Annotated in this window: 30 protein-coding genes; 17 read left to right on the forward strand and 13 right to left on the reverse strand. The window is 65.1% G+C overall.

Going from position 1 to position 42,323, the window contains the following annotated elements:
• Both E8F11_RS02380 and E8F11_RS02385 read right to left on the reverse strand, forming a co-directional pair.
• The coding region (locus E8F11_RS02380; RefSeq protein ID WP_280287208.1) for an AsmA family protein at positions 1-348 on the reverse strand (348 nt) is incomplete at its 3' end.
• 206 nt (positions 349-554) lie between these two features.
• Positions 555-953, reverse strand: coding sequence for an acetyl-CoA sensor PanZ family protein (locus E8F11_RS02385; protein WP_280287209.1), 399 nt, complete (start codon positions 951-953; stop codon positions 555-557).
• Positions 954-1,082: 129 nt separating this feature from the next.
• Here E8F11_RS02385 and hisB point away from each other — a divergent pair, with 129 nt between their 5' ends.
• The 7 genes from hisB to E8F11_RS02420 all read left to right on the forward strand — a co-directional run bounded on the left by hisB (position 1,083) and on the right by E8F11_RS02420 (position 5,950).
• The gene (gene hisB, locus E8F11_RS02390) at positions 1,083-1,676 is read left to right on the forward strand and encodes an imidazoleglycerol-phosphate dehydratase HisB (protein WP_280287210.1); all 594 of its coding nucleotides are present in this window, start codon (positions 1,083-1,085) and stop codon (positions 1,674-1,676) included.
• Positions 1,676-2,314 carry an imidazole glycerol phosphate synthase subunit HisH gene (gene hisH, locus E8F11_RS02395; RefSeq protein ID WP_280287211.1) on the forward strand — a complete coding sequence of 213 codons (639 nt, stop codon included), beginning with the start codon at positions 1,676-1,678 and terminating at the stop codon, positions 2,312-2,314. Before hisB ends, hisH begins: the two co-directional genes overlap by 1 nt.
• Positions 2,315-2,318: 4 nt before the next feature.
• Positions 2,319-2,576 (forward strand): DUF2164 domain-containing protein, encoded by a 258-nt coding sequence (locus tag E8F11_RS02400; protein ID WP_280287212.1) that lies wholly within the window; start codon positions 2,319-2,321, stop codon positions 2,574-2,576.
• A gap of 40 nt (positions 2,577-2,616) precedes the next feature.
• A complete protein-coding gene (gene hisA, locus E8F11_RS02405) occupies positions 2,617-3,354 on the forward strand; it encodes a 1-(5-phosphoribosyl)-5-[(5-phosphoribosylamino)methylideneamino]imidazole-4-carboxamide isomerase (RefSeq protein ID WP_280287213.1) in 738 nt (245 codons plus the stop codon).
• 45 nt (positions 3,355-3,399) lie between these two features.
• Positions 3,400-4,170, forward strand: a complete 771-nt coding sequence (gene hisF / locus E8F11_RS02410; RefSeq protein WP_280287214.1) for an imidazole glycerol phosphate synthase subunit HisF — start codon at positions 3,400-3,402, stop codon at positions 4,168-4,170.
• 135 nt (positions 4,171-4,305) lie between these two features.
• On the forward strand, positions 4,306-5,061 hold the full coding sequence (locus E8F11_RS02415) for an ABC transporter substrate-binding protein (protein ID WP_280287215.1): 756 nt from the start codon (positions 4,306-4,308) through the stop codon (positions 5,059-5,061).
• A gap of 133 nt (positions 5,062-5,194) precedes the next feature.
• The gene (locus E8F11_RS02420) at positions 5,195-5,950 is read left to right on the forward strand and encodes an ABC transporter substrate-binding protein (RefSeq protein WP_280287216.1); all 756 of its coding nucleotides are present in this window, start codon (positions 5,195-5,197) and stop codon (positions 5,948-5,950) included.
• A 152-nt stretch (positions 5,951-6,102) separates the two neighbouring features.
• On the opposite strand, the gene E8F11_RS02425 is transcribed toward E8F11_RS02420, so the two are convergent.
• The 4 genes from E8F11_RS02425 to gpmI all read right to left on the reverse strand — a co-directional run bounded on the left by E8F11_RS02425 (position 6,103) and on the right by gpmI (position 11,169).
• Positions 6,103-6,867 (reverse strand): divergent polysaccharide deacetylase family protein, encoded by a 765-nt coding sequence (locus E8F11_RS02425; RefSeq protein ID WP_280287217.1) that lies wholly within the window; start codon positions 6,865-6,867, stop codon positions 6,103-6,105.
• Between the two features lie 2 nt (positions 6,868-6,869).
• Positions 6,870-8,186: a S41 family peptidase gene (locus tag E8F11_RS02430; protein WP_280287218.1), complete on the reverse strand. Its 1,317-nt coding sequence runs from the start codon at positions 8,184-8,186 to the stop codon at positions 6,870-6,872.
• Between the two features lie 31 nt (positions 8,187-8,217).
• Positions 8,218-9,483 carry a murein hydrolase activator EnvC gene (locus E8F11_RS02435; protein WP_280287219.1) on the reverse strand — a complete coding sequence of 422 codons (1,266 nt, stop codon included), beginning with the start codon at positions 9,481-9,483 and terminating at the stop codon, positions 8,218-8,220.
• 150 nt (positions 9,484-9,633) lie between these two features.
• The gene (gpmI, locus tag E8F11_RS02440; protein WP_280287220.1) at positions 9,634-11,169 is read right to left on the reverse strand and encodes a 2,3-bisphosphoglycerate-independent phosphoglycerate mutase; all 1,536 of its coding nucleotides are present in this window, start codon (positions 11,167-11,169) and stop codon (positions 9,634-9,636) included.
• 167 nt (positions 11,170-11,336) lie between these two features.
• Here gpmI and E8F11_RS02445 point away from each other — a divergent pair, with 167 nt between their 5' ends.
• Genes E8F11_RS02445 through secB form a run of 3 tightly spaced genes read left to right on the forward strand, consistent with a single transcriptional unit; the run spans position 11,337 to position 12,512 of the window.
• Positions 11,337-11,750, forward strand: coding sequence for a rhodanese-like domain-containing protein (locus E8F11_RS02445; RefSeq protein WP_280287221.1), 414 nt, complete (start codon positions 11,337-11,339; stop codon positions 11,748-11,750).
• A gap of 1 nt (position 11,751) precedes the next feature.
• The gene (grxC, locus tag E8F11_RS02450; protein WP_280287222.1) at positions 11,752-12,027 is read left to right on the forward strand and encodes a glutaredoxin 3; all 276 of its coding nucleotides are present in this window, start codon (positions 11,752-11,754) and stop codon (positions 12,025-12,027) included.
• A gap of 14 nt (positions 12,028-12,041) precedes the next feature.
• Positions 12,042-12,512, forward strand: a complete 471-nt coding sequence (secB, locus tag E8F11_RS02455) for a protein-export chaperone SecB (protein ID WP_280287223.1) — start codon at positions 12,042-12,044, stop codon at positions 12,510-12,512.
• Positions 12,513-12,699: 187 nt separating this feature from the next.
• On the opposite strand, the gene trmL is transcribed toward secB, so the two are convergent.
• The gene (trmL, locus tag E8F11_RS02460; RefSeq protein WP_280287224.1) at positions 12,700-13,161 is read right to left on the reverse strand and encodes a tRNA (uridine(34)/cytosine(34)/5-carboxymethylaminomethyluridine(34)-2'-O)-methyltransferase TrmL; all 462 of its coding nucleotides are present in this window, start codon (positions 13,159-13,161) and stop codon (positions 12,700-12,702) included.
• On the opposite strand from trmL, the gene E8F11_RS02465 reads away from it, so the two are divergent.
• Complete coding sequence (locus E8F11_RS02465) at positions 13,160-13,600, forward strand: hypothetical protein (protein ID WP_280287225.1); 441 nt, start codon at positions 13,160-13,162, stop codon at positions 13,598-13,600. The genes trmL and E8F11_RS02465 overlap by 2 nt on opposite strands.
• 713 nt (positions 13,601-14,313) lie before the next feature.
• Here the strand turns inward: E8F11_RS02465 and E8F11_RS02470 are convergent.
• The 5 genes from E8F11_RS02470 to E8F11_RS02490 all read right to left on the reverse strand — a co-directional run bounded on the left by E8F11_RS02470 (position 14,314) and on the right by E8F11_RS02490 (position 18,737).
• Positions 14,314-14,553, reverse strand: a complete 240-nt coding sequence (locus tag E8F11_RS02470; protein WP_280287226.1) for a hypothetical protein — start codon at positions 14,551-14,553, stop codon at positions 14,314-14,316.
• Positions 14,554-14,765: 212 nt separating this feature from the next.
• Positions 14,766-16,202, reverse strand: coding sequence for a nitrogen regulation protein NR(I) (gene ntrC / locus E8F11_RS02475; RefSeq protein WP_280287227.1), 1,437 nt, complete (start codon positions 16,200-16,202; stop codon positions 14,766-14,768).
• Positions 16,199-17,284: a nitrogen regulation protein NR(II) gene (gene glnL, locus E8F11_RS02480; RefSeq protein ID WP_280287228.1), complete on the reverse strand. Its 1,086-nt coding sequence runs from the start codon at positions 17,282-17,284 to the stop codon at positions 16,199-16,201. The genes ntrC and glnL overlap by 4 nt, the downstream gene beginning before the upstream one ends.
• A gap of 274 nt (positions 17,285-17,558) precedes the next feature.
• A complete protein-coding gene (locus tag E8F11_RS02485; protein WP_280287229.1) occupies positions 17,559-18,179 on the reverse strand; it encodes a DUF4124 domain-containing protein in 621 nt (206 codons plus the stop codon).
• Between the two features lie 3 nt (positions 18,180-18,182).
• Positions 18,183-18,737: a DUF4124 domain-containing protein gene (locus E8F11_RS02490; RefSeq protein WP_280287230.1), complete on the reverse strand. Its 555-nt coding sequence runs from the start codon at positions 18,735-18,737 to the stop codon at positions 18,183-18,185.
• 359 nt (positions 18,738-19,096) lie between these two features.
• Here E8F11_RS02490 and E8F11_RS02495 point away from each other — a divergent pair, with 359 nt between their 5' ends.
• A complete protein-coding gene (locus tag E8F11_RS02495) occupies positions 19,097-21,292 on the forward strand; it encodes a mechanosensitive ion channel family protein (protein WP_280287237.1) in 2,196 nt (731 codons plus the stop codon).
• A 206-nt stretch (positions 21,293-21,498) separates the two neighbouring features.
• Here E8F11_RS02495 and glnA read toward each other — a convergent pair whose 3' ends face one another.
• Positions 21,499-22,902 carry a glutamate--ammonia ligase gene (gene glnA / locus E8F11_RS02500; RefSeq protein WP_280287231.1) on the reverse strand — a complete coding sequence of 468 codons (1,404 nt, stop codon included), beginning with the start codon at positions 22,900-22,902 and terminating at the stop codon, positions 21,499-21,501.
• 331 nt (positions 22,903-23,233) lie between these two features.
• On the opposite strand from glnA, the gene thiI reads away from it, so the two are divergent.
• The 5 genes from thiI to E8F11_RS02525 form a co-directional block, all read left to right on the forward strand.
• Complete coding sequence (thiI, locus tag E8F11_RS02505; protein WP_280287232.1) at positions 23,234-24,688, forward strand: tRNA uracil 4-sulfurtransferase ThiI; 1,455 nt, start codon at positions 23,234-23,236, stop codon at positions 24,686-24,688.
• A 129-nt stretch (positions 24,689-24,817) separates the two neighbouring features.
• The gene (gene typA, locus E8F11_RS02510) at positions 24,818-26,635 is read left to right on the forward strand and encodes a translational GTPase TypA (RefSeq protein WP_280287233.1); all 1,818 of its coding nucleotides are present in this window, start codon (positions 24,818-24,820) and stop codon (positions 26,633-26,635) included.
• Between the two features lie 380 nt (positions 26,636-27,015).
• Positions 27,016-28,677 carry a ShlB/FhaC/HecB family hemolysin secretion/activation protein gene (locus tag E8F11_RS02515; protein WP_280287238.1) on the forward strand — a complete coding sequence of 554 codons (1,662 nt, stop codon included), beginning with the start codon at positions 27,016-27,018 and terminating at the stop codon, positions 28,675-28,677.
• A 26-nt stretch (positions 28,678-28,703) separates the two neighbouring features.
• The gene (locus E8F11_RS02520) at positions 28,704-41,069 is read left to right on the forward strand and encodes a filamentous hemagglutinin N-terminal domain-containing protein (RefSeq protein ID WP_280287235.1); all 12,366 of its coding nucleotides are present in this window, start codon (positions 28,704-28,706) and stop codon (positions 41,067-41,069) included.
• A gap of 578 nt (positions 41,070-41,647) precedes the next feature.
• A partial coding sequence (locus E8F11_RS02525) for a transposase (protein ID WP_280287236.1) occupies positions 41,648-42,323 on the forward strand: 676 nt, incomplete at its 3' end.

Genomic DNA, 42,323 nt, shown 5'->3' on the forward strand with positions numbered 1-42,323 from the left:
GAGGTTGAGGCCTTCGACGCGGATATCGCTCATCTGCACTTCACGGCGCAGCAGCGGCAGCACGCGCACCGAGAGGCCGATCATGTCGAGGTTGGCGAAGGGTTTGGCCGGGGTGGTGGCGCTGGCCAGGGTGGCCTCGTGCAACTCGAGGCCGAGCCAGGGGAAGAGGCTCCAGCCGATGTCGCCGTTGAGGGTCAGCTCCAGGTTGGCCTTGTCCCGGGCCAGTTTCTGGATTTCGTCCTTGTAGTCGTTCGGGTCGAACAGGTGGGTCAGGGCAAAGCCCAGTGCCACTATGATCAGCAACAGCCCGAGAAAGATGAGGCCCAGGATTTTGCCGAAGGCTTTCATTGGCCAGTCCTTGTGATGGATCGCGTGAATTTGAGGTGCCGAGTATAGCGCCGGGCCATCAGCCATGGCGTGCGGCGGCGCTGGCCTCGAACAGCGGGTATCGGACTTTGGATGGCGAAAGCCGCGGACGGTTCAGCGGTCGAGGTGTCCGGGATGGAAATCCGCTCGGCGGCTTTCCTCTAGTGCGTCATGTTGACGCATCCGTCTCAGAGGCTTTCCAGCGGCAGGTGCAGGCGCGCGGCCAGGGCCTGGCTTTCCAGGTGGCCTCCGGGGGCCGCCAGGTGCAGCGGCTTGCCGGCCTCCCGGGCGAGGCGCGCGACTTCCTCCACCAGGCGGCGGCCGACGCCACGGTGGCGGGTCACCTGGCGTACGCAGAGGTGGGACAGCCGCCAGTAGCTTGCGCCGCGCACCACCAGGGCCGCGCCCAGTAGCCGGTCGTTGAAGCGCCCGGCAACCAGCAGGCCCTCGTCCAGGCCACGCTGCACCAGTTCGGCGGCGTTGGCGTAGGGTGGCAGCAACCACTCCGGGGCGTCGGCGTAGATCTTCGCCAGGTCGCCGCGATCCTGCTCGGACGGGATGTTCAAGGTCTCGACTACTACGGGCATGGTGGCTCCTGGAGGGCATCGCTGGCGCGGCTCGGCAGTGTAAACCCCGCCGACCGCCGTCGGTAGCGGCGCCAAGGCGCGACGGCCTATAATGGCGCTCTTTTTCGTGAGCCTTTTGTGGAGCTGGTGATGGCCGAACGTACGGCATCCGTCGAACGCAATACCCTGGAAACCCAGATCAAGGTCTCGATCAACCTGGATGGCACTGGCAAGGCCCGCTTCGATATCGGCGTGCCCTTCCTCGAGCACATGCTCGACCAGATTGCCCGCCACGGCCTGATTGACCTGGACATCGAGTGCAAGGGCGATCTGCATATCGACGATCACCACACGGTGGAAGACGTCGGTATCACCCTCGGCCAGGCCTTCACCCAGGCCCTCGGCGACAAGAAGGGCATCGTCCGCTACGGCCATTCCTATGTGCCGCTGGACGAGGCCCTGTCGCGGGTGGTCATCGACTTCTCCGGCCGCCCCGGCCTGCAGATGCACGTGCCCTTCACCCGCGCGGTGGTTGGCGGCTTCGACGTCGATCTGTTCCAGGAATTCTTCCAGGGCTTCGTCAACCACGCCATGGTGTCCCTGCACATCGACAACCTGCGTGGCCACAACACCCACCACCAGATCGAAACCGTGTTCAAGGCCTTCGGCCGCGCCCTGCGCATGGCCGTCGAGCGCGACCCGCGCATGGCCGGGCAGATGCCTTCCACAAAGGGCGTGCTCTGATGCAGACGGTCGCAGTCATCGACTATGGCATGGGCAACCTGCACTCGGTCGCCAAGGCCCTGGAGCACGTCGGTGCCGGCCGTGTGCTGGTCACCAGCGATTCCGATGTGATCCGCGAAGCCGACCGGGTGGTCTTCCCCGGCGTCGGCGCCATCCGCGATTGCATGGCGGAGATCCGTCGCCTCGGCTTCGACAGCCTGGTGCAGGAAGTCAGCAAGGACCGCCCTTTCCTCGGCATCTGCGTCGGCATGCAGGCATTGCTGGAGCATAGCGAGGAGAACGACGGAGTCGACTGCATCGGCCTGTTCCCGGGCCAGGTGCGCTTCTTCGGCAAGGGCCTGGTGGAAGATGGCGAGCAGCTCAAGGTGCCGCACATGGGCTGGAACGAAGTGGCGCAAAGCGTCGCTCACCCGCTCTGGCACAACATTCCCGACCGGGCGCGCTTCTACTTCGTGCACAGCTATTACATCGAGGCCGGCAATCCCACCCAGGTGGTAGGCCGCGGCCACTACGGCAAGGATTTCGCCGCCGCCCTGGCCGAAGGTTCGCGCTTCGCCGTGCAGTTCCACCCGGAGAAGAGCCACACCCACGGTTTGCAGCTGCTGCAGAACTTCGCCGCCTGGGACGGGCGCTGGTAAGCCTATGAGCCGCGCGAAGAAGGCCCCCAGCCTGCAACTCGACGCCGCCCAGACCCAGGGCGCGGTGTTGGCGATCAAGCGTTTCATGGCCGACCGCTTCGAGCTGGAGCTGGGCTCCTTCGAGGCCGAGGAAGTGCTGGATTTCTTCGCCCGGGAGTTCGCACCGCATTTCTACAACAAGGCGATCCTCGATGTGCAGGCGCACCTGAAAGACAGGTTCGAAAGCATCGAGAGCGACTTGTGGGCGCTCGAGAAAGACTGAGCGCCAAGCCGATTCCACTGACTTCGAACAGGTTGAACCGATGCTGATTATCCCCGCTATCGATCTGAAGGACGGCGCCTGCGTGCGTCTGCGCCAGGGCCGCATGGAAGACTCCACCGTGTTCTCCGACGATCCGGTGAGCATGGCTGCCAAATGGGTGGAGGGTGGCTGCCGCCGCCTGCACCTGGTGGACCTGAACGGCGCCTTCGAAGGTCAGCCGGTCAATGGCGAGGTGGTCACCGCCATCGCCAGGCGCTACCCGCAACTGCCGATCCAGATCGGTGGCGGCATCCGCTCCCTGGAAACCATCGAGCACTACGTCAAGGCTGGCGTGAGCTACGTGATCATCGGCACCAAGGCGGTGAAGCAGCCGGAGTTCGTCACCGAGGCCTGCAAGGCCTTCCCGGGCAAGGTGATCGTCGGCCTGGACGCCAAGGACGGATTCGTCGCCACCGATGGCTGGGCTGAAGTCAGCAGCGTGCAGGCGGTCGACCTGGCGAAGCGTTTCGAGGCCGACGGCGTATCCGCCATCGTCTACACCGACATCGCCAAGGACGGGATGATGCAGGGCTGCAACGTCGAAGCGACCGCCGCCCTGGCCGCCGCCAGCAAGATCCCGGTGATCGCATCCGGCGGTATCCACAACCTCGGTGACATCGAGAAGCTGCTGGCCGCCAAGGCCCCCGGCATCATCGGCGCCATCACTGGCCGCGCCATCTACGAAGGCACCCTGGATGTGGCAGAGGCGCAGGCCTTCTGCGATAGCTACAAGGGTTAAGCGACGGCAACCGGTGCGCGCGGCGCACCCTACGGGAACACTGCAATGGCACTGGCAAAACGCATCATCCCTTGCCTCGACGTCGACAACGGCCGAGTGGTCAAGGGCGTCAAGTTCGAGAACATCCGCGACGCCGGCGACCCGGTGGAAATCGCCCGTCGCTACGATGAGCAAGGCGCAGACGAGATCACCTTCCTCGATATCACCGCCAGCGTCGACGGCCGCGACACCACCCTGCATACCGTGGAGCGCATGGCCAGCCAGGTGTTCATCCCGCTGACCGTGGGCGGTGGCGTGCGTACCGTGCAGGACATCCGCAACCTGCTCAATGCCGGCGCCGACAAGGTGTCGATCAACACCGCCGCGGTCTTCACCCCGGAATTCGTCGGCGAGGCGGCCTCGCGCTTCGGTTCCCAGTGCATCGTGGTCGCCATCGACGCCAAGAAAGTGTCGGGCCCCGGGGAAACGCCGCGCTGGGAAATCTTCACCCATGGAGGGCGCAAGCCCACTGGCCTGGATGCCGTAGCCTGGGCGAAGAAGATGGAAGACCTGGGCGCCGGCGAGATCCTCCTCACCAGCATGGACCAGGACGGCGTGAAGAGCGGTTACGACCTGGGCGTCACCCGCGCCATCAGCGAAAGCGTCGGGATTCCGGTGATCGCCTCTGGCGGCGTCGGCAACCTCGAGCACCTGGCCGCCGGCATCCTCGAAGGCAAGGCCGACGCCGTTCTGGCGGCGAGCATCTTCCACTTCGGCGAGTACACCGTGCCCGAAGCCAAGGCCTACCTGGCCAGCCGCGGAATCCTGGTGCGCTGAGCACGATTCTTGCCTGACCTTCGCCCAGGCTGCTCCGTGTGACGGAGTTCGCAGCCTGGGCCGCTGATGCCCGAGCCTTGTTACCGCGAGGTTAAGCTCAGCGCATTCCCCTTCTCTCCTGCAAGGTAGCCGCATATGTCGAAACGCCTGCTGCTGGCGCTGGCCGGTACCCTGATGGTATTGGCCGGTGCAGCTCGCGCCGAAGTGGACGAGAACTACAGCGTGGTTCTCCTGACCGAAAACTTCCCGCCCTACAACATGTCGATCAACGGCAAGAACTTCGCCCAGGAAGACAACATCGACGGTATCGCCGTCGACATTGTGCGCGAGATGTTCAAGCGCGCCGGGGTCAAGTACAGCCTCACCCTGCGCTTTCCCTGGGACCGCATCTACAAGCTGGCGCTGGAGAAACCGGGCTACGGCGTTTTCGTCACCGCGCGGCTCCCCGAGCGCGAGCAGTCCTTCAAGTGGGTCGGGCCGATCGGTCCGGACGACTGGATCATGCTGGCCCGCGCCGACAGCCAGGTTGCCCTGGCCAGCCTGGATGACGCGCGCAAGTACAAGGTGGGTGCCTACAAGGGCGACGCTATCGCCGAATACCTGACCCAGCAGAAGCTCGAACCCATCACCGCCCTGCGCGACCAGGAAAACGCCAAAAAACTCGAGAAAGGCCAGATCGACCTCTGGGCCACCGGCGATCCGGCCGGCCGCTACCTGGCCAAGCAGGAAGGCGTAAGCGGCCTGAAGACCGTGCTGCGTTTCAACCAGGCCGAACTCTTCCTGGCGCTGAACAAGGACGTCCCCGACGAAGTGGTGCACAAACTCCAGGCCGCACTGGATCAGATGCGCGCCGAGGGCTTCGTCGACGAGATCCTCAGCAGCTACCTGTAGAAAGACACGAACGACCGGCCATGAGCCGGTCGTTTGCCATTGCCATGGAAGGCAGGACAGATGTCCGTGGGTGGGGAGCCCACGCAAGGAAGTCGCTTAGCCACAACCACAAATCCAAGCGAGCGGTATGACCATGCAGAAGCTGATCCAACGCGCCCTGACCCTGGGCCTGATGTTCATCGCCTTCACGGCGCGCGCCGAGTTGCCGGCGGACTACAAGGTGGTGTTGCTCACCGAGAACTTCCCGCCCTTCAACATGGCGGTGGACGACAAGAACTTCGCCCGCGACGACGGCATCGACGGCATCAGCGCCGATATCGTCCGCGAGATGTTCAAGCGTGCCGGCATCAGCTATAGCCTGACCCTGCGCTTCCCCTGGGACCGTCTCTACCGCCTGACCCTGGACAAGTCCAACTACGGCCTGTTCTCCACCACCTTCACCCCCGAACGCCAGCCGCTGTTCAAGTGGGTTGGCCCGATCGCCAAGACCGAGTGGGTGCTGCTCGCCGCGCCGGGCAACAACCTCAGCGTCAAGGACCTGAAGAGCGCCGCGCAGTACCGCATCGGTGCCTACAAGAACGATGCCGTGAGCCAGCATCTGGAGGGCCAGGGCATGGCACCGCAGAACGCCCTGCGCGACCAGGAAAACGTCAAGAAACTGCTCAAGGGCCAGATCGACCTCTGGGCCACTACCGATCCGGTGGGCCGCTACCTGGCCAAGCAGGAAGGTGTGACCGGGCTGCAGACCGTGCTGCGCTTCAACAGCGCCGACCTCTACCTGGCCTTCAACAAGGACACCCCGGACGAGGTGATCGAGCGCCTGCAGAAGGCCCTGGACGAGATGCGCAACGACGGCTTCGTCGACGAGATCACCCAGAACTACCTGTAACGGCAAGGCCTCCCATGGGGCTGTCCCATGTGGGTGCGAATTCATTCGCGATGGACCGCGCAGCGGTCCCCTGAGGGATTGCAGGGCAGACCTGCGGCCTGCTTAGCGAATGAATTCGCCCCCACAATTGATCCAACGCCAAGATCGGCCGCCTACCTGTAAACCCCCGCCTTGCCATGGGCCGCCATGGCGCGGTTGCCGCGCAGGGCGATGAGCATCTCCACATCGATCAGCTCGAAACCCCGTTCCTTCAGGCGCGGCAGCTCGCGTTCCAGCAGCGCCAGGGTGGCCGGATGGGGATGGCCAATCATCAGGGCTGAGCCCTGCTTGCGCGCCAGCTTCAGTGCAGCGTCGAACTGCGCGGCCACCGCTGCCGGGCTCTGGTCGTCATCGAGGAATACGTCCCGCGACAGGCTGGGCAGGCCCGCCTTCTGCGCTTCGGCAGCGGCCACGGTGGCGGCGCTGGTGCGGCTGTCGATGAAGAACCGGTGATCCCGCTGCAGCCGTTGCATCAACAAGGCCATGGCCGGACGCTGGGCGGTCATGCGGCTGCCCATGTGGTTGTTCAGGCCGCGCGCGTAGGGAACCTGGTGCAGGGCGGCATCGAGTCGTTTCTCCAACTCGGCTGTGGATAACTCCGGGTGCCAGGCATAGGGTCCGGTGGCCGGGTCCATGGGCAGGTGCAGCATTACCGTCTTGCCGGCGGCATGGGCGGCTTCGGCCAGTTCGCGGGAGTGGGGTGTATCCGGGAGGATGGACATCGCCACCGGGCCGGGGAGGGCGAGGACGCGGCGGTCGCGGGCCGGGGCCTGGCCCAGGTCATCGAGCACCAGGGCCAGGCGTGCCGTTGGTGCGGCCCAGGCACCGGTTGCCGTCGCGCCCAACCACAGCGCCAACAACCAGATACCCCAGCGCACCGTCATTTTCCGCGGGTGACGTTCAGGCCTTTCAGCAGGTTGAGGGCCTGGCTCAGCTGGAAGTCGTCATCCTGCGGGCGCGGCTGGTCCGACTTGGCCTTGCCCGAGCTGGGCTTGTCGGCGCCGCCGTTGCCGTTGCCCAGGTGGCCGGCGAGGTCGGCTTCCTTGAAGGATTCTCCGTCCTGCTCGCGGGTGACCTTGGCGCGCGCCACTTCGATGTCCGGAACAATGCCCTGGGCCTGGATGGAGCGGCCGTTGGGGGTGTAGTAGAGCGCGGTGGTCAGTTTCAGGGCGCGGTCGTTGTTCAGCGGCAGCACGGTCTGCACCGAGCCCTTGCCGAAGCTGTCGGTGCCCATCAACACGCCGCGCTTGTGATCCTGCAGGGCGCCAGCGACGATCTCGGCAGCCGAGGCGCTGCCACCATTGATCAGCACCACCAGCGGCACCCCTTCGCTGGCGTCGGCCGGGTCGGCGGAGAAGCGCAACTCGGAATTGGCGATGCGGCCCTTGGTGTAGACGATCAGGCCCTTCCTCAGGAAGTGATCGGAGACTTCCACGGCTGACTGCAGCACGCCGCCGGGGTTGTTGCGCAGGTCGAGGACGAGCCCGCTGAGGCGGCCGTCGTTTTCCTTGCGCAGCTTGGCCAGGGCCTTGCCGACTTCTTCGCCGGTGTTGACCTGGAACTGAGTGATGCGCAGGTAGCCGTAGCCTTTCTCGAGGATCTGGCTCTTCACGCTCTTGACCTTGATCGCCGCGCGGGTCAGCTCAACGTCGAAGGGCTGGCCGCCGTCGCGCACCAGGGTCAGGACAATCTTGCTGCCGGCCTTGCCGCGCATCTTGTCCACCGCTTCCATCAGCGAGATGCCCTTGGTCGGCTGGCCGTTGATCTTCACGATCAGGTCGCCGGGCTGGATGCCGGCCTTGGACGCCGGGGTGTCGTCGATGGGCGAGACCACCTTGACGAATCCATCCTCGGTGCCGACCTCGATGCCCAGGCCGCCGAATTCGCCGCTGGTACTCTCCTGCAGCTCCTGGAAGTCTTCCGGCTCCAGGTAGGCCGAGTGCGGGTCGAGGTTGCTGAGCATGCCCTTGATGGCGTTTTCCAGCAGGGTCTTGTCATCCACGGGTTCGACGTAGGCGGACTTGATGCGGTCCATCACCTCGGCGAAGGTCCGCAGCTCGTCCAGCGGCAGCGGCGCCTTGCCGTTCACCGCCGTGGCGGGAAGATTTGCCGGCTCCTCGGCGGCCAGAAGCTGCGGGGCGCCGCCGAGCAGCGCCAGTGCCATGGCCAGGGAAGTGAGGCGGGACTGATGCGACATGCGAACTAACTCCTGCTAGATGAGGTGGCGCCTATCCTTGCGCGCGGCACCACTGTGCCGGGTCGGTTGGTCGGCCCTGCTGGCGAATTGCGAAGTACAGGGCGGGAGTGTCCTGCCCGCCGCTGGTGCCGACTGTGGCGATGGATTCGCCCGCTTTCACGATATCACCGGCATTCTTCAGTAGACGCTGGTTGTGTCCGTAGAGGCTCAGATAGCCGTTGCCATGGTCGAGGATGACCAGAAGCCCGGCGCCGCGCAACCAGTCGGCGAACACCACGCGGCCACCGTGCACCGCACGGACGTTGCTGCCAGCCGGGGCGCCGATCAGCACGCCGTCCCACTTGGCCCGCGAGTCGCCGCCACGGGCCGAGCCGAAGCTCGCCACGAGGCGGCCGTCCACTGGCCAGGGCAGCTGGCCGCGGGACTTGGCGAAAGGGCCGCCGAAGTTGCCGCCGGTACTCGATACCAGCGGGCCGCTGCTGGCCCGGGCCGGGGTGCCGGCCGGTTGTTCGCGCAACTGGCGCTGCTGTTCGGCGAGGGCGCGCTTGCGTGCTTCCTCGGCCTCGCGGGCTTCGCGCTCCTGGCGGGCCAGGGTCTCTTCGATGGTCTTGAGGACCTTGCCCAGTTCAGCCTGTTCCTGTTCGCGGGCCTTGAGTTTCTTGTCGCGATCGCTGACGTCCTGGTTCAGCTTGGCCAGGGCCAGCTGGCGCTCCTTGCGCGCGGCGGCCAGCTGTTCGCGGCGGCCGTCGAGGGCGGCTTTCTGCTCGTTGAGCTGGTTCTGCTGGGCGGTGATTTCCTGTTCGACATTGGCCAGCTGGCGCAGCGTCTCGTTGAAGGTGTCGAGCTGCTCCAGGCGGGCCTTGCTCAGGTAATCGTAGTAGGTGAGGGTGCGGGCGAACTTCTCGGGATGCTGCTGGTTGAGCAGCAGCTTGACGTATTCCTGCTGGCCGCTCTGGTAGGCCGCGCGGGCCTGGATGCCGATCAGCCGCTGCTGCTCAGCGCGCGCGTCCTGGAGTTTTTTTTTCTCTCCGTCCAGACGCTGGATCTCGCCCTCGCTCTTCTCGAGCTCCTGCTGCAGGTCCTTGACCTGCTGTTCCAGGCCGCCCATCTCGGTCTCGGTCTTTTTCAGGTCTGCCTGGACGCCGGACTTTTCCTGCTGCAGTTGCTGCAGGAGCTTTTTCAGCTCGGCGACGTCCTTGGCGGCCTTGTCCAGCTGTTGCTGGGTTTCGGCGCGCTGGTCGGCCATGACCGGGGTGATCAGGCTGGCGAGGATTACGAAGGCAAGGGCGCGAAACATGGGGGGTGGGGCACCAGGGGGGAGGGTCGGCCTAGTATGCCCGTGGTGCCGGGCAAAAAAAACGCCCCGGACCTGGGGTTCGGGGCGTTTCCTGATGAGGCGCGCAGATTTTCTGCGTGCGGGCCGCGCTCAGGCGACGGCCCGCGTCGATCATTGCAGCTCGACTATGGTCTTGCCGGTCATCTCGGCCGGTACCGGCAGGCCCATCAGGGTCAGCAGGGTCGGCGCCACATCGGCCAGCACACCGCCGTCGCGGATCTTCGCGGGGCGCTTGCCGACATAGATGAAGGGCACCGGCTCACAGGTGTGGGCAGTGTGGGCCTGGCCGGTCATCACGTCTTCCATCTGCTCGACGTTGCCGTGGTCGGCGGTGATCAGGGCTTCGCCGCCGACCTTGTCCAGCGCCGCGACGATGCGGCCGACGCAGCTGTCCAGGCACTCCACGGCCTTGACCGCGGCCTCGAACACGCCGGTGTGGCCGACCATGTCGCCGTTGGCGTAGTTCACCACGATCACGTCGTAGCGCTGGTTCTCGATGGCGTCGACGATCCTGTCGGTCACCTCGGGGGCGCTCATTTCCGGCTGCAGGTCATAGGTGGCGACCTTGGGCGACGGAATCAGGATGCGCTCTTCGCCTTCGAAAGGCTCTTCGCGGCCGCCGGAGAAGAAGAAGGTCACGTGGGCGTACTTCTCGGTCTCGGCGATGCGCAGCTGGGTCTTGCCGTTCTTCGCCAGGTACTCGCCCAGCACGTTGTCCAGGGATTCCGGCTTGAACGCGCTGGGGGCGGGGATGCTGGCGGCGTACTGGGTGAGCATCACGTAGTCGGCCAGTTTCAGCTCGCGCTGGCGGGTGAACTCCTTGAAGCCCGGCTCGACGAAGGCGCGGGACAGCTCACGGGCGCGGTCGGCGCGGAAGTTCATGAAGATCACGGCGTCGCCGTCTTCGACCTTCACCGGCTCGCCGATGCGGGTGGCCTTGACGAACTCGTCGCTCTCGCCGCGCTCGTAGGCGGCGGCCAGGCCTTCGCTGGCCGAGGCGGCGGAGAACTCGGCCTGGCCTTCGGTGATCAGGTTGTAGGCGGCTTCGACGCGGTCCCAGCGGTTGTCGCGGTCCATGGCGAAGTAGCGGCCGATCAGGCTGGCGATGCGGCCCTTGCCGAGGCGGGCGAAGGCATCGTCCAGCAGCTTGATGGACGGCTCGGCGCTCTTCGGCGGGGTGTCGCGGCCATCGAGGAAGGCGTGCAGGTAGAGCTTCTCGGCGCCGCGCTGGGCGGCCAGCTCGGCCATGGCGACCAGGTGGTCCTGGTGGCTGTGCACGCCGCCCTCGGAGAGCAGGCCCATGAAATGCACGGCCTTGCCAGCGGCCACGGCCTTGTCCACGGCAGCGGTGATTTCCGGGTTGCTGAAGAAGTCGCCGTCGCGGATCGCCTTGGTCACGCGGGTGAAGTCCTGGTACACCACGCGGCCGGCGCCGAGGTTCATGTGGCCGACTTCGGAGTTGCCCATCTGGCCGTCCGGCAGGCCGACATCCATGCCGCTGCCTGAAATCAGGCTGTTGGGCTGGGTGGCGCGCAGGCGGTCGTAGACCGGGGTCTTTGCGGCGTGAATGGCGTTGTACTCGGGGCTGTCACTGTGACCGAAACCGTCCAGGATGATCAGGACCAGGGGTTTGGGCGTGGCTGTCATAAAGTCCGACTCGTCTGCTGCAAGTGGTGGAAAGTAGCGGGCACGGGCCCCGGAAAAAGACGCGGCATTCTACGGTCTGGTTCCGTCGGCGTCACCGCCGGGCGGGGTTTGGCCGACCTGTGGGGCTGTGTATACTGGCCGGCATTTTACCGTCCCGGAACCCGACGATGCTCGCCCATCTGATTGAATTTGCCACTACCCACTATGTACTGAGTGGATCGTTCGTCGTGCTGCTGGCACTGCTGCTGGCCCACGAACTGCGCCGCAGCGGCCGCGCCATTTCCACCCGCGAGCTGACCTCCATGGTCAACGGCGGCCAGGCCGTGGTGCTGGATGTGCGCGCCAACAAGGAATTCTCCGGCGGCCACATCGTCGACGCCCTGAACATCCCCGTTGAAAAGCTGCCCAGCCGCATCACCGAACTGGAAAAGCACAAGGACAAGGCCATCATCGTCGTCGACACCATGGGCCAGCATGCCGGCGCCGTCTGCCGCGACCTGAAGAAGGCCGGTTTCAACGCCCTTAAACTGTCCGGCGGGATCGGCAGCTGGCGTGGCGACAACCTGCCCCTGGTGAAGTGAGATGGCCGAGATAGTCGTTTACTCGAGCGCCTGGTGTCCCTACTGCATCCGTGCCAAGCAATTGCTGGACAAGAAGGGCGTCAGGTACGAAGAGATCAACGTCGACGGCAACCCCGCAGTTCGCGCCGAGATGACCCGCAAGGCCGGGCGCACCTCGGTGCCGCAGATCTGGATCGGCCAGACCCACGTGGGCGGCTGTGACGACCTGTACGCCCTGGAGCGCGCCGGCAAGCTCGACGCCCTGCTCCAGGCTCGCCCGCAAACGGAAACGCACTAGAACAAGGCAGACCCATGACTGAACAAGCAAGCAACGGCGACAACCAGAACCCGCAGTTCTCCCTGCAGCGCATCTACGTGCGTGACCTGTCCTTCGAAGCGCCGAAGAGCCCCGAGATCTTCCGCCAGGAGTGGTCGCCGAGCGTTGCCCTGGACCTGAACACCCGTCAGAAGCAGCTGGATGGCGATTTCCACGAGGTGGTGCTGACCCTCTCCGTGACCGTGAAGAATGGCGAGGAAACCGCCTTCATCGCCGAAGTGCAGCAGGCCGGCATCTTCCTGATCAAGGGACTGGATGCGGCTTCCATGAGCCACACCCTGGGCGCCTTCTGCCCGAACATCCTGTTCCCCTACGCCCGTGAAACCCTGGACAGCCTGGTTGTCCGCGGCTCCTTCCCGGCGCTGATGCTCTCCCCGGTGAACTTCGATGCGCTCTACGCGCAGGAACTGGCGCGCCTGCAGGCCGCCGGCGAAGCCCAGGCCTGAGTCATCCGGCTCCATGAAAAAGGCGCCCTTCGGGGCGCTTTTTCTTTGGGCAGGAGAAAGAGGGCGAGAGAACTTTGTGGGGGCGAATTCATTCGCTAAGGGCCGCGAAGCGGTCCCAGAGGCCTCAAGGGCAGCCCTGCGGGTTGCTTAGCGAATGAATTCGCCCCCACAGAAAAACGGCGTTCGCTCAATCGAGGCTGAACCCCTGCTGCCGCCAGGCCTCGTACACCGCCACGGCCACGGTGTTGGACAGGTTCAGGCTTCGGCAGTTGGGGCGCATCGGCAGGCGCAGGCGCTGTTCGGGGGGCAGGCTTTCCCGGATTTCCTGGGGCAGGCCGCGGCTTTCCGGGCCGAAGAGGAAGGCGTCGCCCTTCTGGTAGGCCACTTCGTGGAACAGCCGGGTACCTTTGGTGGTGAAGGCGAACACGCGTGGGTGGCCCAGGGCTTCCAGGCAGCTTTCCAGGTCGCTGTAGCGCTTGAGGGTGGCGTACTCGTGGTAGTCCAGTCCCGCGCGGCGCAGGCGCTTGTCGTCCAGTTCGAACCCGAGCGGTTCGATCAGGTGCAGATGGCAGCCGGAGTTGGCGCACAGCCTGATAATGTTGCCGGTATTCGGCGGAATTTCCGGTTGAAACAGGATGACGTGAAACATGGCTGGTCCCGAGCCCGAAGACGGGCGGCATTCTACTCCCGATGATGATCCACGACCGAGCCTGTGGCCGCGCTTTTTGTTCTCCCTGGCGCTGCTGGGCCTGTTGCTGGGGTTGATGATCGGCCGCCTGACGGAGCCCGAGCCGGTGCACCTGCAACGCATCGAGGTGCGCCAGGGTGGCCTCGCGCTCTGGTTCGACCATGAGCCGAAGGTGCGCGTCGAAGAATTGGAAGGAGCCTATGCGCTGGTGCTGGGCGCCTTTGGTCCGGCGGCGCGGGGGCAGCTGACGTTGGACTCGGCGCCGGTGAGCTGGCGGGTGCAGCGGGCGACCGAGGGGGTGATGCTGCGTTTCGTCGCGGCGCGGCCCTTGCGCGGTGAATGGAAGGGTGCCGCAGCGGATGGGCACTGGCGGCTGGAGATCAGCCTGCGCGCCGAATAAGAGAGGGGAATCCTCGGCCTGCCTGTACCAAGGCCCCCTGAAGGGTGGTCACCCGCTCTGGCCGGCGACGCTGTCCTGCGCTGGGTTCCGCTGGAACCCCGGCGGCTGGAAGCCAGCACGCCTGTGGATAAAAGAGGGGAATCCCCGGCCTGCCTGTACCAAGGCCCCCTGAAGGGTGGTCGCCCGCTCTGGCTGGCGACGCTGTCCTGCGCTGGGCTCCGCTGGAACCCTGGCGGCTGGAAGCCAGCACGCCTGTGGATAAAAGAGGGGATTCCCCGGCCTGCCTGTACCAAGGCCCCCTGAAACCTGGTCGCCCCTGGGGCGACGCTGTCTTGCATCCGGCCCTTCTGGAGCCGTGGCGGCTGGAGGTCAGCCTGCCTGTCATAAGAGTGGGGATTCCCTGGCCTGCCTGTACCAGGGGCCCCAAAACCGCTGTTACATGGTCTGTTGCAGAGGGCGTGCCAGTTTTCATGAGGCACCCGAGGAAATTCCGCATGCCTGCCTGGAGGCCCCGTCATTGCTGGCTTTATCCGAGGCGGTGGAGTGCCTTCCAAGGTTGCGGCAGGAGGATTTCGCGGCTGGAGGCAGAGTCTCGTGAAGCACTTTTTTGAGGCGGTGCGCCTCCAGAGGCACCAGGGGTGGTCCTTTTTTCCCTGGTCGGGAGCATTGCGGCTGAAAGAAAAAACCCCGCCAGAGCGGGGTTCGTGAAGGGGTTAAAGGGTCGGGAGGAGAAAGGATTCAGTGGATTTGCAATTCCTGAGTCTCTCCACCTTGAACGATAGGCTCCTCGGCGCCCGGACGCCGATTCGAGATCGGCCACCGTCCATCGGTCCGACCACTATCTCGATACCGGCTGTACGCAGCATCCGGATCAGCTCGGCATCGCTGTAGCCTTCCATGGCCTTGAGTCTGAGTACGTCCCCTTCCTTACGAATACCCATATGAAACTGCATGGCTACTTCCTGCCTCTGATTCTGGTCCGGACAGCATCTCGCCATGCTTCGCCGCGGTCCATGAACCCCGCGGAAATCAGACTTTTCGCATTGAATTGCTGGCAATGGTGCAGGGGTGTGATGGGGCGGGGCTGAAGCCGTGATGGAGAGTTCACGGCGGGCGTGGGAGAAGGGGAGGTGCGAGGCGCTATTGCGCCCCGCCGGGCTCGGATTCAGCCCACGTCGTTGTCGTCGTCGTCGCCGCCTTCCACTTTCATGCCCAGCTCCTTGATCTTGCGGGTCAGGGTGTTGCGGCCCCAGCCCAGGAGTACGGCGGCGTCCCGGCGGCGGCCGGCGGTGTGCTTGAGGGCGGTCTCGATCATGATCCGCTCGAAGGAGGGCACGGCGCTGTCCAGCAGGCTGGACTGGCCGCGCGCCAGGGCCTGGTCGGCCCATTGGCGCAGTGCCTGCTCCCAGTTGGTCACCGGAGCGGTGTCCTGGGGCTGGGTGAGCAGTTCCGGTGGCAGGTCGTCGACGTGCACCTCGCGGCCCGAGGCCATTACGGTGATCCAGCGGCAGGTGTTCTCCATCTGGCGCACATTGCCCGGCCAGGGCAGGTTTCTGAGGTAGTCCTCGGTTTCGTTCTTCAGCAGCTTGGGTTCGACCGCCAGCTCCTGGGCGGCGCGGGCGAGGAAGTGCCGGGCCAGCGCCGGGATGTCCTCGCGGCGGTCGGCCAGGCGCGGAATGTGGATGCGGATCACGTTCAGGCGGTGGAACAGGTCTTCGCGGAACTTGCCGGCCTGCACCAGGTTTTCCAGGTTCTGGTGGGTGGCGGCGATGATGCGCACGTCCACCTTCACCGGGGTGTGGCCGCCGACCCGGTAGAACTCGCCGTCGGCCAGTACGCGCAGCAGGCGGGTCTGGGTGTCGGCCGGCATGTCGCCGATCTCGTCGAGGAACAGGGTGCCGCCGTCGGCCTGCTCGAAGCGGCCGCGGCGCTGGTTGGCGGCGCCGGTGAAGGCACCTTTCTCATGGCCGAACAGCTCGGACTCCATCAGGTCCTTGGGGATCGCGGCCATGTTCAGCGCGATGAATGGCGAGGCGGCGCGCGGGCTGTGGCGGTGCAGGGCGTGGGCCACCAGCTCCTTGCCGGTGCCGGATTCGCCGTTGATCAGCACCGTGATGTTGGAGTGGCTGAGGCGGCCGATGGCGCGGAACACCTCCTGCATGGCCGGCGCTTCGCCGATGATCTCCGGGGTGCGGGTCTGGGCCACGGGCGCTTCCAGGCCTTGCTGTTCCTGGGCGTGCTGGAAGGCGCGCTTGACCAGCGACACGGCTTCGTCGACGTCGAAGGGCTTGGGCAGGTACTCGAAGGCGCCGCCCTGGTAGGAGGCCACCGCGCTGTCCAGGTCGGAATGGGCGGTCATGATGATGACCGGCAGGCGCGGGTGCAGCTCGCGGATCCGTGCCAGCAGGTCCAGGCCGCTGGCGCCCGGCATGCGGATATCGGAGATGATCACGTCCGGCTGCTGTCGGGTAAGGCGGGCGAGCAGGCTGTCGGCGCTCTCGAAGCTCTGGGTGGTCATGCCTTCCTGTTGCAGGGCCTTCTCCAGGACCCAGCGGATGGAACGGTCGTCGTCGACGATCCAGACGGTTTCACTACGGCTCATGACGAGGAAGCTCCTTGTTCCAGCGGCAGGAAGATCGAGAAGACGGTATGGCCGGGATGGCTCTCGCACTCGATCAGGCCCTGGTGCTGACTGATGATGTTCTGGGCGATGGCCAGTCCCAGCCCGGTACCGTCCGGGCGGCCGCTGACCATGGGGTAGAAGATGGTTTCCTGGAGCTCGGCCGGGATGCCCGGGCCGTTGTCGATGATTTCCACCTTGGTCACCAGGCGATGGCGGGTATGGCCGATGGTGAACTGGCGCAGGGTGCGCGAGCGCAGGGTGATGCGGCCAAGACGCAGCTCGTTCTGCGCGGAGATGGCCTGCATGGCGTTGCGCACTATGTTGAGCACGGCCTGGATCATCTGCTCCTTGTCGATGAAGACATCGGGGATGCTCGGGTCGTAGTCGCGCACCAGGTTGATGCAGCCCTGGCTTTCGGCGTCCACCAGGCTGCAGACGCGCTCCAGCACTTCGTGGATGTTGGTCATCGCCAGCGACGGCAGCTTGTTCGAGCCGAGCATGCGGTCCACCAGGTTCCGCAGGCGGTCGGCCTCTTCGATGATGACGTTGGTGTAGTCCTTCAGGTGCTCTTCCGGCAGCTCGCGGGAGAGCAGCTGGGCGGCGCCGCGAATGCCGCCGAGGGGGTTCTTGATCTCGTGGGCCAGGCCGCGCACCAGCAATTTGGTGGTTTCCTGCTTGGACAGTTGGGCCTCTTCCTTGGTGATCCGCAGCAGCCGGTCACGCGGGTGCACTTCCAGCAGCAGCAGGGTTTCGCCGCGGTGCAGTACGGGGGTCACGGCGTAGTCGACGGTCAGGGTCTGGCCGGACAGCGAGGTGACCATGGCTTCGCGCTTGGTGAAGGGGTGCGCCTGTTCCACGGCCTGGCGCAGGGAGGCCAGGGCCTCGGGCGATTCGGTGAACAGCTCGCTGATGAACTGGCCGTGGCTGCGCTGGCCGCTGACGGCCAGGAGCATCTCCGCCGCCGGGTTCATGTACTCGAGGCGCAGGTCGGCGTTGAGCAGGATCACCGCCGTGGTCAGGTTATCCAGCAGCAGTCGGTGGATCGCGTCGTTTATGGTCATGGCTTCGGCGCTCGGGGCGATGACTGGAAAATGCAAGAAGCAAACCAAAGCCCTGAAAAGACGCGGGAAAACAGGGTTTCTGCCGGCCCGGGCCGCTTTTCAGAGCAGATCGTCCGGCCGCGGACGAACCAAAATGGGGAGAGTATAGAAAGCGGTGCAGGGTGTTGCACCGAAACGGTGCGCGGAGAGACGAACTTCGCAGGATGGAACGGGTGGCGTTCCGCGCGCGCAGCGATGTCCATGCGGACATCGCCGGGTCTTGCCGTCCCGCTGTTCAGATGAACGGCACGTACGGGATGTCTTTCTCTTCCTTGGGCTTGTCCTTCAGCGGGCATTCCGGGCGCACGCCGTAGTCGCGCTTCTTGCAGGGGCGGGCCTGGCGCTTCTGCGCCAGGGAGGTGCGCATGATGTGCACGGGCTGGCTCGGGGTGCGCTCAACCATGCGGCCCTGCTCGTCGATGATTTCCACCGCCAGCTGGTGGGTGCCCCGGTCCAGGTTCTGCAGCGGGAACACCGGGCTGCGGCCCGGCTCGGCCACGGGCTGGCCGTCCAGAACCAGGCGATAGCTGTGGTTGGCGCGCAGGCCCGGCTCGCTCATGGCGCTGACGATCAGGTTGCCCTCCATATCGCGAATGGTGGCGTCGGGCTCGGGCACCAGGATGCGCAGCACCTGGTAGCCCTGTTCGCGGGGGATGGGCGCCTGGTAGAGGGGCGGTGGCTGGATCGGCGCCGGCCTGTCCATGGCGTTGGAGGGCACCAGCTCCAGGCGCTTGGCATTCCCGGCCTTGGGGCGGTCGGTGAAGACGCGGTTACCCTCGTCGTCGATGTAGGTATAGACCTCGGCCAGCACGGGCTGGCCCAGGAAGAGCAGGGCGAGGAGCAGGAATCGGGTCATCGGTCAGTTGCTGGGGCGGGGTGTTGGGGCGGGCGGCGGGCGCAGTGCCGGGCTGCTGGTGTTGACCCGCTGGACGGTGAAGCTGACGGGGGCACTGCTCTGCACCACTTTGGTGCCTGCTAGCACATCTACCGCCAGGCTGTGCTCGCCGCGGTCGACATTCACCAATTGCAGGCGCGGCACGTTGACGGCCTGGCCATAGGGTTGGCCGTCCAGGCGCAGGCGCAGGCTGTGGCCGGGCTGCAGGCGCGGCTCCAGGCGCACGCTGACGCTGAAGGTGCCATTGTTGGCGCGCAGGGCTTCCGCGTTGGGGATATCGGTCAGTTCCAGCACCTGGTAGACGGCCTCGAGTTCGGTGCTGGCCGGATCGCTGGCCGGGGCACTGGGCGGCTGCACCTGGATCGCATTGGTCGGGGGCAGCTCCACCTTCTCGCTGGCGGCACCGTCCGGTGGCTGGTTGGTGAACACCGTGTTGCCGTTGGCGTCGGTGTATTTGTAGATCTGTGCGGTGGCTGGCAGGGCCAGTGCCAGCAGCAGGCCGGCGAGCAGGGGACGCATGGCGCGAGCTCCGTTCATGCAATGTCGCTAAGCCTTGCACTGGCGGGATTGGCTGGCAAGAGTGGCATGGCCTGGTTGTGCGGCTGAGCAACAAAGGCCGACTGTTTCTTGCGGGGCGAATTCATTCGCCAAGGGCTGCGAAGCAGACCCGTTGGAGCCCGGCAGGGCAGGCCTTCGGCCTGCTTTGCGATTGAAATCGCCCCCACAGAAAAAGCAGCCTCTGCGGAGCCGGCATGAAAACCGCCTCCCAAGATTGCCGCAACCTCTGTAGGCGATTGCCCCGACTGGAGGCTCGGACCGCCGGCTTTTGTATGATGCTGCGGTCCATCTTGTTTTCAGGGAATGTCCCTCTCGTGCCGATGCTGCCCTTGCCTGCCCTTCGTTTCATTGTCCCGCTGCTGCTTTGCCTGCTCCTCGGCCTGTTCTGTGCACCGCAGAGCCGGGCGGCGCTGCCCAATCCGCTGGCGGGGAGTTCCTCTGGCGGTGAGCAGATCAGCAGCGCCCAGCTCGAGCAGTCGCTCAACCAGGTGATCCAGACCCTGGAGAATGACCAGCAGCGCGCCGACCTGCTGAAGAAACTGAAGCAGATGCGCGAGGTTACCCAGAAGGGCAAGGAGGAAGACGGCAGCGTGCTGGCGCTGATCGGCGATACCCTCGGCGGCCTGGAGAAACGTTTCCAGGGCGAAAACAGTCCGCTGCGACTGTGGGGCCGGCAGTTCCAGCTGGCCCACGCCGAGCTGGAGGAACGTATGCCGGCCTGGCGCGAGCTGCCGGCGATCGTCTTCGACTTCTCCGTGGTCATCCTGCTCTGGGCCTGTCTGGCTTCGGCCCTGCTCTGGCTGGGGCGGCGCATGCGCGAGCGCTTCGGCCTGTCGGCGGAATTGCCGCACAACCCCAAGACCCGCGACCTGGTGCTGTTCGCCCTGCGCAAGCTGGGGCCCTGGCTGATCGCCTTCCTGATTACTCTCTATCTCTCGGTGGTGCTGCCCAGCTCCCTGAGCAAGACCCTGGCGATGGTGATGGCCTACGTGCTGGTATCCGGCACGCTGTTCTCCGCGCTCTGCGTGATCTGCCTGTCGCTCGTGGGAGGGCCGCACCGCCAGCGGGCACTGGATATCTTGCGGCGCCAGGCCTTTCGTCCGCTGTGGCTGATCGGCAGCCTGGCGGCCCTGGGCGAGACGGCCCACGACCCGAGGCTGATCGCCGGCCTCGGCGAGCACACCGCAATCTGCCTGAGCACCCTGGCCAACGGCAGCGCGGCCCTGTTCACGGCACTGTTCGTCTTGCGCTTCCGCCGGCCCATCGCCCACCTGATCCGCAACCAGCCGCTGGAGTTGCGCCTCAAGCGCCGCAGTCTGCACGACCTGGTGCAGCTGGTCGGCACCCTGTGGTTCGTGCCGGTGCTGCTGCTGGTGGGCACTTCGATGTTCGCCACCTTCGTTTCCGCCGGCGACAGCAACTCGGCCCTGCGCCGCGCGCTGCTCTCGGCGGTGCTGGCGGTGGTGGCCATGACCGTGATCGGCCTGATCCGCCGCCGCTCCGGGCGGATCGGCGAGGGGCCACGGCGCAGCGCCCCCTATATCGAGCAGTTGCAGAGCTTCGGCTTCACCCTGGTGCACCTGTTCATGGTGCTGTTCTTTGTCGAGGTGGGGCTGCGGGTCTGGGGCATGTCGCTGATCCGTTATGCCGAGGGTGATGGCGAGCAGATCAGCATCAAGGTGGTGAGCTTCGGCACCACCCTGCTGGTGGCCTGGCTGGTGTGGATCCTCAGCGACACGGCGGTGCAGCACAGCCTGGGCGTCAGTGGCCGCAACCGCGGCAACACCCGCGCGCTGACCATGCTGCCGCTGATCCGCAACGTGCTCTTCGTCACCATCGCGGTGATCGCCCTGATCGTCGCCCTGGCCAACATGGGCATGAACGTCACGCCGCTGCTCGCCGGCGCCGGCGTCATCGGCCTGGCCATCGGCTTCGGCGCCCAGTCGCTGGTGGCGGACCTGATCACCGGCCTGTTCATCATCATCGAGGACTCGCTGTCGATCGACGATTACGTCGACGTCGGCGGCCATCTGGGGACGGTGGAGGGCCTGACCATCCGCACCGTGCGCCTGCGCGACCTGGACGGGGTGGTGCACACCATCCCGTTCAGCGAGATCAAGAGCATCAAGAACTACTCGCGGCAGTTCGGCTACGCCATGTTCCGCTGGCCGGTGCCGGCGAGCATGCCGATCGACGATGCCCTGGCGCTGGTGCAGGAGGTGGCCAAGGAGCTGCGCAGCGACCCGGCGGTCTACCGCAGCCTGTGGTCGCCGCTGGAGATGCAGGGGGTGGAGAGCTTCGACAACGGCCAGGCGATCCTGCGTTTCCGCTTCAAGACCGCGCCGATCAAGCAGTGGGAAGTGCAGCGGGCGTTCAACCTGCGCCTGCGCCGCCGCCTCGACCAGACCGGGCTGGAGCTGGCGATGCCGCGCCTGAACGTGCAGCTGACCCGGGCGCGCAGGCCGGACAGTGAGCCTGCGCAGGGACTGGGCGTGCCGGCGGATGGCGGGATCTAGCGGCGGGGCGGGACGAATTATTGTGGGGGCGAATTCATTCGCTATGTAGACCGCAGGTCTACGCGTCGACATTGCAGGGGCTGCTGCGCAGCCCCCAGCGAATGAATTCGCCCCCACAGGAAAAGCGAGGCCGCTGCAGGGTTCGCAATAAAAAAGGCCTCCCGAAGGAGGCCTTAATGTTGACGCTGTTTATAGGTATTCGTGGATCAGACGCTGTAGTACAGGTCGTATTCCAGCGGGTGCACGAAGGTGCGCACCTTGATTTCTTCTTCGCTCTTCAGCTCGATGTAGGCATCGATGAAGTCGTCGCTGAACACGCCGCCCTTGGTCAGGAACGCGCGGCCCTTGTCCAGTTCTTCCAGCGCCTCTTTCAGGCTGCCGCAAACCTGCGGGATCTCTTTCGCCTCTTCCGGCGGCAGGTCGTACAGGTTCTTGTCGGCGGCATCGCCGGGGTGGATCTTGTTCTGGATGCCGTCCAGACCGGCCATCAGCAGAGCTGCGAAGCACAGGTAGGGGTTGGCAGCCGGGTCCGGGAAGCGCGCTTCGATGCGGCGGGCTTTCGGGCTGTTCACGTACGGGATACGGATCGAGGCGGAACGGTTGCGGGCGGAGTAGGCCAGCATTACCGGGGCTTCGAAGCCGGGAACCAGACGCTTGTAGGAGTTGGTGGCCGGGTTGGTGAAGCCGTTCAGGGCCTTACCGTGCTTGATGATGCCGCCGATGAAGTACAGGGCGGTATCGGACAGGCCGGCATAGCCTTCGCCAGCGAAGGTGTTCTTGCCATCCTTGGAGATGGACATGTGAACGTGCATGCCCGAGCCGTTGTCGCCGTACAGGGGCTTGGGCATGAAGGTCACGGTCTTGCCGTAGGCGTCAGCCACGTTGTGCACGCAGTACTTCAGGGTCTGGACTTCGTCAGCCTTGGCGACCAGGGTGTTGAACTTCACACCGATCTCGTTCTGGCCGGCAGTCGCCACTTCGTGGTGGTGAACTTCCACGACCAGGCCCATTTCTTCCAGGGCGTTGCACATGGCGGTACGGATTTCGTGGTCGTGGTCGACCGGCGGTACCGGGAAGTAGCCGCCTTTGACGCCCGGACGGTGGCCCTTGTTGCCGCCTTCGATGTCAGCGTCGGTGTTCCAGGAAGCCTGCTCGGAGAAGATCTTGAACATGGAGCCGGAGATGTCGGACTTGAACTTCACTTCGTCGAAGATGAAGAACTCCGGCTCCGGGCCTACGAACACGGTGTCACCGATACCGGTGGTCTTCAGGAACTCTTCGGCGCGACGGGCGATGGCGCGCGGGTCGCGGTCGTAGCCTTGCATGGTGCTCGGCTCGATGATGTCGCAGACCAGGATCAGGGTCGGCTCTTCGGTGAACGGGTCGAGCACGGCGGTGCTGTCGTCCGGCAGCAGGATCATGTCGGAGGCTTCGATGCCTTTCCAACCTTCGATGGAGGAACCGTCGAACATCTTGCCGTGTTCGAAGAATTCGTCATCGGCGTCACGGGCCGGCATGGTCACGTGCTGCTGCTTGCCTTTGGTGTCGGTGAAGCGCAGATCAATCCACTTCACGTCGTGTTCTTTAATCAGTTGAAGCGACTTCGACATGTTGTCCTCCAGGTGGTTGGGGGCAGAAACCTTGCCTCCCAGAAATTCGGGCTGAAGCCGGAGCGGGATAGTCCGCCAGGGCGACCTGCCTCACAAGGGAGCAAATTGCGTGCCAGTGCCCCGGAATGGACAGGAGCCTCAAAACTCGCGCCTGGCGGGGGCTTCGCTCTGATTGTGCGCAGTTTTGCGCACCGTTTTCGTGCCTGTCGTGGTGCGTGTGATCCATTTTGGTGCGTCGCAAGCTTTGCTGAATGATTTTGGTCAAACCTTGAACAATTTCCGCTATAATCCGCGCCCCTCTTTTTCGGCCGCTGTCGCAAGCGCTGTTTTCATGAAACTCATCGTCAAAGTCTTCCCGGAAATCACCATCAAGAGCCGGCCAGTGCGCAAGCATTTCATCCGCCAGCTCTCGAAGAACATCCGCGCGGTCCTGAAAGACCTGGACCCGGAGCTCGAGGTGACCGGCGTTTGGGACAACCTTGAAGTCCAGACTCGCCAGACCGAGCCGAAGCTGCTGCGCGAGATGATCGAGCGGCTGACCTGCACCCCCGGCATCACCCACTTCCTCGAAGTGCACGAGTATCCCCTGGGTGACTTCGACGATGTGCTGGAAAAGTGCAAGCTGCACTACGCCGACCAGATCCCCGGCAAGATCTTCGCCGTGCGCTGCAAGCGTGCCGGCAAGCATGAATTCACTTCCATGGAGCTGGAACGCCATGTCGGCAGCCGCTTGCGCCAGGAGTGCAACGCCGCCGGCATCTCGCTGAAGAACCCCGAAGTGGAAGTGCGGATGGAGGTGCGCGACCAGCGCCTGTTCGTCATCCACCACCAGCACGACGGCATCGGCGGCTACCCGCTGGGCTCCCTGGAGCAGACCCTGGTGCTGATGTCCGGTGGCTTCGACTCCACCGTCGCCGCCTACCAGATGATGCGCCGCGGCCTGATGACCCACTTCTGCTTCTTCAACCTCGGCGGCCGTGCACACGAATTGGGCGTGATGGAAGTCGCCCACTACCTGTGGGAGAAGTTCGGCCGTTCACAGCGCGTGCTGTTCATCAGCGTGCCCTTCGAGGAAGTGGTGGGCGAGATTCTCAGCAAGGTCGACAACAGCCAGATGGGCGTGGTGCTCAAGCGCATGATGCTGCGTGCCTCCACCCACATGGCGCGTAAGCTGACCATCGATGCGCTGGTCACCGGCGAGGCCATCTCCCAGGTCTCCAGCCAGACCCTGCCCAACCTCTCGGTGATCGATTCGGCCACCGACATGCTGGTGCTGCGTCCGCTGATCGCCAGCCACAAGCAGGACATCATCGACACCGCCAACCGTATCGGCACCGCCGAGTTCGCCAAACACATGCCCGAGTACTGCGGCGTGATCTCGGTGAACCCGACCACCCGCGCCAAGATCGGCCGCATCGAGCACGAGGAAGAGCAGTTCGACATGGCCATCCTCGAGCGCGCCCTGGAGCGCGCCCGCCTGGTGCCCATCGACCGGGTGATCGACGAACTGGGCCAGGACGTGGCCGTGGAAGAAGTGCGCGAGGCCCTGCCGGGGCAGATCGTCCTCGACATCCGCCATCCCGACGCTCAGGAAGATGAACCCCTGGAGCTGCCGGGCATCGAAGTCCAGGCCCTGCCTTTCTATGCGGTCAACAACCGCTTCAAGGAACTGGACGCCAACCGCCAGTACCTCCTGTATTGCGACAAGGGCGTGATGAGCCGCCTGCATGCCCATCACCTGCTCAGCGAGGGGCATGCCAATGTGCGCGTTTATCGTCCGGCCTAAACAGCCCGGGCTGTATGGCGGCAGCATCCGCCATCGCCCTCCCGACCATCGGGCCGCTTGATACGTACTTCATTCATATGCGCGACCTAGACTGCGCGGCACACCGAATCCTCTGATCGAGATACAAACGTGATCGAAAAACTCCGCAATATCGCCATCATCGCCCACGTCGACCATGGCAAGACCACCCTGGTGGACAAGCTCCTCAAGCTCTCCGGCACCCTCGACCGCAAAGAAGCGGAAAGCGAGCGCGTGATGGACTCCAACGAGCAGGAAAAAGAGCGCGGCATCACCATCCTGGCGAAGAACACCGCCATCAAGTGGAACGGCTACAACATCAACATCGTCGACACCCCCGGCCACGCCGACTTCGGTGGCGAGGTGGAGCGCGTGATGTCGATGGTCGACTCCGTGCTGCTGGTGGTCGACGCCCAGGACGGCCCCATGCCGCAGACCCGCTTCGTGACCCAGAAGGCCTTCAAGGCCGGCCTGCGTCCGATCGTCGTCGTGAACAAGATCGACCGTCCGGGCGCGCGCCCTGACTGGGTCATCGACCAGATCTTCGACCTGTTCGACAACCTCGGCGCCACCGACGAGCAACTCGACTTCCCGATCGTCTACGCCAGCGCCCTGAACGGCATCGCCGGTCTGGACCACGAGAAGATGGACGACAACATGGACGCCCTGTTCCAGGCCATCATCGACCACGTACCGGTACCGGACGTGGACGTCGACGGTCCGTTCCAGATGCAGATCTCCCAGCTGGACTACAACAGCTTCCTCGGCGTGATCGGCATCGGCCGTATCGCCCGTGGCCGCGTCAAGGCCAACACCCAGGTCGTTGCCGTGAGCGACGACGGCTCCCGCCGCAACGGCCGTATCCTCAAGATCATGGGGCACTCCGGCCTGCAGCGCGTGGAAGTGGCCGACGCTGAAGCCGGCGACATCGTCTGCGTCAGCGGCATGGAAGAACTGTTCATCTCCGACACCCTGTGCGACCCGCAGAACGTCGAGGCGCGCCCGCCGCTGACCGTTGACCAGCCGACCGTGAGCATGACCTTCCAGGTCAACGACTCGCCCTTCGCCGGCAAGGAAGGCAAGTTCGTCACCAGCCGCAACATCAAAGACCGTCTGGACAAGGAACTGCTGCACAACGTGGCCCTGCGTGTCGAAGCGGGCGAGTCCGCCGAGAAGTTCAAGGTCTCCGGCCGTGGCGAGCTGCACCTCTCCGTACTGATCGAAACCATGCGCCGCGAAGGCTTCGAGATGGCCGTCGGCCGTCCGGAAGTGGTGATCATCGAGAAGGATGGCGAGAAGCAGGAGCCCTACGAGAACGTCACCATCGACATCGAAGAGCAGCACCAGGGCTCGGTGATGGAGCAGATGGGCCTGCGCAAGGGCGACCTGACCAACATGATCCCGGACGGCAAGGGCCGCGTTCGCCTGGAGTACACCATCCCGGCGCGTGGCCTGATCGGCTTCCGTAACAACTTCCTGACCCTGACCTCGGGTACCGGCATCCTGACCTCGACCTTCAGCCACTACGGCCCGATCAAGGCCGGCGAAGTCAGCAACCGTCAGAACGGCGTACTGGTCTCCATGGCCACCGGCACCGCGCTGACCTACTCGCTGGAAACCCTGCAGAGCCGCGGCAAGCTGTTCCTCGGCCCAGGCGACGAGATCTACGAAGGCCAGCTGGCCGGCATCAACAGCCGTGACAACGACCTGGTGATCAACCCCACCAAGGGCAAGAAGCTCGACAACATGCGCGCTTCCGGCAAGGACGAAGTCATCGCCCTGGTTCCGCCGATCCGCTTCACCCTGGAACAGGCGCTGGAATTCATCGCCGACGACGAGCTGGTGGAAGTGACGCCGAAGTCGATCCGCCTGCGCAAGAAGATGCTGAACGAGAACGACCGCAAGCGCTACGAGCGCACCAAGGTGTAACTCGGCACCGCAGTGAAAAAAGGCCCCGCCGGAGCGATCCGGCGGGGCCTTTTCTTTGGTCCGCCCCCCCTCCGTGGCGAGGGAGAGGGGCTTCCGGCCAACACCGGGCCATACAGGTCCGCCGTCCGTAGGGTGCGCTGTGCGCACCAGGCCTAGTTTGCGGCTCACTCGGCGTCAGGCGTCTGCTGCGTAGGGTGGGCTTCAGCCCACCAAAAGCCCTTCATACACCCAATCAGGAAATTTCCATCTGACTGTTCAGAGCGCACTGGCATACCTCCTTGCGCTCAGTTGCTTTCATTGGCGCCTGCTTTCGTACCAGGCCCAACGCAATGGAATTGCCCAGCGCGCGTTCATTGAAACGCCACCTTCTCCCACTGCTCATGCTGACCCTTGGCATCGTGCAATGGGCTGGCGCCGACGTCTCGCCGGGTGACCGCGAGCTGATCCGCGAACGCCAGGAACGTCTCCTCGACGAACAGCGCCGGCGTCTCGACGAACTGCAGCAACTGCCCGGGAAAACCACGCCGACCGAGCCGTCGGCACCCACCGACGAAGCCCAGTGCTTCCACATACGCAGCATCCACCTGCAAGGTGCCGATCTCATTCCCGCCCCGCGCCAGCGTGAACTGCTGGCCCCCTTCGAGGGGCGTTGCCTGGGTAGCGCTGGCCTCAACGAGTTGCTCAAGGCCATCACCGGGTTCTATATCGACAAGGGGTACGTCACTTCGCGCGCCTACCTGCCGCAACAGGACCTGGCGGACGGCGAACTCGAGGTAATAGTGATCGAGGGGCGGCTGGAGGGGCTCGACAGCTCCTCCGTGGCCAGCGACCGCGAACTGGCCATGACCTTCCCCGGCCGCGTTGGCGACCTGCTCGACCTTCGCGAACTGGAACAACTGGTAGACCAGCTGAATCGCCTGCCCTCGCGCCCGGCCCAACTGGAGCTGGTGCCCGGCGAACAGGTCGGCGGCAGCCGCGTGCGCCTCCAGGGCGAGGCCGCCAAGCCCTGGCGCGTCGGCCTCAGCCGCGACAACGACGGCCAGCGCAGCACCGGCGAGCAGCAATGGGGCGTCAGTCTCGACTGGGACAGCCCCCTGGGCCTCGCCGACCAGCTCAACCTGCGCGGCGGTGGCGATGCGGTCAGCGATCGGTGGCGCCATTCGGCCAACCAGGGCTTCTCCTACAGCCTCCCCTACGGCTGGTGGAGCCTCTCCTACAGCTACAGCCAGAGCTACTACCGCACCCGCAACGACAGCCCCGGCTTCGCCTTCGCCCTCGATGGCGAGAGCAAGAACCATCAGCTGCGCGCCGAGCGCGTGCTGCACCGCGACAGCGTCGGCAAGACCTCCGCCAGTTTCGGCCTGGCCCACCTGCGCACCCGCAACTACGTCGAGGACAGCCTGATCGAGGCCTCCAGCCAGCGCCTCAGCGAAGCCCAGTTCGGCTTCAACCACGGCCGCCGCATCGGTTCGGCGTTCGTCAACCTGGACCTCGGCTGGCAGCGCGGCATCGGCGCCCTGGACGCCCAGGGCACCGGACACCCTCGGGGCAGCGAACCGGTGGCGCGCTACAGCAAGTACAGCCTCACCCTCAGCTACCTGCAGCCCTTCCAGCTCTGGGGGGAGAACCTCAGCTTCGACAGCCTCGCCTATGGCCAGCGCAGCGAGGATCCACTGTTCAGCCCGCAGCGCATCAGCCTGGGTGGCCTCAGCTCGGTGCGCGGTTTCAAGGACCAGTCCCTGGCCGGCGACAGCGGCGGCTACTGGCGCAACCAGCTGCGCTGGCGCCGTGCGGTCACCTGGGAGCCGCTGCGACCCTGGCTGCAGGAGTACGGCGCGGCGCTGGCTTACGACCTCGGCGTGATTCACGGCAATGCCCATAACCCTGGCCAGAGTGGCCGCCTGAGCAGCCACGGGCTGGAACTCAGCGCCCGCGGCCGGCACCTCGCCGCCGCGCTCACCTTCGCCCATTCCCTGGAACGGCCGGATGCCATCGAGCGTCGGGAACGGCCCGTCTACTTCCGCTTCGACCTCTTCTTCTGAGTCGGCCAGGACAGGAGTCCCGCAGCATGGATACCCGCAGCCCCTTCTTCCAGAACATCGCCCTGGTCCTGATCGGCATCCTCTTCCTCGACCCGATCGTCGCCACCGCCGCGCAGCTGGCGGTGGATGGCTCCGCCAGCGGCAACACCCAATTGGGTCAGGCCGGTAACGGCGTGCCGGTGGTCAACATCGCCACTCCCAACGGCAGCGGGCTGTCCCACAACAAGTTCAGCGAGTACAACGTCGGCCAGCAGGGCCTGATCCTCAACAACGCCACCGACCGGACCCAGGCCACCCAGCTGGGTGGCCTGATCCTCGGCAACCCCAACCTCCAGGGCCACGCCGCCGGCACCATCCTCAACGAAGTCACCGGTGGCAACCGCAGCCAGTTGGCCGGCTATACCGAAGTCGCCGGCCAGTCCGCGCGGGTCATAGTCGCCAACCCCCATGGCCTCACCTGCAACGGCTGCGGCTTCATCAACACCCCGCGCGCCACCCTGAGCACCGGCACGCCGGTGCTCGAAGGCGGGCGGCTCGAGCGCTTCCAGGTGGACGGCGGCGATATCACCCTCGAAGGCGCCGGCCTCAATGCCGGCAATGTCGACCAGTTCGAGCTGATCACCCGCAGCGCCCGGCTGAATGCCGAACTCCACGCCCGCGACCTGACCATCGTGGCCGGGCGCAACGACGTGCAGGCCGATAGCCTGGCCGCCACCCCGCGTGCCGATGACGGCAGTGCCAAGCCTGGCTTGGCTATCGACAGCTCGGCGCTGGGCGGCATGTATGCCGGGGCCATCCACCTGGTGGGCACCGAAGCCGGGGTCGGGGTGAAGCTGGCTGGGAACCTGGCCGCCAGCGCCGGCGACATCCTGATCGACGCCAATGGTCAGTTGACCCTGGCGCAGACCGCAGCCCGTGGCGACTTGCGGGTGAAGGCACAGGGCGCCGAACTGGCCGGCAAGGCCTATGCCGGCGGCAGCGCCGTGCTGGAGACCCAGGGCGACCTGACCATCCGCCAGAGCCTGGTGGCGAAGGACGCCGTGCGCCTGAACAGCGGCGGGCGCGCGGTCAACCAGGGGGTGGTCGAGGCCGGGGTCAACCCGGACAACAGCCGCAGCAGCGGCGGCGACGTGCAGGTGCGGGCACGGGAAGTGCGCAACGCCGGCAGCCTGGTGGCCAACCGCGCCCTCGAGGTCAGCGCCAGCCAGACCTTGGACAACCAGGGCGGCACCCTCAGCGCCCAGGGCAATGCCCGCGTCTCTGCCGGCAAGCTGGACAACCGCAGCGGCCGGCTCCTGGCCAAGGGCGACATGGCGCTCAGCGCCGGCGAACTGGACAACCAGGCCGGGCTGGTGAGCAGCACCGGCCCGCTCGCGGCGCAGCTCGGTCACCTGGACAACCGCAACGGCGAGGTCTTCAGCCAGAGCAGCGCCAGAGTTCAGGCCGGTAGCGTCGACAACCGCAGCGGCAAGATCATCGGCGAGCAGACGCTGCAGCTGGAAGCCAGTGGCGCGGTGAACAACCAGGGCGGCAGCCTCGGCGCCAACCAGCAGCTGCAGGTCAAGGCCGAGAGCCTGGATAACAGCCAGCAGGGCAATGTCAGCAGCCAGGGCGGCCTTGATGTGCAGGTGGCGGGCAAACTCGACAACCACGATCAGGGCCGGATTGGCGCCAATGGCGCCGCCAGGGTTCAGGCGGGCTCCCTGGATAACCGCACCGGTCAGCTCACCAGCGGCTCGACCCTGGATCTGCAAGCCGGCCCTGTGGATAACCGCGATGCAGGTCGGATCGCCAGCAATGGCAAGCTGACGGCCAGCGTCGCCGGGCTGGACCAGCAGGGTGGCGGCAAGGTGTACAGCAACTCCGACCTCGACCTGGACCTCAACGGCGGCACGTTGAATAACAGCGGCGGCCTGCTCAACGCTCCCGGTCGACTGCTGCTGAAGAACCTGGGCGATGTCCGCAACCAGGGTGGCGAAATCTCCAGCCAACAGGCCTTCACCCTGGTCGCGCGCAGCCTCGACAACGCCAGCGGCAAGCTGCTCAGTGCCCAGGCCCTGACACTGCGCATCGATCAGGCGCTACACAACCTCAAGGGAATGATTTCCGCCGCTGCGCTCGATGTTCGCAGCGCCTCCCTGGACAACGGCGGCGGCCTGCTGACCGGCACCGGCGACCTACTGCTGAAGGTTGCCGGCCAGGCCGGCAACCGCGGTGGTGAGATTTCCAGCGGTGGTGCCACTCGGCTGGAAGCCGCCAGCCTGGACAACCAGGGCGGCGACCTGTTGGGCGACGACGGCCTGGTGGTGTCCTTGAGCGGTGCGCTGGATAACCAGGGTGGCACGCTCGGCACCGGGCGTGACCTCGAACTGCAGGCCGCCAGTGTCGACAACCGTCGAGGCACCCTGGTGGCGGACGGAGCACTGAACGCTCGTATCAGCGACCAGCTCGACAACCAGGAGCAAGGCAGCCTGCTCGCAAAGGGCCCCCTGGCGATCCAGGCCGTGCGCCTGGATAACCGCGCCGGCCAGGTCAGTGGCCAGGGGCCGGTCACGATTACCGCCCAGCAACTGGACAATCGAGCTGGCAGGCTCGCGGCGAATGGTCCGCTGGTGCTCCGGGCGAACCAGCTGGACAACCGCCAGCAGGGGGCGATCAGCAGCAAGGCCGGCCTCACCTATCAGGGCCAGCGCCTGGACAACCAGGGTGGCCACATCACCGCAGCCGGTCCTCTGTCTCTTGAGACCGAGGAGGTGCAGAACGCCCAGGGCCGTATCGCCAGTCAGGGCGACCTGAGCGCGACGCTCGGTACCCTGGCGCAGCAGGGCGGTGAACTGGTCGCCCAAGGCACCCTTCAGTTTCAGGCCCGCGCCCTGGACAACCGCCAGGGAGGTCTGGTGGGCAGCACAAAAGCGCTGAAGCTCGAGGTTGGCGATATCGACAATCGTGGCGGCGAGCTGTCCAGCCAGATTGGCGTCAGCATCAAAGGCCAGCGCCTCGACAACAGCGGCGGCAAGCTGTTGGCCGGCAACCAACTGGCCCTCGCCGTGGATCGTGTGATCAACCAGGCGAAGGGCCTGATCTTCGGCCGTCATGCCACCACCCTCGACGCCCACGGCCTGGACAACAGCGGCGGCACCCTGGGCAGCGCCACATCGCTGGTCGTCGCTCTGGCGCCCAAGGCCGGTGGGCTGGAAGGCGAACTGGTCAATCGCCAGGGCCTGATCAGCAGCGAGGGCACCCTTGAGCTCCAGGCCAGCCGGATCGACAACCAGGGTGGCGCCCTCTCCAGCGCCGCCGACCTGGGGCTGGTCAGCGCTGGACAACTTGATAACAAGGGCGGCTCCATCGTCAGCGACGGCAACCTCGGTGTGGCCAGTGCCAGCCTCGACAACAGCGAGGCGGGCGTACTCAGCGCCAAGGGCGACGCACGCATCGACACCGGTGCGCTGAACAACCGCCAGGGCGGCAAGCTCACCACCGCCGGCACCCTGAACCTGGACGCCGGCCAGGTCGACAACAGCGCCACGGGCCGCATCGCCGGCGGCCAGGGCCTGACCGCCAAGGTCACCGGCCTGGACCAGCACGACGGTGGCGAGCTGTTCAGCAAGGCCGACCTCAGCCTCGACCTGCAACAGGGCCTGTTGAACAACAGCAGCGGCGGCCTGATCAACAGCCCTGGCCGGCTCCTGCTGCAGAACCTGGGACAGGTCATCAACCGTGGCGGTGAAATTTCCAGCCAGCAGGGCTTCACCCTGGCCGCGCGCCAACTCGACAACGCTGGCGGCAAACTACTCAGCAACCAGGCGCTGGTGCTGCGCATCGCCCAGGCCCTGGATAACGTCAAAGGGACGCTCTCCGCCAAGGGGCTGGACCTGCGTGCCGGCAGCCTGGACAACCGCGAAGGGCTGCTCAACAGTCGCGACCTTCACACGCTCGCGGTGACCGGCCACTTCGACAACCAGAGTGGCGCCGTGGCGGCAAACGGCAAGCTCGTCCTGACCGCCAGCACGCTGGACAACCGCGTCGGCGAAATCGCCGGCAAGGCGGATGTCCAGGCAACCGTCAGTACCCTCGACCAGCGCGGCGGACTACTGATCGCTCAAGGCGCCCTGAATCTGAATGGCCAGCGCCTCGACAACAGCGCCAATGGCCTGGTCGGCGCCACCCGGGGCCTGTCCCTCGATATCGAGAACATCGACAACCGTGGTGGCGAGATTTCCAGCCAGGAGGCTGTCCAGATCGTCGGCGGGCAGCTCGATAACAGCGATGAAGGCCGGCTGCTGGCTGGCACCCGCCTGGGTGTTGCCGTCGAGCATGTGATCAACCGCGCCAAGGGCCTGATTTCCGGCAAGGCCGGGGTAGACCTGACAGGCCGCAGCCTGGACAACAGCGGCGGCCGCCTGCTCAGCCAGCAGGCTGTGGCCATCACCCTGCAGCAGGCGTTGACCAATGGTCAGGGCCTGATCAACAGCGAAGGTCGTCTCGACCTCGCGGCCGGCAGCCTGGACAACAGCGGCGGCAGCATTTCCAGCGCGGGTGCCCTGGACATCCTCAGCCGTGGCGCGCTGGGCAACGACGGCGGCCAACTGCTGACGGACAACACCTTGACGCTGGCCAGCGACAGCCTGAGCAACCGTCAGGGCGTGCTGTCCGCCAAGGGCAAGACCCAGCTCACCACCGGCCGCCTCGACAACAGCCAGGGGCAGCTGACCAGCGCCGATGCCCTGGACCTGGCCGCGGGCGAACTCATCAACCACGGCGGCCGCATCGGCAGCCAGCAGACCCTCAGCGTCAGCGCCAGCGGCCTGGCGCAGAAGGGCGGCCAGCTGTTCAGCAATGCTGGCCTCAGCCTCGACCTTCAGGGCGGTGACCTGAACAACGTCGGCGGCCTGATCAACGCCCCCGGCCAGCTTCTGCTGAAGCGCCTCGGCAATATCAATAACCAGGGCGGCGAGATATCCAGCCAGCAGGCCTTCACCCTGGCCGCGCGCAACCTCGACAACGCCGGCGGCAAGCTGCTCAGCGCCCAGGCCCTGAGCCTGCGCATCGACCAGGCGCTGGCCAACCTCAAGGGCCTGATTGCCGCCGCCAGCCTCGACGTCGCGGCCGCCAGCCTGACCAACGGCGGCGGCACCCTGACCAGCCGCAGCACCACCCGGGTCGACATTGCTGGCGCTCTGGCCAACGACCAGCAGGGCCTGATCAATGCCACCCAGCGGCTCACCCTGAAGGCCGGCAGCATCGACAACCGCGGCGGCAGCCTGCTGGCCGGCAGAGCCCTCGATCTGCGCGCCCAGTCCGTCGACAACCGTGACAACGGCCTGATCAACAGCCAGGGCGGCCTCGACCTGCAGGCCGGGACACTGGATTCCAGCCAGGGTGGCGAAGTCTCCGCCAAGGGCCCGCTGGGCCTGTTCCTCGACCGGCTGATCCAGCGCCAGGGGCGGCTGATCGGCGCCTCCGGCCTCACTCTCGACCTCAACGGTGGCGACCTGGACAACCAGGGCGGCCTGATCCTCGCCCAGGGCCCGCTCAGCCTCCAGCGCCTGCGCGACCTGGCCAACCAGGGCGGCGAGATCAGCAGCAGCGAGAGCTTCGTCCTCGTCCTGCGCGACCTGGACAACAGCGGCGGCAAGCTGATCAGCAGCGGCCAGCTCGGCGTCAATGGCGCGCAGCTGCGCAACCAGGGCGGGCTGCTCTCCGGCTGGCAGGGTCTCAGCGTCAGCGGCCAGAGCCTCGACAACCGCAACCTCGGCACCCTCTCCAGCCGTGGCGGCGATCTGTCCGTTACCTTGAGCGGCACGCTGCAGAACAGCGGCGAAGGCGCCCTGGCCAGCCACGGCCGCCTGGACCTCAAGGCCGCCAGCCTGGACAACAGCAACAAGGGAATCCTCACCAGCGGCGGTGACCAGCAGATAGATGTCGCCACCCTGCTGGACAACAGCGCGGGCGGGCAGATCGACAGCGGCGCGAAATTGACCCTGAAGGCCGCCAGCCTGAACAACGCCGCCGGTACGGTGCAGGCGCAACAGGCGCTGGGCCTGCGTACCACCGACCTCGACAACAGCGGCGGCACCATTGCCGGCAATGGTGCCGTCACGCTGGACCTCCTCGGCTCCCTCGCCAACGCCGACGGCAAGCTCGCCAGCGTGGGGCCGCTCCTGCTGCAGGGGGCCAGCCAGGTCGACAACCAGGGCGGCCAGATCGTCAGCCAGGGCCTGCTGACCCTGCTCACCGGCGGTCTGGACAACCGCAATCACGGCACCATCGCCGCCAATGGCGCCCTGCTGCTGACGGCGACCGGCGCGGTGCAGAACGACAACGACGGCCTCATCTTCAGCCGAGATGCCGGCGTGCGCATCGAGTCCGCCAGCCTGGACAACGGCCTGGGCGCCCTCCAGGCCAAGGGCGATCTGGAGATCGCCAGCGGGGACTACTTCAACCTCGGTGGACGGGCGATCAGCCAGGCCGGAAACCTGGAGATCCGCACCGGCAACCTGGACAACCGCGGCGGCACCCTCGCCAGCCTGGACGGCTGGGTCAAGGCCCGCCTGAGCGGCTGGCTCGACAACGGCCAGGGCGGCGTGGTCCAGGGGCAGTCTCTGGACCTGACGGCCACCGTCGTGGCCAACCAGGGTGGGCACCTCTCGGCCCTCTCCGGCCACGCCCTGTTGAGCGTGGCCAGCCTGGACAACAGCCAGGGCGCGCTCTTTGCCAAGCAGTTGCTCAAACTCAGCGGCAACCACCTGACCAACGCCGGGCAGATCGCCGCCGGCACGGTGGACTTCAGTTTGGCCGGCGCGCTGGACAACCAGGCCGGCATCATCGAAAGCGACAGCAGCCTGACCCTGGCCGCCGCCTCCGTGGACAACCGTGGCGGCCAGTTGCGTTCCCTGGCTTCCAGCGGCCGCACCCAGCTCACCGTGCAGGGCTTGCTGGACAACCGCGATGGCACCCTGGAAACCGCCAACAGCGACTTCGGCCTGGTGGCGGGGAGCTTCCTCAACGTCGGCGGCACACTGCTGCATGTCGGCAGCGGCGCCTTCGACATCGCCCTGCCCAATGTGGTCAACGCCGGTGGCAGCATCGCCACTCAAGGCGGCCTGACCCTCAATGCCGACAGCTGGACCAACAGCACCGTCATCCAGGCCGGCCGCCTGACGGTGAACGTCGGCCAGTTCACCCAGACCGCCAGCGGCCAGCTGCTGGCCGCAAGCAGCTTCACCGGCACCGGCGGGAACTGGAGCAACGACGGCCTGATCGCCAGCGACGGCGCACTCAGCCTCGCCCTCAGCGGCAGCTACAGCGGCAGCGGGCGGGTGACCAGCCTGGGCGACCTCGGTCTGGGCGCCGCCCAGCTGACCCTGCCCACGGCCGGCCGCATCTCTGGCGGTGGCAGCACCACCCTCAGCGTGGGTGGCCTGCTTGGCAACAGCGGGGTGATCACCTCCGCCAGCGGCCTGATGGTCAACGCCGGACAGCTGAACAACTACGGCAGCCTGGGCAGCGCCCAGGCGCTGCGGCTGGTGACGCCGAACCTGCTCAACCAGAACGGCCTGATCTTCAGCGGCAGCGACATGGCACTGCGGGTGGGCAGCTTCACCAACCGCTATGCGGATGTGTACAGCCTCGGCGCGCTGGATATCGCCGCCAACGATGCGGGCGCGCGCAGCACCCTGCTGGAAAACATCTCCGCGACCCTGGAAAGCGCCCGCGACATGAGCCTGGCGGCGGCCACCATCGTCAACCGCAAAGACTCCTTCTCCGTGTCCGAGCGACTGGTTGCCGGCTCCATCACCTTCCACTGCTACAACTGCAAGGGGAAACACTACGACCTCGACTACTTCGTCAATGAAGAAATCGAGCGCACGGTGACCGCTGACTCGGCGGCCTCGACCATTGCGGCAGGCAACAACCTCAACGTTTCCTCCGGCAGCTTCAGCAACCAGCACAGCCTGGTCTCGGCTGCCGGCAACATCACGATCAACACTGGAACCTTCAACAACGAAGGTGCTGCAACGGAGAGCGTCATCCGCTCCCGAACTTTCCGCAAAACCGACGATACCGAGCCTTCTTCGGTGTTTTACGGACTCATCAACGGGCAATTGGCGGAATACAACAAGTACAACTCGAGGTACGTCCACCAGTACACGAAGATCGTTGGAGGCCGGGAGCCAGTCGAGATCATTTTCCGTACTGAAGAACAGGTAACCAGTAAACCCAATCCGAACTTCAATCCCGGCTTCGAGCACGGAATACCCGATCGCTTCTACAGCTATATCCTGGCCAGCTCTTCCGAGACCACTCTCAACACCGGCGTGGCGGCGAACGCCATCGTCCAGGCCGGCGGCAACGTTGCCATCAATGCGTCCAGCAGCCTGGGCAACGGCGTCAGCCGAAGCAATGTCGCCTACGCGGGTGGTAGCAATAGGGTGTCCGACACCTCGGTAGGCCCGGGTACTGGTGGTACCGTGATTCATATCAATGCCCAGCTGCCACCAGATCTCGCCCAGCAGCAGGTCAACCCGCTGGCCCTGCCAGGCTTCAGCATCCCCACGGGTTCCAACGGCCTGTTCCGGCTCAGCAGTACCCTAGCCAGCGATGCCCAGGCAGACCGGGACGCGCAAGGCCCGCAGAGCTGGACCCTGGGTGGCGCCAGCATCGGCCTGGCCGAACGCGAGCAGGTGCTGACCGATACCCAGGCGCGCCAGGTGCAGGTCAATGACGCCGGACAGACGGTCATCGGCGGCCGTCAGCTGGAACTGGGTGATCGCCTACAGGCCGAGGGCGCTGGCGTCGGCGCCATCCAGGTCGAGGTGGGCGCCGCACCTTCCGATTTCGGGGTACCTGATCGCTCCAGCACTGCCGGCGGCACCAGCCTGGGCGGCGGTATCGCGGAGCAGCGGCCCAGCGGCGGTAGCCAGCCGCAGGACCAGAGCATCGCCCGTGTCCAGGGTCTGCCGGCCAACAGCGTCCAGCCCAAACCGCACAAATACCTGATCGAAACCAACCCGGAGCTCACCAACCTCAAGCAGTTCCTCAGCTCCGACTACCTGCTCGGCAACCTCGGCTACGACCCGGACCAGACGCAGAAACGCCTCGGTGACGGCCTCTACGAGCAGCGCCTGGTCCGCGAGGCCATCGCCGCCCGTACCGGCCAGCGCTTCCTCGAAGGCCTGACCAGCGACGAGGCGATGTTCCGCTTCCTGATGGACAACGCCATTGCCAGCAAGCAGCAGCTCGGCCTGAGTGTCGGGGTGAGCCTGTCCGCCGCCCAGGTAGCGGCGCTGACCCACGACATCGTCTGGCTCGAAGAGCACGAGGTGAACGGTGAGAAGGTGCTGGTGCCGGTGCTCTACCTGGCCCAGGCCGACGGCCGGCTCGCCCCCACTGGCGCGCTGATCCAGGGCAAGGACGTCGCATTGATTTCCGGCGGCGACCTGACCAACCAGGGCACCCTGCGCGCCAGCAACAACCTCAGTGCCACCGCCGGCAACATCGCCAACAGCGGCCTGATGGAAGCCGGTAATCGCCTCGACCTGCTGGCCACCGACAGCATCCGCAACGCCCAGGGCGGCATCATCAAAGGGCGCGATGTCAGCGCCATCGCCCTGACCGGCGACATCATCAATGAACGCAGCCAGGGCTCCCTGCTGTATGTCGGGCCCACCACACGTCAGGACAGCGTCATGGACAACGCTGCCCGGATCGAGGCCGGCAACAGCATGAGCCTCTCTGCCGGGCGCGATCTCGCCAATATCGGCAGCGTCCTGAGCGCTGGCGGCAATGCCAGCTTCAGCGCCGGTCGCGACCTGCTCATCAGCTCCGCCACCGAGGTGGATACCGCCGAAGGCCGCGCCAAGAAGTCGCGCTGGAACGAGACCGACATCACCCAGCACACCAGCGAGGTGCAGATTGGTGGCGATCTCAAGATCGAGGCCGGGCGCGACCTGGCGCTAATCGCCAGCCGTGTGGGGGCCGGCGGTGACATCGACCTGGCGGCCGGGCGCGATCTCGATATCGGCTCGGCGGCCGACGAAAACCACTACGAGTACCACTACAAGGGCGGCGGCAAGAAGCTCGATATCCAGAAGGACCAGGTTCGCCAGCAGGGCAGCGATATAACCGCCGGCGGTGACCTCAGTGTCATCAGCGGCGGAGACCTGACCGTCACCGCCAGCCGCCTGGAGGCCGGCGACGACGCCTACCTCTACGCCGGCCGTGACCTCAGCCTGCTGGCGGCCGAAGACAGCGACTCCAGCCTCTACGACAAGAAGAAAAAGGGCAGCTTCGGCAGCAAGAAGACCCAGCGTGATGAAGTCACCGACATTCGTCACGTTGGCAGCGAGATCACCACCGGCGGCGACCTCATCCTGGTCAGCGAAGGCGACCAGCGCTACCAGAAGGCCAAGCTGGAATCCGGCGCCGACCTGACCCTGGACAGCGGCGGCGAAATCGCCTTCGAAGCGGTGAAGGACCTGCACCAGGAAAGCCATGAGATGAGCAAGGGCGACCTGGCCTGGACCAGCGCCAAGGGCAAGGGCAGCACCGACGAGACGCTGCGCCAGAGCGAACTCATCGCCCAGGGCGAGATCGCCATCCAGGCCGTGGACGGCCTGAAAGTCGACCTCAAGCACATCGACCAGCAGACCGTCAGCCAGACCATCGACGCGATGGTGCAGGCCGACCCCAACCTGGCCTGGATCAAGGATCTGGAACAGCGCGGGGATGTGGACTGGCAGCGGGTGAAGGAGGTGCATGACAGCTTCAAGTACAGCCATTCGGGGTTGGGGGCGGGGGCGCAACTGGCGATTGCCATCGTCATGGCGGCCGTTGTGGGGCCAGCGGCCGCAAGTGCGGCTGGGACTGCTGGTGCAAGTGCCGGAGTTGCTGCTGGCGCCGGTGCGGTCGCGGCGACTGCCGCTACCAAAGGCACGGTGAGTGCCATTAACAACCAGGGGGACCTGGGCGCTGCCCTCAAGGATGTCACCTCGAAGGAGAGCCTGAAGGACTATGTCGTATCCGGTGTAACGGCAGGCTTGACCGCTGACCTTTTCGACAAGCTGTTCGGGACTGAGACCAACACCCTCACCGACAAGGTGGGCAAGGTCGACCTGAGCACGATGGAGGGCATCGGCAAGTTCGCCGGCAACCAGTTGGCCCAGAGCGGCACGGCCGCGGCACTGAACCAGCTGATGGGGCGTGATCCGTCGTTCAAGGAGGCCCTGCAATCCGCCCTCTACAACACCCTGGCGGCAGCGGCCTTCAACGCGGTGGGCGACTTCACCGAAGACAAGTGGGTGGAGGGAAGCCCGCAGAAAATCGCCATCCACGCCATGGTCGGCGGACTACTTAGCGAGGCCACCGGCGGCGACTTCAAGACCGGCGCCATGGCGGCGGGGGCCAACGAAGCCTTGGTGGTGCAACTTGATGCACTGGTGAAGAGCGACCCGGCGTTGCTGACCATGTCCTCGCAGTTAGTGGGGCTGGTCGCGGCTGCGGCGGTGGATGGCGATTTGGAGAAAGGCGCCTGGGTGGCGCAGAACGCTACGCAGTACAACTACCTGGATCACAGCGACTCGAAAGACTTCGAAGCCAGCATGAAGGAATGCGGCAGTGATGAGGGTTGTCAGCGCAAGAAATGGGAGGACGCCGCCAGTGGGTTTGGCCAACTGAGCCAAGCCAACTTCGACGAAGCCCTAGCTACAGGCGGTGCTGTTTGGGCAAAAGACCAGATGGGGCGGATAGGTGCTGGCCTTGAAGTCTTGGGCTCAATGAGTTGTGCCACGACGACCTGCGAGAACTACAAGTTCACGCTCATTGACCGCGCGCTGACCAGTTATGCTCACTTGGCCGATGTGGTGGGGGAGTGGGAGCCGATCCTTGGAGTCATCGGCGGCGTTGCCGGCGGGGTAGCTGGCTCTCGTCCCGGTAGCAGCGCTGCTCGCCCTGCGGGTAGCAATCCGACTGTTGGCTCGGCTCAGGTCAAGAAGGCCTATGAGTACTGGGCTAAGGTCAAGGCTGCGGACGGTTCAAAAGGGACCGTAACATCTTCCTCCGAAGCGGCAAGCATTAATGCGCAAGCTGCTTTGAAAGCTAAGCTCTCCGGACTTCAGAAAGCGCAACAGACAGCGGCTGTTACGAGAGCTCTCCCGGATGGTCGGATTCGCTATTACACGCAAGAGGTTCCTGCACGAACAGAAGGCACCACACGGGGGGCGTCGTTCGTAACGGAGTACAATCCATCGACTGGCTCTACTCGGCAGTGGATGGAAAGCTACGACCATTCAGGGGCAGTAATACGTGTCCACCCCAAAAGCATAAATGGGCAGCCGGTTAGTGCTCAGCATTATCCTCCAACAGGTGCTGAACTGGAGAGTTGGAAGTAATGTTCTCAAAAAATGATCTGGTTCTGGAACTCGAAAAAACATTAGTTGACGGCTTTGACGTGAACAAGATATCGAAGGTTGCGTTCGAGATATATCAAGAGCATGGCTTGGAGCTTCCGTCGTCCCTGGATCGGGCCTTGCTTGTTTTAATGGCAATGGAAGAGGGGAAGGAGTTTGAATTGAGCGAGGCTGAATTCTTGGAGTTAATTTTAGAGATTAGATCCATGTAAGCGAAAAGGAGACAAATTGACCGGAAAAGCGGAAAAGGAAGCGGAAAAAGCGGAAAAGGGGACAGCGTGAATGCGTGAAAAGGGGATTTATTTTTCCTACTCTAATTCCTTAGGAGGGGAGAGCAGGTTCTAGGTCTTCATGGAGGGAGAAGCCATGCCCAGGGTCGGGCGGACGGGAAAAGGGGACCGGGAAAAGGGGACAGATTTATTTTTCCGACCGGGAAAAGGGGACAGATTTATTTTTCCTACTCTAATTTTTCATGGAAAAGGGGACAGATTTATTTTCCCTACTCTAATTTTTATCCAGGGTGGGTCTGTAGGATTTAGGGATTCGTAGAGGGAGCAGCCATGCCCAGGGTCGGGCGAGTTTTATTGCCAAATTATCCACATCACATTGTCCAGCGTGGCCATAACCGGCAGGTCGTGTTCGCCGAGGACGCTGATTTCGAGCGCTACCTGTCCGACCTGCGCGAGTTGAAGGATGCCTTCGGGGTCAAGGTCTATGCGTACTGCCTGATGACCAACCATGTGCACCTGCTGCTGGCCCCGGATGATTCGCTGGCAGGGCTCAGCCAGTTGATGAAGACCTTGGCGGCCCGCGCAACGCGCTACCGCAATCGTTTGGAAGGCCGTTCCGGCACTTTGTGGGAAAGCCGCTTCAAGTCGAGCATCGTGCAGTCCGATGCCTACTTGCTGGCCTGCAGTCGTTACATCGAACTGAACCCGGTGCGGGCGTGCATGGTGGCTGAGGCATCGGATTATCTCTGGTCCAGTTATGCCCTGCGTGTTGGGAGCGCACCTGAGCAGAGCTGGTTGGACGACGACCCGTGTTTCAACGCGCTCGGCGCTACGGATAACGCACGGCGCCGCCGGTATGCCGAGTTCGTCAGGCAAGCAGTGCCCGCAGAGGAACTGAACCTGATTCGAGAGGCCATTCAACGCGGCCAACTGACGGGGAACAACCACTTCGTGGATGAGGTTGAGCGTATTGCGGGCGTACGGATTGAACGGCGCAAGCAGGGGC

It is taken from the genome of Pseudomonas sp. BN417 (assembly GCF_029871205.1).
Taxonomy (GTDB): domain Bacteria; phylum Pseudomonadota; class Gammaproteobacteria; order Pseudomonadales; family Pseudomonadaceae; genus Metapseudomonas.

What these genes read in the sequence shown, in the direction of transcription:
- E8F11_RS02385 (WP_280287209.1), bottom strand. Translation starts at nt 953, where the DNA reads ATGCCCGTAGTAGTCGAGACCTTGAACATCCCGTCCGAGCAGGATCGC.
- hisB (WP_280287210.1), top strand. Translation starts at nt 1,083, where the DNA reads ATGGCCGAACGTACGGCATCCGTCGAACGCAATACCCTGGAAACCCAG.
- hisH (WP_280287211.1), top strand. Translation starts at nt 1,676, where the DNA reads ATGCAGACGGTCGCAGTCATCGACTATGGCATGGGCAACCTGCACTCG.
- E8F11_RS02400 (WP_280287212.1), top strand. Translation starts at nt 2,319, where the DNA reads ATGAGCCGCGCGAAGAAGGCCCCCAGCCTGCAACTCGACGCCGCCCAG.
- hisA (WP_280287213.1), top strand. Translation starts at nt 2,617, where the DNA reads ATGCTGATTATCCCCGCTATCGATCTGAAGGACGGCGCCTGCGTGCGT.
- hisF (WP_280287214.1), top strand. Translation starts at nt 3,400, where the DNA reads ATGGCACTGGCAAAACGCATCATCCCTTGCCTCGACGTCGACAACGGC.
- E8F11_RS02415 (WP_280287215.1), top strand. Translation starts at nt 4,306, where the DNA reads ATGTCGAAACGCCTGCTGCTGGCGCTGGCCGGTACCCTGATGGTATTG.
- E8F11_RS02420 (WP_280287216.1), top strand. Translation starts at nt 5,195, where the DNA reads ATGCAGAAGCTGATCCAACGCGCCCTGACCCTGGGCCTGATGTTCATC.
- E8F11_RS02430 (WP_280287218.1), bottom strand. Translation starts at nt 8,186, where the DNA reads ATGTCGCATCAGTCCCGCCTCACTTCCCTGGCCATGGCACTGGCGCTG.
- E8F11_RS02435 (WP_280287219.1), bottom strand. Translation starts at nt 9,483, where the DNA reads ATGTTTCGCGCCCTTGCCTTCGTAATCCTCGCCAGCCTGATCACCCCG.
- gpmI (WP_280287220.1), bottom strand. Translation starts at nt 11,169, where the DNA reads ATGACAGCCACGCCCAAACCCCTGGTCCTGATCATCCTGGACGGTTTC.
- E8F11_RS02445 (WP_280287221.1), top strand. Translation starts at nt 11,337, where the DNA reads ATGCTCGCCCATCTGATTGAATTTGCCACTACCCACTATGTACTGAGT.
- grxC (WP_280287222.1), top strand. Translation starts at nt 11,752, where the DNA reads ATGGCCGAGATAGTCGTTTACTCGAGCGCCTGGTGTCCCTACTGCATC.
- secB (WP_280287223.1), top strand. Translation starts at nt 12,042, where the DNA reads ATGACTGAACAAGCAAGCAACGGCGACAACCAGAACCCGCAGTTCTCC.
- E8F11_RS02465 (WP_280287225.1), top strand. Translation starts at nt 13,160, where the DNA reads ATGGCTGGTCCCGAGCCCGAAGACGGGCGGCATTCTACTCCCGATGAT.
- trmL (WP_280287224.1), bottom strand. Translation starts at nt 13,161, where the DNA reads ATGTTTCACGTCATCCTGTTTCAACCGGAAATTCCGCCGAATACCGGC.
- E8F11_RS02470 (WP_280287226.1), bottom strand. Translation starts at nt 14,553, where the DNA reads ATGCAGTTTCATATGGGTATTCGTAAGGAAGGGGACGTACTCAGACTC.
- ntrC (WP_280287227.1), bottom strand. Translation starts at nt 16,202, where the DNA reads ATGAGCCGTAGTGAAACCGTCTGGATCGTCGACGACGACCGTTCCATC.
- glnL (WP_280287228.1), bottom strand. Translation starts at nt 17,284, where the DNA reads ATGACCATAAACGACGCGATCCACCGACTGCTGCTGGATAACCTGACC.
- E8F11_RS02485 (WP_280287229.1), bottom strand. Translation starts at nt 18,179, where the DNA reads ATGACCCGATTCCTGCTCCTCGCCCTGCTCTTCCTGGGCCAGCCCGTG.
- E8F11_RS02490 (WP_280287230.1), bottom strand. Translation starts at nt 18,737, where the DNA reads ATGCGTCCCCTGCTCGCCGGCCTGCTGCTGGCACTGGCCCTGCCAGCC.
- E8F11_RS02495 (WP_280287237.1), top strand. Translation starts at nt 19,097, where the DNA reads ATGCTGCCCTTGCCTGCCCTTCGTTTCATTGTCCCGCTGCTGCTTTGC.
- glnA (WP_280287231.1), bottom strand. Translation starts at nt 22,902, where the DNA reads ATGTCGAAGTCGCTTCAACTGATTAAAGAACACGACGTGAAGTGGATT.
- thiI (WP_280287232.1), top strand. Translation starts at nt 23,234, where the DNA reads ATGAAACTCATCGTCAAAGTCTTCCCGGAAATCACCATCAAGAGCCGG.
- E8F11_RS02515 (WP_280287238.1), top strand. Translation starts at nt 27,016, where the DNA reads ATGCTGACCCTTGGCATCGTGCAATGGGCTGGCGCCGACGTCTCGCCG.
- E8F11_RS02520 (WP_280287235.1), top strand. Translation starts at nt 28,704, where the DNA reads ATGGATACCCGCAGCCCCTTCTTCCAGAACATCGCCCTGGTCCTGATC.